The sequence below is a fragment of the Streptomyces sp. RGM 3693 genome, from assembly GCF_050471125.1.
In the GTDB taxonomy this organism is placed as follows: domain Bacteria; phylum Actinomycetota; class Actinomycetes; order Streptomycetales; family Streptomycetaceae; genus Streptomyces.
Genome location: NZ_JBMPPQ010000002.1, coordinates 1,419,045 through 1,473,131, shown reverse-complemented (window position 1 = coordinate 1,473,131; position 54,087 = coordinate 1,419,045). Strand labels below are relative to the sequence as shown.

At 70.2% G+C, this 54,087-nt stretch carries 63 protein-coding genes, 1 tRNA gene, 1 pseudogene and 1 riboswitch (1 of these 66 cut by a window edge); of the genes and pseudogenes, 18 read left to right on the top strand and 47 right to left on the bottom strand.

Translation table 11 applies throughout. The annotated features are described in order from the left end of the window. Window positions 1–500, top strand: partial view of a LysM peptidoglycan-binding domain-containing protein gene (locus ACO0M4_RS23920; RefSeq protein ID WP_430372976.1) — the final stretch only. 769 nt of this gene lie to the left of the window's left edge; 500 of the gene's 1,269 nt are visible here — the last part of the coding sequence; its start codon lies beyond the left edge, outside the window; its stop codon occupies window positions 498–500. Between the two features lie 8 nt (window positions 501–508). After that, window positions 509–772 carry a hypothetical protein gene (locus tag ACO0M4_RS23915; RefSeq protein WP_430372975.1) on the top strand — a complete coding sequence of 88 codons (264 nt, stop codon included), beginning with the start codon at window positions 509–511 and terminating at the stop codon, window positions 770–772. A 437-nt stretch (window positions 773–1,209) separates the two neighbouring features. On the opposite strand, the gene ACO0M4_RS23910 is transcribed toward ACO0M4_RS23915, so the two are convergent. The 19 genes from ACO0M4_RS23910 to ACO0M4_RS23820 form a co-directional block, all read right to left on the bottom strand. Next, window positions 1,210–1,518, bottom strand: a complete 309-nt coding sequence (locus ACO0M4_RS23910; RefSeq protein ID WP_430372974.1) for a hypothetical protein — start codon at window positions 1,516–1,518, stop codon at window positions 1,210–1,212. Next, window positions 1,515–2,276: a hypothetical protein gene (locus ACO0M4_RS23905; RefSeq protein WP_430372973.1), complete on the bottom strand. Its 762-nt coding sequence runs from the start codon at window positions 2,274–2,276 to the stop codon at window positions 1,515–1,517. The genes ACO0M4_RS23910 and ACO0M4_RS23905 overlap by 4 nt, the downstream gene beginning before the upstream one ends. Window positions 2,277–2,641: 365 nt before the next feature. Further along, window positions 2,642–4,006, bottom strand: a complete 1,365-nt coding sequence (locus ACO0M4_RS23900) for a DUF3987 domain-containing protein (protein WP_430372972.1) — start codon at window positions 4,004–4,006, stop codon at window positions 2,642–2,644. Between the two features lie 10 nt (window positions 4,007–4,016). Beyond that, window positions 4,017–4,223, bottom strand: coding sequence for a hypothetical protein (locus ACO0M4_RS23895; protein WP_430372971.1), 207 nt, complete (start codon window positions 4,221–4,223; stop codon window positions 4,017–4,019). Then, on the bottom strand, window positions 4,220–4,972 hold the full coding sequence (locus ACO0M4_RS23890) for an Lsr2 family DNA-binding protein (protein ID WP_430372970.1): 753 nt from the start codon (window positions 4,970–4,972) through the stop codon (window positions 4,220–4,222). The genes ACO0M4_RS23895 and ACO0M4_RS23890 overlap by 4 nt, the downstream gene beginning before the upstream one ends. 149 nt (window positions 4,973–5,121) lie before the next feature. After that, on the bottom strand, window positions 5,122–5,334 hold the full coding sequence (locus ACO0M4_RS23885) for a hypothetical protein (RefSeq protein ID WP_430372969.1): 213 nt from the start codon (window positions 5,332–5,334) through the stop codon (window positions 5,122–5,124). A gap of 16 nt (window positions 5,335–5,350) precedes the next feature. Beyond that, entirely contained in the window at window positions 5,351–5,563 is a 213-nt protein-coding gene (locus tag ACO0M4_RS23880) for a hypothetical protein (protein WP_430372968.1), read from the bottom strand. Continuing rightward, window positions 5,560–6,084, bottom strand: coding sequence for a hypothetical protein (locus tag ACO0M4_RS23875; protein WP_430372967.1), 525 nt, complete (start codon window positions 6,082–6,084; stop codon window positions 5,560–5,562). Before ACO0M4_RS23875 ends, ACO0M4_RS23880 begins: the two co-directional genes overlap by 4 nt. After that, complete coding sequence (locus ACO0M4_RS23870; RefSeq protein WP_430372966.1) at window positions 6,084–6,326, bottom strand: hypothetical protein; 243 nt, start codon at window positions 6,324–6,326, stop codon at window positions 6,084–6,086. Before ACO0M4_RS23870 ends, ACO0M4_RS23875 begins: the two co-directional genes overlap by 1 nt. Beyond that, the gene (locus tag ACO0M4_RS23865; RefSeq protein ID WP_430372965.1) at window positions 6,323–6,583 is read right to left on the bottom strand and encodes a hypothetical protein; all 261 of its coding nucleotides are present in this window, start codon (window positions 6,581–6,583) and stop codon (window positions 6,323–6,325) included. Before ACO0M4_RS23865 ends, ACO0M4_RS23870 begins: the two co-directional genes overlap by 4 nt. Beyond that, entirely contained in the window at window positions 6,580–6,816 is a 237-nt protein-coding gene (locus ACO0M4_RS23860) for a hypothetical protein (RefSeq protein WP_430372964.1), read from the bottom strand. The genes ACO0M4_RS23865 and ACO0M4_RS23860 overlap by 4 nt, the downstream gene beginning before the upstream one ends. Window positions 6,817–7,324: 508 nt before the next feature. Further along, the gene (locus tag ACO0M4_RS23855; protein ID WP_430372963.1) at window positions 7,325–7,840 is read right to left on the bottom strand and encodes a hypothetical protein; all 516 of its coding nucleotides are present in this window, start codon (window positions 7,838–7,840) and stop codon (window positions 7,325–7,327) included. Between the two features lie 126 nt (window positions 7,841–7,966). Beyond that, window positions 7,967–8,203, bottom strand: a complete 237-nt coding sequence (locus ACO0M4_RS23850) for a hypothetical protein (RefSeq protein WP_430372962.1) — start codon at window positions 8,201–8,203, stop codon at window positions 7,967–7,969. Window positions 8,204–8,220: 17 nt separating this feature from the next. Further along, window positions 8,221–8,583, bottom strand: a complete 363-nt coding sequence (locus ACO0M4_RS23845) for a hypothetical protein (protein ID WP_430372961.1) — start codon at window positions 8,581–8,583, stop codon at window positions 8,221–8,223. Next, entirely contained in the window at window positions 8,583–8,918 is a 336-nt protein-coding gene (locus ACO0M4_RS23840) for a hypothetical protein (protein ID WP_430372960.1), read from the bottom strand. Before ACO0M4_RS23840 ends, ACO0M4_RS23845 begins: the two co-directional genes overlap by 1 nt. Before the next feature lie 250 nt (window positions 8,919–9,168). Further along, window positions 9,169–9,330 carry a hypothetical protein gene (locus ACO0M4_RS23835; RefSeq protein ID WP_430372959.1) on the bottom strand — a complete coding sequence of 54 codons (162 nt, stop codon included), beginning with the start codon at window positions 9,328–9,330 and terminating at the stop codon, window positions 9,169–9,171. 398 nt (window positions 9,331–9,728) lie between these two features. Beyond that, window positions 9,729–10,082 (bottom strand): hypothetical protein, encoded by a 354-nt coding sequence (locus ACO0M4_RS23830; RefSeq protein WP_430372958.1) that lies wholly within the window; start codon window positions 10,080–10,082, stop codon window positions 9,729–9,731. 1,214 nt (window positions 10,083–11,296) lie between these two features. Continuing rightward, window positions 11,297–11,632 (bottom strand): histone-like nucleoid-structuring protein Lsr2, encoded by a 336-nt coding sequence (locus ACO0M4_RS23825; protein ID WP_430372957.1) that lies wholly within the window; start codon window positions 11,630–11,632, stop codon window positions 11,297–11,299. 51 nt (window positions 11,633–11,683) lie between these two features. Further along, on the bottom strand, window positions 11,684–13,027 hold the full coding sequence (locus ACO0M4_RS23820) for a transcriptional regulator (RefSeq protein WP_430372956.1): 1,344 nt from the start codon (window positions 13,025–13,027) through the stop codon (window positions 11,684–11,686). 210 nt (window positions 13,028–13,237) lie between these two features. Between ACO0M4_RS23820 and ACO0M4_RS23815 the strand changes: the two genes are divergently transcribed. From ACO0M4_RS23815 to ACO0M4_RS23790, 6 genes are all read left to right on the top strand, one after another. Continuing rightward, window positions 13,238–13,474: a hypothetical protein gene (locus ACO0M4_RS23815; protein WP_430372955.1), complete on the top strand. Its 237-nt coding sequence runs from the start codon at window positions 13,238–13,240 to the stop codon at window positions 13,472–13,474. Window positions 13,475–13,615: 141 nt separating this feature from the next. Further along, window positions 13,616–13,789: a hypothetical protein gene (locus tag ACO0M4_RS23810; protein WP_430372954.1), complete on the top strand. Its 174-nt coding sequence runs from the start codon at window positions 13,616–13,618 to the stop codon at window positions 13,787–13,789. 133 nt (window positions 13,790–13,922) lie between these two features. After that, on the top strand, window positions 13,923–14,201 hold the full coding sequence (locus ACO0M4_RS23805) for a hypothetical protein (RefSeq protein ID WP_430372953.1): 279 nt from the start codon (window positions 13,923–13,925) through the stop codon (window positions 14,199–14,201). A 201-nt stretch (window positions 14,202–14,402) separates the two neighbouring features. Next, complete coding sequence (locus tag ACO0M4_RS23800; RefSeq protein WP_430372952.1) at window positions 14,403–14,903, top strand: hypothetical protein; 501 nt, start codon at window positions 14,403–14,405, stop codon at window positions 14,901–14,903. A 92-nt stretch (window positions 14,904–14,995) separates the two neighbouring features. Further along, window positions 14,996–15,673 (top strand): class I SAM-dependent methyltransferase, encoded by a 678-nt coding sequence (locus tag ACO0M4_RS23795; RefSeq protein ID WP_430372951.1) that lies wholly within the window; start codon window positions 14,996–14,998, stop codon window positions 15,671–15,673. Between the two features lie 166 nt (window positions 15,674–15,839). Then, complete coding sequence (locus ACO0M4_RS23790; protein WP_430372950.1) at window positions 15,840–16,769, top strand: hypothetical protein; 930 nt, start codon at window positions 15,840–15,842, stop codon at window positions 16,767–16,769. Here ACO0M4_RS23790 and hemC (ACO0M4_RS23785) read toward each other — a convergent pair. Beyond that, entirely contained in the window at window positions 16,756–17,688 is a 933-nt protein-coding gene (hemC, locus tag ACO0M4_RS23785; RefSeq protein WP_430372949.1) for a hydroxymethylbilane synthase, read from the bottom strand. The two genes, ACO0M4_RS23790 and hemC (ACO0M4_RS23785), sit on opposite strands and share 14 nt — an antisense overlap. A gap of 98 nt (window positions 17,689–17,786) precedes the next feature. Between hemC (ACO0M4_RS23785) and hemC (ACO0M4_RS23780) the strand changes: the two genes are divergently transcribed. From hemC (ACO0M4_RS23780) to ACO0M4_RS23770, 3 genes are all read left to right on the top strand, one after another. After that, complete coding sequence (hemC, locus tag ACO0M4_RS23780) at window positions 17,787–18,707, top strand: hydroxymethylbilane synthase (RefSeq protein WP_430372948.1); 921 nt, start codon at window positions 17,787–17,789, stop codon at window positions 18,705–18,707. A gap of 46 nt (window positions 18,708–18,753) precedes the next feature. Further along, a complete protein-coding gene (locus ACO0M4_RS23775; RefSeq protein ID WP_430372947.1) occupies window positions 18,754–19,053 on the top strand; it encodes a DUF6087 family protein in 300 nt (99 codons plus the stop codon). A gap of 97 nt (window positions 19,054–19,150) precedes the next feature. Then, window positions 19,151–19,933 (top strand): HAD-IIA family hydrolase, encoded by a 783-nt coding sequence (locus ACO0M4_RS23770; protein ID WP_430372946.1) that lies wholly within the window; start codon window positions 19,151–19,153, stop codon window positions 19,931–19,933. 106 nt (window positions 19,934–20,039) lie between these two features. On the opposite strand, the pseudogene ACO0M4_RS23765 reads toward ACO0M4_RS23770, so the two are convergent. From ACO0M4_RS23765 to ACO0M4_RS23730, 8 genes and pseudogenes are all read right to left on the bottom strand, one after another. Beyond that, window positions 20,040–20,420: pseudogene (locus ACO0M4_RS23765) on the bottom strand (TIGR01457 family HAD-type hydrolase); the annotation flags it as partial. Window positions 20,421–20,545: 125 nt separating this feature from the next. Beyond that, the gene (locus tag ACO0M4_RS23760) at window positions 20,546–21,610 is read right to left on the bottom strand and encodes a 2-aminoethylphosphonate ABC transporter substrate-binding protein (protein ID WP_430372945.1); all 1,065 of its coding nucleotides are present in this window, start codon (window positions 21,608–21,610) and stop codon (window positions 20,546–20,548) included. 60 nt (window positions 21,611–21,670) lie between these two features. Then, window positions 21,671–22,468: an ABC transporter permease gene (locus ACO0M4_RS23755; protein ID WP_430372944.1), complete on the bottom strand. Its 798-nt coding sequence runs from the start codon at window positions 22,466–22,468 to the stop codon at window positions 21,671–21,673. After that, the gene (locus ACO0M4_RS23750; protein ID WP_430372943.1) at window positions 22,455–23,549 is read right to left on the bottom strand and encodes a 2-aminoethylphosphonate ABC transporter permease subunit; all 1,095 of its coding nucleotides are present in this window, start codon (window positions 23,547–23,549) and stop codon (window positions 22,455–22,457) included. The genes ACO0M4_RS23755 and ACO0M4_RS23750 overlap by 14 nt, the downstream gene beginning before the upstream one ends. Further along, the gene (locus ACO0M4_RS23745) at window positions 23,542–24,741 is read right to left on the bottom strand and encodes an ABC transporter ATP-binding protein (RefSeq protein ID WP_430372942.1); all 1,200 of its coding nucleotides are present in this window, start codon (window positions 24,739–24,741) and stop codon (window positions 23,542–23,544) included. The genes ACO0M4_RS23750 and ACO0M4_RS23745 overlap by 8 nt, the downstream gene beginning before the upstream one ends. Window position 24,742: 1 nt before the next feature. After that, entirely contained in the window at window positions 24,743–25,420 is a 678-nt protein-coding gene (locus tag ACO0M4_RS23740) for an HAD family hydrolase (protein ID WP_430373919.1), read from the bottom strand. Between the two features lie 119 nt (window positions 25,421–25,539). Then, window positions 25,540–26,688: a TIGR03364 family FAD-dependent oxidoreductase gene (locus ACO0M4_RS23735; RefSeq protein WP_430372941.1), complete on the bottom strand. Its 1,149-nt coding sequence runs from the start codon at window positions 26,686–26,688 to the stop codon at window positions 25,540–25,542. A gap of 139 nt (window positions 26,689–26,827) precedes the next feature. Beyond that, on the bottom strand, window positions 26,828–27,598 hold the full coding sequence (locus ACO0M4_RS23730) for a GntR family transcriptional regulator (RefSeq protein WP_430372940.1): 771 nt from the start codon (window positions 27,596–27,598) through the stop codon (window positions 26,828–26,830). A gap of 304 nt (window positions 27,599–27,902) precedes the next feature. Between ACO0M4_RS23730 and ACO0M4_RS23725 the strand changes: the two genes are divergently transcribed. Beyond that, on the top strand, window positions 27,903–28,673 hold the full coding sequence (locus ACO0M4_RS23725; protein ID WP_430372939.1) for a DUF4232 domain-containing protein: 771 nt from the start codon (window positions 27,903–27,905) through the stop codon (window positions 28,671–28,673). Window positions 28,674–28,976: 303 nt separating this feature from the next. Here ACO0M4_RS23725 and ACO0M4_RS23720 read toward each other — a convergent pair whose 3' ends face one another. Continuing rightward, window positions 28,977–30,098 carry an ROK family transcriptional regulator gene (locus ACO0M4_RS23720; protein ID WP_430373918.1) on the bottom strand — a complete coding sequence of 374 codons (1,122 nt, stop codon included), beginning with the start codon at window positions 30,096–30,098 and terminating at the stop codon, window positions 28,977–28,979. 191 nt (window positions 30,099–30,289) lie between these two features. Here ACO0M4_RS23720 and ACO0M4_RS23715 point away from each other — a divergent pair, with 191 nt between their 5' ends. After that, complete coding sequence (locus tag ACO0M4_RS23715; protein ID WP_430372938.1) at window positions 30,290–31,444, top strand: Gfo/Idh/MocA family oxidoreductase; 1,155 nt, start codon at window positions 30,290–30,292, stop codon at window positions 31,442–31,444. A 498-nt stretch (window positions 31,445–31,942) separates the two neighbouring features. Here the strand turns inward: ACO0M4_RS23715 and ACO0M4_RS23710 are convergent, their stop codons facing one another. The 7 genes from ACO0M4_RS23710 to ACO0M4_RS23680 all read right to left on the bottom strand — a co-directional run bounded on the left by ACO0M4_RS23710 (window position 31,943) and on the right by ACO0M4_RS23680 (window position 38,799). Further along, the gene (locus ACO0M4_RS23710) at window positions 31,943–32,800 is read right to left on the bottom strand and encodes a fumarylacetoacetate hydrolase family protein (RefSeq protein WP_430372937.1); all 858 of its coding nucleotides are present in this window, start codon (window positions 32,798–32,800) and stop codon (window positions 31,943–31,945) included. Window positions 32,801–32,938: 138 nt separating this feature from the next. After that, window positions 32,939–33,883 carry a YidC/Oxa1 family membrane protein insertase gene (locus ACO0M4_RS23705; RefSeq protein WP_430372936.1) on the bottom strand — a complete coding sequence of 315 codons (945 nt, stop codon included), beginning with the start codon at window positions 33,881–33,883 and terminating at the stop codon, window positions 32,939–32,941. Window positions 33,884–34,026: 143 nt separating this feature from the next. Next, window positions 34,027–34,332 carry a DUF6412 domain-containing protein gene (locus ACO0M4_RS23700; protein ID WP_430372935.1) on the bottom strand — a complete coding sequence of 102 codons (306 nt, stop codon included), beginning with the start codon at window positions 34,330–34,332 and terminating at the stop codon, window positions 34,027–34,029. Window positions 34,333–34,615: 283 nt separating this feature from the next. Then, on the bottom strand, window positions 34,616–36,133 hold the full coding sequence (locus tag ACO0M4_RS23695) for a sodium:solute symporter family protein (protein ID WP_430372934.1): 1,518 nt from the start codon (window positions 36,131–36,133) through the stop codon (window positions 34,616–34,618). Then, entirely contained in the window at window positions 36,130–36,393 is a 264-nt protein-coding gene (locus tag ACO0M4_RS23690) for a DUF3311 domain-containing protein (RefSeq protein ID WP_430372933.1), read from the bottom strand. The genes ACO0M4_RS23695 and ACO0M4_RS23690 overlap by 4 nt, the downstream gene beginning before the upstream one ends. A 65-nt stretch (window positions 36,394–36,458) precedes the next feature. Further along, window positions 36,459–37,259, bottom strand: a complete 801-nt coding sequence (locus ACO0M4_RS23685; RefSeq protein ID WP_430372932.1) for a class E sortase — start codon at window positions 37,257–37,259, stop codon at window positions 36,459–36,461. Between the two features lie 172 nt (window positions 37,260–37,431). Then, window positions 37,432–38,799 (bottom strand): DUF445 domain-containing protein, encoded by a 1,368-nt coding sequence (locus ACO0M4_RS23680; protein WP_430372931.1) that lies wholly within the window; start codon window positions 38,797–38,799, stop codon window positions 37,432–37,434. Window positions 38,800–39,194: 395 nt separating this feature from the next. Between ACO0M4_RS23680 and ACO0M4_RS23675 the strand changes: the two genes are divergently transcribed. Next, a complete protein-coding gene (locus ACO0M4_RS23675) occupies window positions 39,195–40,505 on the top strand; it encodes an SGNH/GDSL hydrolase family protein (protein WP_430372930.1) in 1,311 nt (436 codons plus the stop codon). A gap of 16 nt (window positions 40,506–40,521) precedes the next feature. On the opposite strand, the gene ACO0M4_RS23670 is transcribed toward ACO0M4_RS23675, so the two are convergent. From ACO0M4_RS23670 to ACO0M4_RS23655, 4 genes are all read right to left on the bottom strand, one after another. Further along, window positions 40,522–41,232, bottom strand: a complete 711-nt coding sequence (locus tag ACO0M4_RS23670) for a DUF1707 domain-containing protein (RefSeq protein WP_430372929.1) — start codon at window positions 41,230–41,232, stop codon at window positions 40,522–40,524. A gap of 9 nt (window positions 41,233–41,241) precedes the next feature. Further along, on the bottom strand, window positions 41,242–42,267 hold the full coding sequence (locus ACO0M4_RS23665; RefSeq protein ID WP_430372928.1) for an ABC transporter ATP-binding protein: 1,026 nt from the start codon (window positions 42,265–42,267) through the stop codon (window positions 41,242–41,244). A 40-nt stretch (window positions 42,268–42,307) separates the two neighbouring features. Next, window positions 42,308–43,072 (bottom strand): ABC transporter permease, encoded by a 765-nt coding sequence (locus ACO0M4_RS23660; RefSeq protein WP_430373916.1) that lies wholly within the window; start codon window positions 43,070–43,072, stop codon window positions 42,308–42,310. Between the two features lie 88 nt (window positions 43,073–43,160). Next, window positions 43,161–43,955 carry an ABC transporter permease gene (locus tag ACO0M4_RS23655; protein ID WP_430372927.1) on the bottom strand — a complete coding sequence of 265 codons (795 nt, stop codon included), beginning with the start codon at window positions 43,953–43,955 and terminating at the stop codon, window positions 43,161–43,163. A 363-nt stretch (window positions 43,956–44,318) separates the two neighbouring features. On the opposite strand from ACO0M4_RS23655, the gene ACO0M4_RS23650 reads away from it, so the two are divergent. Further along, on the top strand, window positions 44,319–46,592 hold the full coding sequence (locus ACO0M4_RS23650) for a transglycosylase domain-containing protein (RefSeq protein WP_430372926.1): 2,274 nt from the start codon (window positions 44,319–44,321) through the stop codon (window positions 46,590–46,592). A 38-nt stretch (window positions 46,593–46,630) separates the two neighbouring features. On the opposite strand, the gene ACO0M4_RS23645 is transcribed toward ACO0M4_RS23650, so the two are convergent. The 3 genes from ACO0M4_RS23645 to ACO0M4_RS23635 form a co-directional block, all read right to left on the bottom strand. Next, entirely contained in the window at window positions 46,631–46,951 is a 321-nt protein-coding gene (locus ACO0M4_RS23645) for a DMT family transporter (RefSeq protein ID WP_430372925.1), read from the bottom strand. A gap of 31 nt (window positions 46,952–46,982) precedes the next feature. After that, window positions 46,983–47,055: riboswitch (guanidine-III (ykkC-III) riboswitch) on the bottom strand. Between the two features lie 43 nt (window positions 47,056–47,098). Next, a complete protein-coding gene (locus ACO0M4_RS23640; protein ID WP_052287519.1) occupies window positions 47,099–47,401 on the bottom strand; it encodes a GroES family chaperonin in 303 nt (100 codons plus the stop codon). Window positions 47,402–47,530: 129 nt separating this feature from the next. Beyond that, window positions 47,531–47,851 carry a DUF3618 domain-containing protein gene (locus ACO0M4_RS23635; RefSeq protein WP_189855787.1) on the bottom strand — a complete coding sequence of 107 codons (321 nt, stop codon included), beginning with the start codon at window positions 47,849–47,851 and terminating at the stop codon, window positions 47,531–47,533. 267 nt (window positions 47,852–48,118) lie between these two features. Here ACO0M4_RS23635 and bcp point away from each other — a divergent pair, with 267 nt between their 5' ends. Continuing rightward, entirely contained in the window at window positions 48,119–48,586 is a 468-nt protein-coding gene (gene bcp / locus ACO0M4_RS23630; protein ID WP_430372924.1) for a thioredoxin-dependent thiol peroxidase, read from the top strand. Window positions 48,587–48,667: 81 nt separating this feature from the next. On the opposite strand, the gene ACO0M4_RS23625 is transcribed toward bcp, so the two are convergent. Next, the gene (locus tag ACO0M4_RS23625; protein WP_430372923.1) at window positions 48,668–49,945 is read right to left on the bottom strand and encodes a sensor histidine kinase; all 1,278 of its coding nucleotides are present in this window, start codon (window positions 49,943–49,945) and stop codon (window positions 48,668–48,670) included. Further along, window positions 49,945–50,451, bottom strand: a complete 507-nt coding sequence (locus ACO0M4_RS23620; RefSeq protein WP_430372922.1) for a hypothetical protein — start codon at window positions 50,449–50,451, stop codon at window positions 49,945–49,947. The genes ACO0M4_RS23625 and ACO0M4_RS23620 overlap by 1 nt, the downstream gene beginning before the upstream one ends. Before the next feature lie 470 nt (window positions 50,452–50,921). Between ACO0M4_RS23620 and ACO0M4_RS23615 the strand changes: the two genes are divergently transcribed. Next, on the top strand, window positions 50,922–52,463 hold the full coding sequence (locus ACO0M4_RS23615; RefSeq protein WP_430372921.1) for an MFS transporter: 1,542 nt from the start codon (window positions 50,922–50,924) through the stop codon (window positions 52,461–52,463). Window positions 52,464–52,647: 184 nt separating this feature from the next. Then, a tRNA-Leu gene (locus ACO0M4_RS23610) sits at window positions 52,648–52,730 on the top strand. A gap of 102 nt (window positions 52,731–52,832) precedes the next feature. Here the strand turns inward: ACO0M4_RS23610 and rdgB are convergent. Further along, window positions 52,833–53,468, bottom strand: a complete 636-nt coding sequence (gene rdgB, locus ACO0M4_RS23605; RefSeq protein WP_430372920.1) for an RdgB/HAM1 family non-canonical purine NTP pyrophosphatase — start codon at window positions 53,466–53,468, stop codon at window positions 52,833–52,835. Between the two features lie 9 nt (window positions 53,469–53,477). After that, window positions 53,478–53,897 (bottom strand): hypothetical protein, encoded by a 420-nt coding sequence (locus tag ACO0M4_RS23600; RefSeq protein WP_430372919.1) that lies wholly within the window; start codon window positions 53,895–53,897, stop codon window positions 53,478–53,480. Window positions 53,898–54,087: the final 190 nt, after the last annotated feature.

Here is a 54,087-nt window from a genome sequence, read left to right as displayed (position 1 = left end):
AGCCGACCACACCGGCCACGACCGGCGACTTCTACACCGTGCAGAAGGGCGACAGCCTCAGCGGCATCGCCCGCTCCTTCGGGCAGTCCCTGACCGCACTTCTGGCCCGCAACCCCGCGATCACGGACCCAAACGTCATCCAGGACGGCCAGCAGATCCGGGTCAAGGGCACGGCGCCGAAGGCAGCGCCCAAGGCGGCCGGCCCCCGGCATGCGGCGCCCAAGCCGATCGCCCCGGCCCCTGCGGCGAAGCCGAAGGCGCATGAGTCCGAGAAGCCGGTGACCGTGATCGTCAAGTGCCAGTGCTCCTGTGACTGCTGCGGCACCAAGAAGCCGATTCCGCGGCCGACCACCAAGCCGACCGACGTACCGAAGCCGGACAAGCCGAGCGATCCCCCGAAGCCGTCCACAACCCCGGCTACCCCGGTGACCCCGGCCGTCCCGGCTGTCCCGGCTGCCACGACCCCCCAGACCCCTGACCCCGGCCACCAGGCCAAGTAAGGAGCAACATGGAATTCCTGCGTACCCACTCAGTCCGCATCCTGGCCGCACTGGCGGCGCTCGTCCCTCTTCTGGTTGCCCGATGGCCCGGCATCGACTGGTACGGCCTGGCCACCGTCGTCGGCGCCCTGCTCGGTGCTGGCGAAATGGCTCAGCGCGTCGAGAACAGCAAGACCAGCGAGGCCCTGCACAAGACGTCGCCCTACGACGAGCTGGCCGCGATACACATGCAGCTCGCCCAGCGAGAGGGCCAGTCCAACCTCGCGCGGTAAGGGACGCCCAGCCCGGCCGTGAATGAATGAATCATTGCGGGCGTGTTCATGTCATCTCCCGCATAAAAAGGGGATGCCCCTCCCTGCCTTGGGCAGGGAGGGGTCGGCCGATACTCCGCACCTCAGATGACGGCGCCTACTCCCGGCCGGAGCAGAGCGCGTTCTCGGTCGGAGGTTCGGGCTCTGTCCACACTCCGTCTCTCCACCTGCTCGCAAGAGCAGAAAAGCGGCCCTGCACGAATCGTGCTGGCCGCTTCTGTGGCATGGCGTTCGGTGTCACGCCGGGCGCTGCTTCTCGGCTCTCTCGACCGCCAGCGCTTGATGGTGGTCGCACCTCGGGACCGCTGGCCCCCGTCCCGTCAGGGGCTCGCGGAAGATGATCTCACCGGTGCAGCCGCCATGATGGGCGTTGAGGCATGCCAGGTCGAACTTCTGGATCATGCTTCGTTCCCCTGCTCCTCGGCCCCCTGAGCCAGCGCGAAGGTGCTGGTGGGGAGATTCACTTCGAGGACGATCCAGTTGTCGGCGTGCACCCGCAGCTCGACGTTGTTGCCGTGCCTGATCAACCGCATGGCGACCTTGCAGGCCGAAAATTCACTCATCCGCTCAAAGAAGTAGGACAGCGTGGTCAGCTCGCCGTCCGTGTCCACCTGTACGAGCGGCACATACTCCACGTCGGCGGCGTCTGCGAAGTCCCGGGCCCACTGCTCGGCGATCTTCTTGACGTCGCTGGTGTCGCTGCTCATCGCTGCTCTACTTTCTCGATCGGAGTCCACTTCCAGGACTCACCGTCGTGAGGTTCACGCAGATACCCCACGACCTCATTCGTAACTACGTGGCGGATCGGCTTCCCCAGGCCGTGGCCCTTCACCGGAAGAGTAACGACGGGCGCTGACACAGGGGCCGGCTCGGGCTCGCTGGTCGTGCTGGGGCTGTCTTCCTCGTGGGCCGGCGCGGGGTCGGGCTCGTTGATGATCTCCACCATGTCATCCAGGCGCACGGTCAGCAGGTGGCGGTGCGCAGGCTCCTCACCGGGCTGGCCAAGGTGCAGCCTCCACACCTCCACCGGTTCCCCGTCCCATCGGGTGGCGTCCTGCTGGGGATCGGCCAGCAGGACGCCCTCTCGGGTGACGGTGCGGCCCCGCGGCTCACGGCCGGTGGCCCGGATGCGGTACCCCGCCGCCAGCTCGCCGATTCCTGCTTCGTTCAGCTTGAAGTGCAAGGTCTCCTCGGCTTCTACCTCGGGGGCCTCTTGTTCCAGCGTCTCCTCCGGGAGCAGAGCCAGAGTGTTCTGGTTGCAGGGGCGTTCGCCCGGCTGCCCGACGTAGATCCGCCAGACCTTCACCGACCGCCCGTCGCGCTGCGCTCGGGTGTCCTTGGGCGCCCGCAGCAGCGTGCCCTCCAAGGTCTTGGTGTACCCGCGCGTGTCCTTGCCCTTGGCCCGCACTCGGGCCCCTTGCTTGGCGCAGGAAACCGGCACCTCTTCGTAGATCAATTCATTCATCTCCTTCGGGATTTCGGGCTCGTGGCTGTCCACCAGCACGCAAAGGCCAGGCGCCTGCACGCGCATCTCGCATACGTCGCAGTCGCAGTCATGGAGGCAGGTGCGACAGGTTCCTTCGTCGCAGAAGGGGTCAGGGCCGTGGAAGTCGTGGGTGGGGTGCGGGTCTGGGCATCCCCATGCCTCGCAGGCCCGCAGCCGTGACCAGGTGGGATAGACGATGTGTTCTCGTCGGCCCAGCGGCCCGTGCACCAGCGGGTAGCCGGGGCACGGGAAGCTGGAGCGGTCGGCCGCCTCCCTGGTGAGGAAGGCGGCTCGACACGAACGACACTGGTGCCGGCCTTCCGGCCGCCTGCGGAGCAGGTGTCTCACAGGCAAGCGGCGAGCGGATTACTCGGGGCCGGCGCCTGCTTGGGCTGCGGAATGACGGCCTTCTTCGCGGCCGGTTCCTCCTTGGCAACCGGGGCCGCCTTGGGCGGCTCGACCAAGGTGAGCACCGGCCCTTCCTCACGCTCGGGCTTCTTCTCCGCGCCGTCCGCCAGCAGGCGGTAGATGATCGGCTTCGGCCCCGCCGTCGAAGACTTGCCCCGGAAGTACTCGACGTCATCGAGCTGGTCCACCGTCTCGCGAAGGCCCTGGGCATTCGTGCGGGCCTGGAGGGACCGGAGCAGCAGGGTGGAGGTTGCCTCGCCGCCGTGGCGCTTGAGCGTTTCGCGGATCACGTCCGGGAGGCTCTTCACCTTGCTCTGGGTGCCGCTGTGGTTCTCGGTGACCAGCTTCTCCACCGAGTTGATCGAGTACTGGACGAAGGCCCAGGCCGCCATGAGGGCCTTCTTCGAGATCCGCGTCTTCATCTCCGAGGCCGCAAGGACGGCGGCAACCCGGAACACCTGCTCCGCGGTGCGCTCGAAGTACACGCCGACGTGTTCCGGGGTACCGGCCATCTTGCCGATCATGTAGGCCCGGATCTCGTCGTACGCCTTGTGCGCCTCCTTGGCGAGCGCGATCTCGCGAGGCTTGTCCTTTGCCCACTTGTACGCCTCGGCCAGCCGCTTGTCCGCGCGGATCGGGGCGCGCTTGCCGTACGGCAGCATCTTGCTCTGCTCGACCAGGACGGGGAGCAGTCGGTTGTAGGAGCCGCCGAGGGCTGCGCTGCTGCTGACGTACTTGGCCCACTCCCCGGGGGTCACGTGGACGGTGAAGCCGAGCAGGGGCGCTTCGACCTTTTGAACTTCGCCGGTCCCGTCCTTGCCCTTGGTGCGGTTGGAGATCTCGTTGCCGTCCCAGGCCGTGCGGAGCTTCTGATCGAAGGTGGGGCAGCGCTTGGCGCGCTTCAGGACCTCCGCCCACTCCTCTTCCACGATGCACGCCCGCCCGTCCGGGCCGCCTTCACTGCCCATCGAAGCAAGCTCGATGCCGTACAGGTTGCCGACCAGGGAAGGGCCGGACGATATGCCGTTCAGTACCCGGGTGGAGAGGAAGCCCTCGAACTGGGGGCCCAGGAGGGCGCGCGAGGCGCGGTAAGCGGTGCCCTTGCACCCGATGCCGGAGCGGCCGGCCAGCACGGTCCAGATGCAGACGGGCCGTCCCTCGTCGGTGCGGACGAACCCGTTGATCGCTGCGGAGAACAGACTGAGGGTCGAGGCGTAGATGCCGATGGGGTCGGCCTCTGTCTGGGGCATGATCGCTTCGACCGCGTCCCCGATGGGCCCGTACTTCATGGTGTCGAACATGGTGGTCCTCTTATTCGGTGCAGTGAGCGGCCCGGCGGTCGCTCGCGTGGTCGGGGCAGACGAACTGGCCGGTGGTGGGGTCGTATCCGGCCTCGCAGTTCTCACAGACGAGGTAGCCGCAGACGGGGCAGTCGCCGCAGGGGATGCCCTCCTCGGCCAGCTGCTCCAGGTCTTCGCAGCAGACGGCGCAGGTGCCCATGTGCTCCGGATCGGTCACGAGGCCACGTCCATGACGAGGGCTTCCTGACCGGCGTGTGCGTGGCGGTACGCCTCCCGGACGGTGCTGGGGATGGCGCCCTTGTCGCTGATCTTGAATCCCTCCGCCTTGGCCCAGGCCCGGATCTTCTGGGGCTCGCTCAGCTGTGGCGGCTGGGACTGCTTGACGATGCGCCGGATTTCCTGCTGCTCCTTCTCCTGGCGCTCCTCGGCCCATCGGACGCTGGACTCGGCCAGGCGGCGGTTCTTCTCCAGCCGCCACTTCTCCTCGGCTTCCACCTGAGCTTGTACGTCCTCGGCCGTCTTCTTCTGCGCCACCGCCGGTAGCGGGTCCTCGCCGATCCACTGGCCGGAGGTCACGGCCTCACGGAAGGCGCCGGCCCGCGTGGCGTCCAGGCACGGCGTACCGGCCGTCTCCGCCTCCTTCACCTTGTGCGGGGCCGGACGGACGCCGCAGACGATCAGTGCGGTGTCCTCTTCGACGTGGCCGACGATGCGGTACCCGCTGTTCTCCAGCGCCAGCCGGGCGGTGTCGGCGTCGTAGCCGGGGATCGTGCCCGTGATGACGACGCTGCCCCGTGCCTCGACGGTCGGCTCCAGGCCGTCAGTGCCGAAGAGGTCGGCGAGGTAGGCGCCGAACCGCTCGGCGTGTTCCGGGCACAGGTCCCATCCCTTGTGCCCCACCGCGATCACCGTCGCGGCTTCCTGCTCCTGGCCCTTGGCCTTGCACCCCATGCAGAGCGCGGTCATGTGCATCTCCTTTCGCTGGTCACCCATGGCGAAGGGCCAGATCCGAAGACCTGGCCCTCACCAAAGGCGCCCGCCTCGCGGGCATGAAGAAAGCGGCCCATCGGTTGATGGCCGCTCGTCTGGTGGTGCTGTTTGGTTGTGCTTGTTGCTTACCGCTGCTCGACTGTCCAGCGGCGCCGCTTGCGGTCCCACGCGACACGGGTTCCGCCGTGCCTGTTGCCCGCGTAGACGTGCGGGGCAGTCCGCCAATCGGTCTCAGGGCCCATCCGGTCCCCGAAGTGGACGTTGAGGCCCGCACCGTCGAGCGTGTTCAGCACCTCGGCTAGTCGTTCCCAGAGCGCGGCCTCATCGAGTTTCGTCATGTTGAACTCCCTTGCGTCAGTACTTGGTCCGCGTGTCCGACCGGCCGAGGTAGCGGACGCTCACCTGCTTGAGTGCGGCCGGTGCAAGGTTCTTGTGCACCCACGTCCACGCCGCCTCGCTTGCCGCGTCCCTTCCCTTGGTGGTCCTGACCACCTGGATGCGGGGCTGGCTGTTCTCGTCGGGCCACTCGGCCACGGCCCAGTGGTAGGTGTAGGACTCGCCCATCATCGGCCGCCCATCGTGAGCTGAACCGCTACCTCGCACTGCTGCGCTGTGGTCATGGCGAGCCAGCGCTCTCGGTTCTTCTCGCTCAGGGCATCGTGAAGGGCGACGCACGCCCCTGCTGTCCAGGCGTCCACGAGCATCCCGTCGACGGTGTCGGCGGCGTGCAGCTCGGCTATCCGGCGGTATTCGCCGATCCGGCCTTCGGCCTTCCAACGCTCCTCAGCGCCCTGCTCCCAGGCGAGTTCAGCCGCCTCGGTTTCGTTGGGCTCCCGGATCTCGTAATCACTCCGCCGGTAGACGGAGCCGCCGACGACACCCGGGTAGTCCTGGTGCCGCCGGTCATAGGTCTCGTCGTCCACGAACCGGCGCTCAACGTGCCCGGCGCAGTAGCCCAGCGGGCTTTGCGGGACGGTGGAGTACCGGGAGACGAAGGTGGTGACCACGGTCGCGGGCTCCGAGCAGAAGCCAGCCGTGCAGCGTCCGAGCGGCTTCACCTCAAGACCGCTTGCAAGCGTCTTCCACATCAGGCTGCCACCGCCCCTCGTGCCGCACGGGGGATTGCCGTCATGTAGGAGAGGGCGGCCTCGTGCACCAAGCGTGCCGCGACGGCACGCGGGTCGTGGTAGTGCTGGGCGAGCGTTCCGCACAGCTCGAACGTTTCCGATATCGCCTTCAGGCAGGCCCGTGGAGTGTCGTGCAGGGCGGCCAGGCCGGCCGCCTCCTGGACCTCCCACACGTCCTCGGCGTACCTCTTCATGCGGCTCATCGGCCCTCCACGCTGATCCGGACCGGCCAAGCGTCGGCCACCAGGACATCGGACTCGCCCAACCGCTCCCACTGCGGGGCGGTGCGCCATCCGTTGGCGGGGCGTTCCCAGCTCCACAGGATGAGCGTCTGGATGGCGTGGGTCAGGTCCTGGCGTCGGCGCCATGTGTACATCGGCCCGGGGCCGTTGGAGCTGTAGATGTCGAGCTGCCCCACCTCCTCGTCAAAGGTGGCGATCCATCGGGTTGAGGTGGTCACTTGTTGTTGCCTTCCTTTATCTGTCGCACGCGGTAGGTGTGGTGCGAATCCTTGGACTCGTCGTTGCCGTGGCCGTCGCAGTACGCCGTACTCAGCCAGCGGCGGATGCCGTACCGCTCCATATCGATCCACCGCGTTGCGGGTGCGCCGCAGTGCCCCAGCCAGCACCCGATGCGCCCTTCATCGAGCGTCTGAAAGTGCCGGACTTCGCTCTTGGTTGAGCCCTTGCCCATTACTGCTCTCCTTCTCCTGCGTCCTCGCGCGCTACGTCGAGGACGGGCCTGTAGAGGCGCGAGTCAGGGTCTCGGCCGGTCACGTATGCGTTCCGCTCGTGGCTCCGCCGGAACGCCGCACGGCAGTCCTCACACATGAACTCCTCTCCATTGGGAGTTCGGGTCAGGGGGCCTCGCCGTTTCTGCGCATCGACGCACGGCACGCACCAACCCATGGGCTCGGAAATTACGTGCTCCTTATGAGAGTTGACGTGTCGATCCCAGCATCCCTTGCACAAGCCGCCGCCCTCGATGTGCTCAAATACGGTGTGGGGCTTCCACCCTGGGTCAATGCCAACGGGTATCGCTTCCACGACGGCGTGGGGGTGCGAGGCCGCATCCTCCAAAGCCTTGAACCACTGGCCGTTCCAGTGGATGGTCTTGCGCGACCAGATGCCGCACGTCCCGTCGTGGGCGGCCGGGTCCGTCCAACCGTCCTTACAGACCCATACTTCGTACCGCCAGCCGGTCACTTCTCTCCCTCCCCGACCAGGTCGTAGAGGAACGGGTTGTAGTCGTTGTGGTAGTCCTTGCGGTAGATCTTCGGCGGTTTGGTTACGCCGTTCTCTTCCGCGAGGAACGAGAGCGTCATAGCGGGCATCTCCCTGTAGAGGCGCTGACGCCACTCGTCCAAAACGAGATCCACGAATGGGACTTCCTCGTCCTCACGCCACATGCGGACCCGAATTCGGCTAAGGTCCTCTTCCCATTGCCCAGCACGAATGATGATCTTTTGCACGGCGGGTTCCTCCTCGCTGTTGGTCTTGGAGTTTTCAATGAGGTAGGGGTGCCTCGCTGCGTGGGTTTCGCAGAACTCGGCGAACTCCTCGTTGCTTGCGAAGTCGAAGTGATCTCCCATGCCGTGCTCGGACGAGTAGGTAGCCGAGAAGAGAGGCCGCACCGGGTTGCCGTACTTTGGTTGCCAGGGGTACCAGATCGATATCTGATTGGGGGCGGACAATGTGAAGACGGTGTCTGCGATCACGTGCCGCATCTCGGTCTCGGGTGTTCTGGGCATGGCCTCCCTTTCTCGTGGCGCTGTCCGGTCTGACAGGCCATGCAAAGAGCCGCCCACCGATGGCAGGCGGCCCGAGGCAAAGCACGTCAGTTATTAGGCATCAATCAGTCGTTGCAACGCCGCGATCATCCGGCGAGCATCCCCCTTGGTGATCGCTAGCATGCTGTGTGAGTCCCACTTAGCGACTCCGGTAAAATCTGTCCACCAGGACAGGAAGATGGTCTCTGAGTCGTTTCCGAACCCTTCGGCGAACTCAACCGTGTGCATGAGTCCGGCACCGTGATTGACCCAGAATTCCCGGGCAGTCCCGTCTTCTTGTTCCTCGCTCACGTAAGCCTCCTGCATGGCTATACCGCCGCCCCCTCGAATTCTGCCAGGAGTTTGCGCAGTAGGGCTTGGGCGTCGAAAGCCTGGTCCGTCTGCACCTCGTCCATCCGGTCGGTTTCCGGGCCGTCGTCCGCCAAGTTCTCCTCGGGGTCGTACGACGGGACCTCTGCGCGGAGTGTCGCCAGCCAATCAGCCTCGTGCTGGCGTATACGCTTAACGGCTGCTCGAATAATGGTCTCGTACCGCTCTTCCGGGCACACGTGGCCACCCCATGAGCAGTGGCCGCACAGCGTGTTCTTGCCGCCGTCCTCGTAATCCTGGGGGTAGGCGCAAAGGTCCATCCTGCATTCGTTGCACAGGACACGCCCGAACTCATCCACCATTACTTCTGCCCCTTCAGGAAGTCTTCAAGCTGGATGATCCCGTCAGAGATTTCGATCTCGGTTACCTCTTCGACCTCCTCTTGAACTTCTTCTTCGAAGTGGAATTCCGCCGCAGCGATGATCGATTCAGGGTCGAGGTCATTCATGCGCGCCAGGTGAAAAATGTTGGCGATCAGGTCTCCGGCCACCTCTCGGATTACTTCGGGGGCAATGGTCAGGGTTCCGTCGAAGTATTCACGCTGTCCGGTCTGGCCGCCGAAAGCTTCGAGCGCCGTAAGTGCCCAGTTCGCGCGGGTCTTGTTCATCTCGGCTGCGCCGTCGTCATAAAAGCTCACGGTAATGCTCTCCAAGTGTGCTGCGGGTGTATCGGCTGCCACGGCTGGCAGGCCATGACCGGCCCCCACCAGGGCGGGGACCAATCAAAGCGCGTCAGATTTCAGCGGGTGTACTTGTGTTTCCAGAGGTTGAGTTCTACGAATACGGAAGGCAGGCCGTAGCTAGCGGCATAGCCAACCGCTTCCCGATAGGTTCCAAACCGCTTATGCCATGCCGGGCCAACGTGTGCGACGTACATTCGGCGCCCCCTCAGATCAGACCCATTGCGGCCATGAGGCCATCAACCGTCGGCGGGCATTCGTGCGTCGCCTCCCAGACTGCAAGCGCGGTCCGCGCAATAGATTCAGTCGGCTTGTCCGTCAGGCCAAGCGCGAAGGCAATGGAGTCATCCGGCGTGCATTCGATCTCCACCCCTTCTCCGCACTGACACAGGGTACGAACGCTGCGGGATATCACGAGGGTGCGAGTGAACTCAGGCATTGGATTCCTTTCTCTTTCCTGATCTGGCCAGAATGACCAGCCATAGCCGGGCCCGTCATGCATTCCTTGCACGTCAGGCCCGATTAGAGCCGTTCAGTCGGTAGCTTCGTATTCCCCGCACATGTTTCCGGCCCCGTCTTGAATATCGCCCCCGCCATCTCTTCGGGGATTCCCGGGCGCAGGCTTGCACAGAGCGTCTGTGAAACCTTCGTTATAGGCCGTTATCGTGGCGTGCTCCACTGCTGCGGATTTACGCGATTCCCCCACCGCGTAGCCTGCTACCGCCGTGGACACAGCCAGGGCAAGCACCAGGAGGAACGTTCGGATCTTCACAGGGAGATAACCTCTCCATTTGCCACATCGAAGATTGCAAGCTGAGATTCCAGACGTCCCATGGCCTCAGCTTCGGCACGGTCCGTCACGTTTATGGAGAGGTCGAGGTAGACCAGGCCGCCATCAACCCAAGCGCCAAAGAAGAGCCCTTGATCAGTCACACGGCATGCATAGTCAGCCACATATTGAGCCAGCGCCTCAGGGTCGAATGATTCGACGGGGATGGTGCGCTCACTTCCGGCAATGCTGACCATGAAGCCGTCAACAGGGGCGGGACGAACTGGAGAAAAGGTCAGGCCGCCGTCATTGACGATCGCGCGGCACTGCTCAACTGGGGTCATGGTGTCCATGGACATACCTCCATCGCATCGCACATCAACTTTTTAGGTAAGAGCGGTGCCCTGTTGGCACCGTCGCGTCCTAGGTCAGACTCGAACTGACAGCCCCCCATAGAGGGGCTAGGACTCCGGACTCAGGCGCTTAAGGCAACCCGCACATCGTCGCTCTAGGCTTTGATGCTGGAAACCGGACGCGCCGTGTCGTCCTGTACTGCATGACCTATCCATTACGGGCCGGTCATTCCCCGCTATCGGTTCTCTCTCCACTCCCGGTACTCCGTCTAGCGCCTGACACCGTTAGGTGTGGGTATTGCTTCGGGCCTTTGTGGGTGCCTCCCTCCCTGGTTTGGGAGGGCGAGACCTATGGTCTGTTCCTAGCTGGTCTGCCTATCGCCCTGAGACGGACTCACATAGGCACTCATCACTAGTGCGTGTGGATTTGGGTTCAGCCACTGCGGGCCGTTCCTGTCGTGGCGCCTGATCACCTTTCGCCTGATCCCCCTTTCCGCATCCCCGCTCAGCAGGTGGTACTCAGGGCGACTCTTTGGGGCGGCGCCTTTCGACATGGAAGACATTACGCGAGTTCACCTCGCACATCAACTTTTGGATTCTGGTCTCACTGACAGTCGAGCGGCCTAAAGTTTCATAGGAAGACGCGCGTTGCATTACACGGGCGGATGAGTCAATAGCCGAATGAGTGATTACGATCACGTGAATCTGCGTAGAGTTCTACGGTGCGTGATCATGGGGGCCAGATAATTCACTCATTGCAACCCGAGAAGGTGGTCACCACTCGCAGTGGGCGGGATTTCCAGAGCGCCCCGCGTGAATGAATCATTGGCGTGATCTATCCCACACGGAGACGGGGGTAGTCCGCTCATTCATTCAAAGAGGACCCACCGGGGGTGCCTTCCTCAAACTGTGTACGGGTATGAACTGTTCAGCGCCTGCCTGTCAGCTTCGCCTGCCCCATCCCCCTCGGGCCTCAGAGGGTCTGAGAACGGCCCCAGAGGGGCCCTCTGGGGCACTTTTGGGGCCCGTCGGCCGGAACTTCGCTGCCTCAACGAGTGAGTGGATGAATCATTGAGGTGAGGTGGGCCACTTTCGCCCCGCCGGCAGTCCTAATAGGGCCGGATGACATCTACGTTACTTGTGCCGGGTTCTCTATATGCCCATGAGTGCAACAGAAAGGCCCCCTCCAGTGAGAGGGGGCCCTTGAGGGACGGTTACTTGCTGGCCTTCTCGTATGCCTCGCGAATCTCGGCCGGCACACGGCCACGGTCGTTCACGTTGTAGCCCTGTTCCTTGGCCCAGGCCCGGATGTTCGCCGTGTCCTTGTTCCCACCAGCCGGGCGGGAAGCAGGGGCCTTTCCACGGCTGCCGCGGACACGTCGACCAGCCTTGGTGAAGGGTGCTACCGCCTCCAAAAGCTTGTCGTAGCTCTCCGGGGCGAGGTCGATCTCGTATGCCACGCCATCAATGATGAGCTGGTGCGTGGTGGCCTCCGAGGACTCTTCGCCTGTGAGGTCGTCCGTATAGATAACGACGGTCTTCTGTGCCATGCCAGGAATGGTATGCCATCCCAGACAGCACTAATTCCTTAATCGATGTGGCTATGCCGCGACAGGTGACGGCAGGGCCTTTACACGCTCTCGGAACTCACACACGGCTGGCTCGTTCTTAAACTTCCCGAGTTTGCCGGAAAACTCAGTCAGGCGCTCTAGCGCCCGCCCGGACGCGACCCGCTGTTCGAGGAGTTCGGCCCCTTCGTTGGCCGCGGCGAGGGCCCCGTCCAAGTTCTTGCCCTCCAGGTATGCCTCGGCCAACCGCCCGGCCCGGACTGCCCGGTCACGGGGAACCGAGGCGTCGACCGAGGCGACGAGGAAGTCCGCTGCCTGGTCCGCGTGCCCAGCCCAAAGCATGATCTTTCCCCGGGTGGAGTTGATTTGCGACTCCTCGAACCACGCCAGCCACTCGGGGAGTTCCCCACTGGAGCGGTCCCAGAGCTGCGTGGAGCGGTGAAGAGCGGATGCCGCCTGGCGGTGGTAGCCCTGTTGCGCCAACGCTGCCGCCAGGTGCAGGTGGAGGTAGGCCCTGCTGTGCGTGGGGATGGTCGTTCCACTGCTGTCGATGGCGGTGTTAAGGAGCTGCGCCCGTTCCTTGTTGTAACCGCCGTCCGAAGCGTGCACGCCCATCTCGGCGAGGACGAAGGCGCCGAGATCGTCGTCCCCCGCCGTCCGTGCGGCTCGGAGTGCCGCCACGTAGTACTGCTGGCCTTGGGAGTGAAGGCCCGAGTCGTAGGCCATCCAGCCGGTCAGGTAGGAGACCTGGGCGGCGAGTGAGTGCAGTCGCTCCCCGACGGCATCGGTATAGCGCGCCTGCTTGATCAAGGTCGTGATGAGGGCGAGGTCGCTGCGCGCTTGGTCGAGAAGGCGCGCCCCGCCCATCTGGGCGTCCAGGCTTCGCAACGTGGTGACGCGCTGTTCGAGAGTCGAGACCATTTCGTCGGTGACACGATCCCCATCCGCTGCTGCGGCGAAGGCCGATGGGGCGGTGGCCCAGCTCGCTGCAAGTGCGGAGAGCGTGGCACCCGTGATCGTGAGAAATCCCCTGCGATCCATGTGTGCACTCCTGACCAGATCATCCAGTGCATCAACGGTACCGGCCAGCGTCCACGGACGCCGTAGGCCGGCCACCTCCCAGACTGGCAACCAGGTCGGCCACAGCTCCGGCCGCGCGAGTTCCTGGGGCACTCCGAGCAGGTCAGCCAGGACGTACTGCGCATCGTCGTCCGGCCTCTGCCCTTGCTCCCACTTCCACACTGTTGTGCGATTAGTGGCCAGCGGAACGCCGAGCGTACCCCCATGAGTCTGCATCAGGTCTGCGAACTCAGCCTTGCCCCAGCCGCGAAGCTCAAGAAGGTAAGTGAGCGGATGTGTCAACGGGAAGTCAAGCACGGCTGTCCTCCGGTCCCCTGACAGGTGTTCGAAAGCCTACTCGCGTACCCAGGCCCAACGACCGGCCAGTACGAAGAGAAACCCCCTAGAAACCTTCCGTGACACCGGTGTTGGCCGCAACCCTCTTGCTGTGTCGGTTCGCGGCCCCGCTCTTACAGGTGGGGGCCGCCCGTCGCCGGCATCCGCCACCTGAGCAAGGAGGAGGTCACCGTGAGCGCTGAGGCATCGATCCAGCCGTCACTGGGTGACTACGTGCGGGACGCCAAGACGGGCATGGTCGGCATAGTCATGGACGTCGCGATGGGCCGGTACTGGGTGCGCCCGGTCGGGGGCGGCCGAGAGTGGGCTGCCTGCCCGGCGGATCTTCGCGAGATCACTCAGGCCGAACTGCTGAGTGCACGGGTCGCTGCTGCCAACAGACAGCGGCAAGCGTGCGGGAGGGCTTGAACTGTGACTCGCGTATTCCGATTCGCCACGTGGACCATCAAGCCGGACCCGCTGGTTCGGGCCTCCTGGGAAGCTGAGTGCGTCTCTGGCGAAAGCGAGGACTGCGGAGCGGAGTCCAGGGCGCTGGAAACTCCGGAAGCCGTGGACAAGTGGATGTGCGCGCACACCGAGGCGACCGGACACACCCGGTTCATCCGCATGTCCACCGACTACCTCCTCACCGAGCCTCCGGAAGGGAGCCTGGCGGCCGACCGCACCGCCCGCTTCCGGAAGCCTCAGCTTGAAGTCGTTGGGGGTGACGACAATGCAGGGTGACGGCTTCTGGTGCGAGGTCTCAGCCACCTCCGGGGACCACTCCCGCGCCATTCTCCTCAGCTCGTACCACGCCAGGAACGCCCGCTTAGCCGTCAGGTGGCTGCGGGAACAAGCATCGCGAATCGCGAACGCCTTGGACCCTGACCCCGGCACCTGGTGGTTGCGCAACGCGCCCTTGCGGGAGGTGCCGGCCGCCCTCGGCAAGCCAGACCCCGCAGCGGCTCTTCGCCAGTGGCGACGGAGCTGGCCGCGGCAGGAGGAGGCGCTGTCCCTCCTCGTGCGCGACGAACTGTTCACCTTCGTGACCTACGACGAGACCGCCTACTACTGGCTGTCCGCTCGTACCACACAGGTCGCCTTTCTCGATCAGTGGCGATACGACCCACCGATACCGGCCTACCAGGCCGCCTAAGACTCCGCTCCGGCCACGCACAGCCCGCAGCAGGCATCCGGCCCCCTCGTCGGATGCAGGGCTCGGAATCCCCCTTCCCGTGGCCGGAGCGGTACCAGACGCCCGCCCCGGTCGTGCCCCCTGAGAGGACAGGTCGAGCGACCGGGGCGGGTCAGCAAGGCACCACAAGGCACCACTCGACACGAACCGAGAGGAACGCCAGTGACAGCCGTACTTGAAGGACTCGCGGCTACTCGCACGCGAGACCCCCGGGAGCTGCTGAACGCCGTGCAGCCCCACATCCAGCATCTGACCATCAACGTCCTCGACTCCGGGATGACCATCTGGGACCGCGAGGTGGCGTTGCTGCTTCGCGACGAGGTGATGGTGAAGGACCTGGCGGAGCGGATACTCGGCAACGCCGTGATGTACCTGGTCGCCTCCATGGAACACCCGGAAGTGCACCTGGGTGTCGGCAAGGTCGTGGACATCGGCGTGCATCAGATCATCCTGGACACCCCTGTCTACTTCGCCTTCTGCGAGGCGTACAACGGCGGCGCGTACAAGCACCATGCGCCGTTCATCCAGCGCCGCAACGACGGCACCGTCCTCCGTACCGCGGACTTCCTGCGCTCGATCGGCTTCATGCCGGACGATGAGCTGTGGAGCCGGGACGGGTCCGAGTGCTCGCCGTGCGACAGCAAGGTCCCCGACAGCCACTAGATCCGCCCGGCTGTTCGAGGTGGGGCTCCGCGGTACGCCATGGCGGAGCCCCACCGCTGCCCGTTCTCCGAGCGCTTGAGGAACCCGATCACGTGACCGCACCCCACAACTACGACCACGAGCGTGAGCACTGGAACGCCTACGCCGAGTCGACGTCCGTCAAGGAACAGGTGGAGGACTCCGAGCCGGTATTCCGCTGGACCCAGTACCGCAATCACCCGAAAGCCCCCGGCCCGGAGCTTCTGGGCACCCCTCAGAGCGTGTTGGAAATCGGCTGTGGGACCGGTAGGGCCCTCGCCCACCTTGCGGAGCGGGGCGTCAAGGCGACGGGCATCGATCTGTCACCCGTGATGGTGCAGCAGGTGGCCGAGCGGTGGGGGTCTTTGGGCGTCGAGTTCGTATGCGCTGAAGTCCTGGACTATCTGGCCTCTTCGGCGGCCACGTACGACGCGGTGTACTCCATCTTCGGCGCTGCATGGTTCACCGCTCCCGAGCGGTTGTTCCCCCTTGTGGCTGGCCGCCTCAACCCGGGCGGGGTGTTCGCCTTCTCGCAGCCGCCAGCAATCCCCGGCGCCTACGGCCCGCAAGGTATGTACAAGGGCGGGTTCGCCGGGCCTGCCATGTACACGTACCGCTACAGCTACGAGCCGGGCGGTTGGGCGTCGTATCTGTCGGATGCGGGCTTCGTGGACGTGGAAGTGCAGGTGCTCGATGCCCCCACCCCAGGCCACATCGGAACCTTGCTCGGTCGAGCGCGCATGCCCTCGTGAATGAATGAATTGCACCCGTCGGCAGTCCAGCCGACGACGGTGTTCCTCTGATCGCCCGCCTCGGCCACGGTTCTTACTCATTGTCGTCCCCCACGGCGCGAGTGATGGCCGGGGCGGGCTCCAAGCCCCCACGCAGTCAATCGATTTGACCTTGCAGGAGGAGCAGATGCCCACCCACCGCTTAGCCGTCCGCAACTTTCTCGGAGGCCCTGGACTGGCCCCCGAAGACCTGACCATGGTCTTTCTGATGCGGGAGGACGACGATACCGCCCCACGCCCGATGCCCACGCTCACGGTGCGGGAGGTCCCCGGCGCCATCAAGGCCCTGGAGTCCTTCGGCGTGAAGTCGGTGAAGATGTTCGCTGGCTCCCGTGTCAGGGACGCCCGCGCCTCCCAGGGTGCATCCCCCACGAGCCTGATGGCCCGCGCGATCCAGGCGGCGAAGAAGGCCGCGCCCAGCGTCGCTGTAATGACCGAGACGTGCGTGTGCTCGCACACTGACTCGGGCGAGTGCTGGCTCGCGGACGAGCGCGGCGCCATGGATCTGGAGGAGACGACTGAGGTCATGGCGGCCCAGGCGGTGATGCAGGCCGATGTCGGCGCCGACATCGTCGGCCCGGCCGCGATGATTCCCGGCTCGGTGCGCGCGGTTCGCGGGGCCCTCGACGCTGCCGGGCACAGGGACGTGTCGATCATGCCGCACCTGATCTTCGAGTCCTCGCTCTACGAGGGGTACCGAGCCACCATGGAGGCGATCCCCCGCTCGGGGGCGCGGGCCTTCCAGATCAATCCGCGGCAGCCCGAGCAGGCCGTCCACGCCGCGCGGCAGATGGTCGAGGAGGGGGCGGACATGATCCTCACCGAACCCGCGCTCCACACCGTGGACACCGTCGTGCACCTGAAGAACAAGCTGGCTGTCCCCGTCATGCCGTTCTCTGTGAGCGGCGAGTACCTCCGGCTGACCGACCGTCGAGCGGATGGCGAGCGGGACGTGAAGGGGCTGATGGAGGCGTACACAGTCCTGAAGCGAGCGGGCGCCGACCGGATCATCACGTACGGCGCCCTGGAGATCGCTCGGGAGCTCAGGGCTTCCTGATCGCGGCCAGGATGTCGGCCGCCCCCTGCGTCAGGAGGTCGGCGGCCACGCAGGCGCCGAGCTTCTCCGGATCGTCCGCTGGCCCGGACCCGGCTGCGGTGACCTGAGTCGCCCCGTCCAGCGAGGTGACGGCGGCGGACAGGTGCAGCAGCCCGTCCTGTCCGATCCTTCCCCATGCCCCCACCGGGACGGAGCAGCCTCCGTGAAGCTCGGCCAGCAGGGCGCGCTCGGCACGCACGCAAGCGTCGACTTGTGGGTCTCCGGTTCCGCCGAGGAGCTGGGCGGCCGGGGAGTTGGTGCGGACCTGAATGCCGAGCGCGCCTTGTCCCGGGGACGGCGGGAAGACGGTGGGGTCAAGGATCTGGTGAACGTCGGGCATGAGGCCGAGTCGGTTCAGGCCGGCCGCCGCGAGGATCACCGCGTCAAGGTTGCCCTTGGTGGTGCGGGCCAGTCGCCCAGGCACGTTCCCGCGAATCGGGATGACCTCCAGGTCCGGGCGCAATGCAAGGAGCTGGGCGACACGTCGAGGCGCCCCGGTGCCTACGCGGGCGCCCCTGGGGAGGCCGTCAAGGGTGGCTCCGCACAGCACATCTCGCACGTCTTCCCGGGGGCCGGGGGTGGCGAGCAAGACCGTGCCTTCGCAGACGGACGTGGGGAGGTCTTTGAGGGAGTGCACGATCACGTCCACTCGGCCCGTGACGAGGGCTTCTTCCTGGTTGGTCGAGAAGGCGGAGCCACCAGCCGTCTTCGCCACCTCGGCGAGGGTGGGCGTGACGCGGTCCTGATCGCCGCCTTCGAGGATGACCTCTCGCTTGAACCGAACGCCAGGGAACTGCTCAGCGATGGGCGTAAGCCACTCCGTGACCTGCGTCTTCGCCAGTTTGCTCGCTCGGGAACCGATTCGCACCATGTCGCTCATTCGGGTCAACTCCTCGCTCGGCAAGGCTTGTTGACGCTCAATCGTACTTGCACCAGAACCATGCAGTTTCCGACAGATTGTCACCAAAGGAGAACCTGATGGAACCTCTGCGCATCGGCGCCCGCGCGTCGCTCATGTCCCTGCTCCAAACTGCTCCGATCCTGGCCCGCCTCGCCCCTACGCCCACCGTCTTACGCCCGTTCTACGGCGCGGGAGGCGACCGTGAGAAGGATCGCGCCCCGCTGGACGCGGACGGAGTCTTCTCCAAAGAGATCGAGAACGCCCTTCTCTCCGGTGAGATCGACGTCGCTGTCCACTGTCTCAAGGACGCCCCCACTCACGACACTGCCGGCCTCACCATGGCCGCCTTTCTGCCGCGCGACGACATCCGGGACTGCCTGGTCACCCATGAGGCCGGCCTCAGCTTGGCGACGCTCCCCAAGGGCGCCGTCATCGCGACCTCCTCCGTCCGCCGCGCTGCCGCCCTCCGCATCCACCGCCCGGACATCGAGATCGCCCCCATGCGCGGCCCCGTCCATGAGCGCCTGCGCTCCCTGGACGGGAGCAGTAGCGACGTGGACGGGCTGATCGTGGCCACCTGTTCCATGGAACGCCTCGGGCTGTCCCATCGGATCGCCGAACGCATCAGCCCAGAAGTCATCTGCCCGCCCCTCGGAGCGGCCATCATCGCCCTCCAGGCCCGTGAGGACGACATGGAGACGCGCAAGAAGATCTTCAGGCTCCACGACACCGCCACGGAGGTGGAAGCTGAGGCCGAGCGTCTGGTCCTCCGGCAGATGGGCGGCTTCTGCAACGCGCCGCTGGCTGGCTACTGCACCACCAACCGCAGCGACCGGACCACCACCTATACCGTCCGCGCCCGCGCCTTCGCCGAGGACGGTGGCACCGCCATCGACGTACGGCTCACCCGAGGGGACGCCACCCAGGCCGCCATGACGGTCTGCCAGCAGCTCACTGACCACGGGGCCCGAAACCTGGCCACAGCGTCGGCTCGGTGACCGCTACTCTCCTCGAAGAGCCGCCACCGATGTAAGGAACGGCGCGATGGACGACGAGCCGCTGTCTGAATGGGCCGAACGCCGTGACGCCAAGATCGGCCGACTTCGCGCCGTGCCCATCTTCTTCGGCGACGGCCCCAAGGGCTCGCACCTGAACCCTGGCGCGCCTCGGGTCATCGAACGGTGGAACGGGTCGGGCTGGGAGGTCTTCACCGTTGCCGCCAACCTCAATGAGGCCCGCAAGCTCCTGCGGCCCGCCGATGCCGAGAGTCCAGCGCAAGAGCCTGCCCAACCTGCCCGGCCGCCGCTAGCGCCGGGACGCGGCAAGCACCGTAAGCCACGGTGAATGAATTAACCGCCTCTGCCCTGGCTACGCTGTGGGCGTCGTGGCACATCGTCGTCCCGGCGCCCAGCAAGCCCCTTGCGTACAGGAGACCGACAACATGGCAGAGCGTAAGCCCATCGAATCGTGGCTCACCGACATGGATGGGGTACTGATGCACGAAGGTATCCCGGTGCCGGGAGCGGATGCCTTCATCAAGAAGTTGCGTGACTCCAGTCAGCCATTCCTGGTCCTGACCAATAATTCGATCTATACGGCGCGGGACCTACACGCTCGGCTGAACCGCATTGGTCTGGACGTGCCTGCGGAGAACATCTGGACTTCGGCTCTGGCTACCGCGAAGTTCCTGGATGACCAGCACCCTGGCGGCTCCGCCTATGTCATCGGTGAGGCCGGCCTCACGACAGCATTGCACGAGGTCGGGTACGTCCTGACGGATACCGAGCCTGATTTTGTGATCTTGGGTGAGACTCGAACCTATTCGTTCGAGGCTATGACCAAGGCGGTGCGGCTGATCAACGATGGCGCTCGGTTTATCGCCACGAACCCTGACGAGACGGGGCCGTCTGCTGAGGGAGCGCTTCCCGCCACGGGAGCCGTCGCAGCGCTGATCACTGCGGCTACCGGCAAGAAGCCGTATTTCATCGGGAAGCCAAATCCTTTGATGATGCGGACTGCACTCAACACCATCGGCGCCCACTCGGAGACGAGCGCAATGATCGGCGACCGGATGGACACCGACATTCTCGCCGGGCTGGAAGCGGGGATGGAGACCTTCCTGGTGCTCACCGGCCTGACAGCCACTGCGGACGACATCAACCGCTTCCCGTACCGGCCGACCCACGTGAAGGACTCGATCGCGGACCTGGTCGACCTCGTGTGACCGGCGGTCGCTCTGGCCGCTGCGAGCTGACTGCTCAAGCAGCCAGAGCGACCGCTCCGAGGGCCCCGGAATCGACGTTTCCGCAGGTCAGGCCCAAATACGTTTTGTGCGTGCTAGGCTCGCCGAGGACGACGTAATCGGGGGCGTGGTCGGTGAGGATGTAGCCGATGTCGTGCAGGGCGGTGGTCAGGCCGGCCTCGCCGATGACGTAGGCGGTGCCGCCGGGGCGCTGGTCGTCGAGGAACTGGGCGGTGGCCAGCGCCGAGGTCCAGATCGACTCCCAAGGGACGTCCAGCCCGATGCGGTTGAGGCGGGCGTGCAGGTCGCGGGGGGTGTAGATGGAGTTGTTGGTCAGGACGAGGAAGGGCCGGCCCGATTCGCGCAGCCGCTTGATGAAGGCGTCCGCACCGGGGACGGGGACGCCTTCGTGCATGAGGACGCCGTCCATGTCGGTGAGCCAGGACTCGATCGGCTTGCGCTCTGCCACTGCCACTCCTGCCGTGCGTGTTGACCAGGGCTGGCCGGATGGCCAGGGCGCCGGCCGGGCCCGAACGGGCGGCCGACGGCCCCAGCCTAAGTCAGCGGCGGCGCACCGGCCCTGGTCGGTGATGGTCAGCTTCCGGTTGCGGTCTTCCAGGCGCCGATGTAGCTGTCGAGGTTCTTGTCGATGTCGTTCCAGTCGGGCTGGAAGACGTCGACCCCCTTCATGATCGCGGCGAGGGCCGTGGCGTTGGGGTCGGTGGGCTTGACGTCCTTGCGGGAGGTGAAGCCGCCGCCGACGGCGGAGACCTGTTCCTGGACCGGCTTGCTGAGCAGGTAGTCGAGGAACTTCCGGGCGTTGGCGGCGTGCGGGGCGTCCTTGACCAGGCCGGCGGCGTAGGGGAGGGCGAAGGTGGTGGGGCGGGCGCCGGGCTTGGCGGCGGGGAAGAAGATGCCCTGGTGGGGCATGGACTTCATGTTGGCGTAGTTCATCTGGACGTCGCCGTTGGCGACCAGGAGTTCGCCCTTGTCGGTCTTGGGGGCGAGCTGGCCGGTGGAGGAGGACGGGCCGACGTTGTTGGCCTGGAGCTTCTTGAGGAAGTCCATGGCGGGGCCCTGGCCGCCGAAGTCGTGCAGGGCCTTGATGAGGACGGCGGTGCCGTCGCCGGCGACGCCGGGGGTGGAGTACTGGAGCTTGCCCGCGAAGCGGTGGTCGGTGAGGTCCTGCCAGGTGGCCGGGGGCTCCTTGAGCTCCTTCTTGTTGTAGATGAAGCAGAAGTAGTTGTTGACGACGGAGACCCACTTGCCGTTGGGGTCCTTGTCGGCGGCGGCGACCTGTTCGGAGCCGTGCGGGCGGTAGACGTCGAGCAGGCCCTTGCCGTCGGCCTGCTGGATGAAGGGCGGCAGGGTGACGAGGACGTCCGCCTTGGTGTTGGCGCGTTCCCGGGCCAGACGCTGGACGGCGGCGCCGGAGCCGGACTCGACGTAGTTGACCTTGATGCCGGTCTGCTTCTCGAAGTCCTTGAAGACCTTGTCGTAGAAGCCGTCGCCCTGTTCGCTCTTGAGGCCGTCGGCGCTGTAGACGGTGATCTCCTTGGCGTTGGGGTCGGCGGCCGAGGTGCCGCAGGCGGTGCCGGTGGCGGCGAGGACGAGGACGGCGGCGCCGGCGGTGAGGGCGCGGGGCAGGCGGCTGGACATGGCGGGTGCTCCTGGGGAACGGGTCGCGGGCGACGGGGAGTCGGGGGGGTGGCGTGGGGTTCAGCGGTAGGTGGCCCGGGTGCGGATGCGGGAGACGCCGAGGAGGACGAGGAGGGTGGTGGCCATGAGGGCCACCGCGAGCGCGGCGCCGGTGAAGAGGGCACCGCGGTCGGTGGCGGCGAAGATCTGGACGGGCAGCGGCATCCAGTCCGGGGGGTAGAGCATCATCGTGGCGCTCAACTCGCCCATGGAGAGGGCGAAGCACAGGCCCGCGGCGGCGGTCAGGGACGGCAGGAGCAGGGGGAGCTTGACCCGCCGCAGGACGTAGCCGGGGCGGGCGCCGAGGCCGGCGGCGCTCTGTTCGTAGGCCGGGTCGAGGCGGGCCAGCGCGGCGGTCACGGACTGGTAGGCGAAGGCGGTGACCAGCACGGTGTGGGCGATGATCACGATCTGCGGGGTGCCGTTGAGGAGGAACGGGGGCTGGGAGAAGGCGACGAGGAGGGCGAGGCCGACGACGACGGAGGGGACGGCGACCGGCAGGAGGAAGAGCGCGTCGAGGACCCGGCGGGCGCGCCGGCCGAGCTTTTCGGCGGCCAGGGCGGCCCAGGTGCCGGCGGTCAGGGCGGCGACGCTGGCGGCGAGGGCGGTGAGCACGCTGGTGAGCAGGGCGGTGAGCGCGTCCCCCTTGGCGATGTCCTGATAGTGCGTCAGGGTCAGGCCGGAGGGGAGGGCTCCGCTCCAGCCGCCGGCGAACGAGGCGGCGACGATCACCAGCAGCGGGAGCGCGAAGACCGGGACGAAGAGGAGGAAGAACACCGCCCAGATGACCCGGCGGGCGGCTGCGCTATGCACGAGCACGGTCGGCACCTCCTGCGACGAGGGCGGGGGCGGGCGCGGGCGCGGGCGCGGGGGCCTGAGTGTGCCCGGCGGGGAGGTCTCCCGCGGGGGTGCGCTCGGCCGGGGCGGTGCCCGCAGGGACAGTGCCCGCAGGGGCGTTGCCGGCGGGGGCCCGGGGGGTCTTGCGGCGCTCGGCGGTGCCGCGCGTGCGGGACATCACCGCCCGGTAGAGGGCGTAGAGGGCGACCGACAGCGCGATGTTGATGACCGCGACGACACAGGCGCCGGTGTAGTCGCCGTCGAGGATCGCCTTGGTGTAGACGAGCATCGGCAGGGTGACGACGTTCTTGGCGCCGGTGAACAGCACGATGCCGAACTCGTTCAGGCACATCACCAGGACCAGCGCGCCGCCGGCGGCGAGCGAGGGCAGCGCCTCCGGCAGGATCACCGTCCGCACGGTCCGCCACGGCCGGGCGCCCAGTGATCCGGCGGCCTCCACCTGCGCCGTCTCCACCTGCGAGAACGCCGCGAGCAGCGGGCGCATCACGAACGGGGTGAAGTAGGTGACCTCGGCCAGCAGGACGCCCCAGGGGGTGTGCAGGAAGTCCAGTGGCCCGTTGGCGGCGCCGGTGACGTCCGTCCACAGGCCGTTGGCGATGCCGACGGTGCCGTAGAGGAACAGCAGGGCGAGGGTGATCAGGAAGGACGGGAAGGCCAGGAAGATGTCGATGAAGCGGGCCAGCGCCTTGCCGCCGGGGAACGGGACGAAGGCGATGACGAGGGAGAGCAGCAGGCCGAGGAGGAGCGCGCCGAGGGTGGCGCCGGCCGCGATCAGCACGGTGTGGGTGAGCGCGTCCCGGAAGGAGGTGGTGGCCAGCACCGCGGTGTACGGGGCGGTGGACGGGCCGCCGCCGTTCTCCGGGGTGAAGGACTGGCGGACCACCAGGGCGAGCGGGTAGAGGAACACCACCGCGAGGGCGGCGACCGGCGGCAGGGCCCACAGGGCGGCGGCTCCGCGGGGGCGCCGCCCGGCTTCCGGCTTGGCACGGTCGGGCGGGACACGGTCGGGAGTGGCGCGGTCAGGCATGGTGCGGTCAGGCATGGCGCCGTCCACCGTTCACGGCCACCGCCGGGGCGTCCGCCGGGGTCTCCCCCTGGATTCCCGTCGAGATGCCCGTCGGAATGCCCGCCGGAATGAGGACCGCGTCCTCCGGGGCGAAGTGCAGGGCGAGTTCCGTGCCGAGCGGTGGGGTCTCGCGCAGTTCCCGCAGGTCGGCCAGGACGCGGTAACCGTCGACCGTGAGGTACAGCCGGTGGGTGGCGCCGCGCCACTGGACCTCGGTGACGGTGCCGCGCAGGGTGTTGCCGTGCGGGTCGGGGCTGGCGCCGAGGCCGAGGAGGTGCGGGCGGACGCACAGCGTGGCGGTGGCGCCCGGGGTCGCGTCCCCGGTGCGGACGGCCAGCGGGCGGCCGGCGAACTCCACCCCGCCGTCGTGGCGCACGGTCACCGGCAGGAGGTTCGCGGTCCCGACGAACGACGCGGTGAACGCGGTGCGCGGGCTGCGGTAGAGCGCTTGCGGGGTGCCGCACTCGCGCAGCCGGGCCGACTCCAGTACGGCGATCCGGTCGGCGAGGGTCAGCGCCTCGACCTGGTCGTGGGTGACGTAGAGGATCGAGACGCCCGGCAACTCCCGGTGCAGGCGGGCGAGTTCGGTGAGCATGCCGGAGCGCAGCTGGGCGTCGAGCGCGGACAGCGGCTCGTCCAGCAGCAGCACACCGGGGCGGATGGCGAGCGCCCGGGCGATGGCGACCCGCTGCTGCTGGCCGCCGGACAGCTCCCGGGGGTGCCGGTCGGCGTAGGCGGCCATACCGGTCATCTCCAGGGCTTCGGCGACCCGGCCGGGGATCTCGGCGCGCGGGACCTGCTGCGCCTTGAGGCCGAAGGCGACGTTCTCGGCGACCTTCATGTGCGGGAAGAGCGCGTACTGCTGGACGACCATGCCGATGCCGCGCTTGTAGGGGGGCAGGGCGGTCACGTCCCGGCCGCCGATCAGGACCCGCCCGGAGACCGGCCGGACGAAACCGGCGACCGCCCGCAGTGCGGTGGTCTTGCCGGAGCCGGACGGTCCGAGCAGGGCCATCACCTCGCCCGGTTCGACGGTGAGGTCGAGGGAGTCCAGGACGGTGTGTTCGCCGCGCCGGCCGTGGGCGACGGTGACGCGGTCGAAGCGGATGCCGGAGGCGGGGCGCGGCGCCGCGGAGGGGGCGGCGACCGCGGCGGAGGGGGCGGGCATCTCACACCACTCCCAGCAGGGCGGGCAGTTCGGCGACCGAGCCGAGGACGTGGGTGGCACCGGCGGCCGACAGTTGCGCGGCGGCATGGGCGCCGGTGAGCACCCCGGCGACCACCGCGGCGCCGCTGCGGCGACCGGCGGTCATGTCGTAGGAGGTGTCGCCGGCCACCGCGAGCTGCGCCACGTCGTCGGCGGCGCCGGTGCGCAGCAGGGCGGCCAGCACCATGTCGGGGTACGGGCGGCCACGGCCGCCGGCGTCGGCCGGGCAGAGGGTGAGCCGGACCAGGTCGCGCCAGCCGAGCGCGTCGAGGATGGCGTCCTGGGTGACCCGGGCGAATCCGGTGGTGAGGACGACGGTGCGGCCGGCGGCCTGGAGAGCCTCGATCGCGGCGCGGGCGCCGGGGACGGGGGCGATCCGGCCGTCGTCGACCAGGGCACCGTAGGCCGTCTCGAAGGCGCGGTTGGCGCGCTGGGCGGCTTCCTCGGTGGCGTGGGGGTCGCCGTCGGCGGCGGCGAACAGGTGCCGGAAGACGGAGATCTTGGACTCGCCCATGGTGGCGCGGACGTAGGCGAGCTGTTCGGCGTGCCGGGGGCTGCCCGGCTCGACGCCCATGTGGCGGGCGGCGGTGTCGAAGGCCCGCTCCACCAGGCCGTCGTCGGCGACGGTGGTGCCGGCCATGTCGAGGACGACCAGCCGGACGTCGTCCGGGCGGGCGGGGTGGTCGGGGCGGGCGGGGTGCGGCGCCGGATTCACCAACGACTGCGCCAACGGATTCGCCAACGGGTTCGTCAACGGGCTCACCATCCCAGTTCGTTCGCGGTGGTTTCGGCGATGGCCGGGGAGCAGGTCATGCCGCGTCCGCCGGGTCCGGTGACCAGCCAGACGCCGTCCCGGACCTGCTGGCGGTGGACGACCCGGCTGGGGGTACCCCCGGCGGAGCCAGGGGGAGTGTCGGTGCACTGGGCGTAGACCCCGGCCCAGCGGTGGCGGATGCGTGGCAGCGGGCGGCCCAGGATCGTCTCGACGACGCCGGTGAGGTGCTCGTAGGGCTCCTCGACGGTGTCGAAGGCGAACGGCGTCTCGTACTCGTGGGTGTCGCCGATGGTCAGGCCGCCGTCGGCGCGCTGGACCATCAGCAGCTGCATCTTGTGGGCGGCGGCGGTCGGGGTCTGCGCCTGGCCAGCGTTGAGGGCGTCCAGGGCGTCGCCGCGGTAGGCCGGGTAGTAGCGGAAGCTGTCGGCGTCGGCGACGGAGGTGGTCAGCGGTTCGCCGAGCGGGTCGGTCTGCATCATCTGGAGGCGCACCCGGCGCACCGGCAGGTCGGGGACGAGTTCCCGGACGAGGCCGCCGAGCCAGGCACCGGTGCACAGCACCACCACGTCGCCGTGGTGGGTGTCGCCGTGGTCGTCGCGGACCGCGTTCTCGCCGACCACGTCGCGGACCTCGCGGCCGCCGAGGTAGGTGTACCGGCCGGACGCCAATAGGGCGTCCTTCAGGGCGCGTTGGGCGACCCGGGGTTCCACTGCGGCGTCCCGTTCGCACCACAGGGCGCCGGTGAAGTCGCCGCGCAGGGCGGGGTTGAGGGCGCGGGCCCGGCCCGCGTCGAGGAGCTGGTAGCCGCGGGCGGCGGCGTCCGGGCGGCGGGTGGCGGCCTCGGCGACCGCGTACTCGGTGTCGTTCCGGACGACGGTCAGCGAGCCGATGGCCCGGAATCCGATGCCGGGGACGCGGGCGCCGATGCCCTCCCAGAGTTCGCGGGCGCGCAGTGCGGTGTCCAGTTCCTCGCCGCCGGCGCGGCCGCTGACCCAGATCTGTCCGAAGTTGCGGACCGAGGCGCCGCGGGCCTCGGCCTCCCGCTCGATGTGCAGGACCTCGTGGCCCCGTTCGACTGCGTGCCAGGCGTGCAGGGTTCCCAGCACGCCGGCTCCGACGACTATGACTCGCATGCCCCAGACGGTCGCGGCGGCGGGTGGCCCGCGGGGGACGGGTCGGCGACGGGTCGGTTAACAAGGGTTCAAACTTGGCCTAGACCCGTTATCTTCCCGTGACATAACGAGGGCGGTCGCGGGCCGCGGAAGGTCCCCGTCAGGACTCCCGCGCGCCGCCCAGGTGGGTGGTGAACGAGAACCGGTCGCCCCGGTAGAGCGAGCGCACCCGCTCCAGCGGGCGGCCCCCGGTGTCCCGGGACAGTCGGTGGATCAGCAGCATCGGCAGCGCACCGGGCGTCCCGATCAGCAGCGCCTCGCGCGGGGTGGCCAGGACCGTCTCCAGGCGTTCGTCGGCGTCCCCGAAGCCGATGCCGAGCCGCTCGTGGAGGTAGGCGTAGAACGACGAGTCCGGCTCGAAGTCGCTCGCCAGGTCCGGGACCCGGGCCACCGCGACGTAGGTGCTCTCCAGGCCGACCCGCTCGTCGTCGGCGAGCAGCACCCGCTCCATGTGCCACACCGCGTCGCCCGCGGCGAGTCCCAGGTCGCGGGCGAGCGCCGGCGGGCTGGCGAAGCGGTCGAGCGAGACGAGGTGCCGGCCGGGCGTGCGGCCCTGGCGGCGGACGCCCTCGGTGTAACTGGCGAGTGAGAGCGGCTGCGCCATCTTGGGGCCGGCGACGACCGTGCCGCGCCCCGACCGGCGCAGCCGCCCCTCCAGCACCAGCTCGCGCAGGGCCTGGCGCAGCGTCTCGCGGGACACCTCGAAGCGCAGGGCCAGTTCGCGTTCGGCGGGCAGGGGTTCGCCCTCGCCCAACTCCGTCAGCAGGGCGGCGATTTCGACCTTCGCCGCGTAGTACTTGGGGATGCGTCCGTGCTCGGGGATGCCGGACCGGACGGGTGCGCCAGGATCCTGGCCGTACGGGAACTCCACCCGGCGATCTTCGCACCCGTGGCCGCCGGGAGGACCGCCGCCCCGGGCTCCTGCAGCACCGCCCCACGACTCCCGGCGCCTCGCGGACGGCGCCCCGGGACCGTGGAAGGCTGCCGCATGCGCGATCACCTCGCACTACGGGCGGCCGCGGCCTGGTTCTTCGGGTTCTCGTGGGCGTCCTTCCCCTCCCCGTAGCCGTGTTAGCCGGATGTTAGCGGCGCGGCAGTCCTGCGACAGCGGCCCCGACCAAAGTGGGTGACGTACCGAGGAAACAACGACACCCACTGCCTCCGGGGGACCCGACATGAGCTCCAACACCGCCGCCCGCACCGCCCGTCGCCGCACCCTGCGCGTCGCCGCCGCGGCCCTGACCGCGGTCGCCGGTCTGACCCTGACCGCCTGCTCCGGCTCGGACGCCGCCGGGACGAAGGCCGCGGGCGGGACGGAGAGTGGCGTGAACGCCGCGGGCGTGGATGCCACCGGTTCCTCCGCCGGCAGTGGTTCCTCCGCTGACGGTGCCGGTTCCTCCGGCGGTACGCAGGCTTCGGGCGCCACGGCGGGTTCGGGTGCCAAGACCGGTACGAAGGCGGAGGCCGCGGACAAGCAGTCGGGCGGCTCGCGTGCCGCCAACGGTGGCGGGGCGGGTTCCGGCATCGAGCGCTGCCACACCTCCGGTCTGAAGGCGTCGTTCGCCACCGGCGGCGACGCCGCCCCGGACCCGGATGCGGGCGGCGCGACGACCACCAGCGTCGTGCTGACCAACAAGGGCAGCCGCACCTGCAAGATCGGCGGCTTCCCGGGCGTGGACCTCACGTCCGAGAACGGCGGCGAGCGCTGGTCGCTGGCCCGCTCGTCGGCCAAGCACGGCTCGATCACCCTGGGCCCCGGCGACAGCACCGACTTCACCATCAACGTCGCCATGACCAAGGAAGACCAGGGCTTCTACCAGCCCGCCTGGGCGCAGATCACCCCGCCCAACGAGACCAAGTCGCTCACCATCAAGTGGCCCTGGGGCACCCTCGTCGACCAGCGCGCCGCCACCCACCCGGCCACCTTCGTCAACCCCATCGGCTGACCGCCACCACCGCCGTCGCCGCCCCCGCCGCCCGGCGACGACTGGGTCCCCACCGGCACCGAGCCGTACCCCTCGAAGGCGGCGTGCGAAGCGTCGGAACTCCCGGTAGCCCAGGCGAACGGCCACCACGAGGCGTGGTGCGACGACAGCAAGGCCATCATGCCCCTCTACAACCGCTGACTGCCCTCTCCTCCCCGGCGAGGAGCCGTCCGCGGCGAGGAGCCGGGGAACGCGATGGCTTCGCGAGATGTCAGGGCCGGTCCGGCAGGTCCGCGACGTCAGGCGGGGCGGGGCGGCGACGCCTCAGCGGAACAGCCCGGTCAGGACCAGTTCCGCGGCGCCGTCCGCGACGGTCCGGGAACCGCCGCGGGCCAACGTCACCGGTACCGCCGCCGCGGGGCCGCCGCCGGGTGCCCTACCCGGCCGGTCGCGGAGCTCCGCATGGTCGGCGAGGACCCGGGCCACGCCGTCCCGGAACCGCTCCGGGTGCGCGAGGACGGTGCGGCCGCCGAGCAGCACCCGGTCGATGTCCAGCAGCTCCACGAGGTTGGCCGCAGCCACGCCCAACACCCGGGCCGCCGCCGGCAGATCGTCGCGGGCCACCGCCGCCAGGCACAGCGCCTCGATGCAACCGCGCCGCCCGCAGTCGCACCGCGGTCCGTCCAACTGCACCACCTGGTGGCCGAATTCGCCGGCGCCGGTGTGCGGTCCGCGGTAGAGGGTGCCGCCGAGGACCAGCCCGGCGCCCAGCCCGGTCCCCAGGTGGAGATAGACGAACGAGGCGCCGCCGACCTCCTCCGGCGCACGACTGAGGCCCAGGGCCGCCGCGTTGGTGTCCTTGTCCAGGACGACCGGCAGGCCCAGGCGTTCCGCGAGCGCGTCCCGCAGGGGGAAGCCGGCCCACTGCGGGGCGCCGGTGACCTGGCGCAGCACGCCCGTCGCGTGGTCCAACGGGCCCGGGCAGGCCACCCCCGCGCCGAGCACCGGCGGCCCGCCCGCCGCGTCCCGTAGCGCCGCGACCTCGCGGGCGGCGGTGGCCAGTACCGTCCCGGCGTCGGCGCCGAAGTCCAGGGGCGCGCGGCGGACGGCAGCCGGCCGGCCGGTGAGATCGGCCAGGACACAGGTGATCTCGTCGCGGTCCAGGTGGACGCCGACGGCGTGCCGGGCGCCGGGGACCAGCCGCAGTACGGTGCGCGGTTTGCCACCGGTGGAGGCCCGGCGGCCGGCCTCGGCGGCCAGGCCGTCGGCCCGCAGCCGGGCGGTGATCTTGCTGACCGCCTGCGGGGTGAGCCCGGTCCGCTCGGCCAGTTCCAGACGGCTCACGCCCTCCTCCCCCGCCGCGCGCAGCAGGCCCAGCACCAGCGCGGCGTTGTGCCCGCGCAGGGCGAGGAGGTTGGCGCCGGGGGCGGCGGAGGCGCCCGGCACGGCGGCTGCGGCCGGGCCGGCGGGGGCCGTGGGGCAGGCCACTTCCGTGGGGGCGGGGGCCGCCGCGGTGGTGGCCGGTGCGGCGGTGTGCCGGTGGTCGTCGGTGGCCGGGCGGGCGGGATCGTTGCTGCTCACCCTCCCATTCTCCGCACTGCTTGCACTTTGGCAACAGCGTTGCCAAAGTGGAGGGCATGAGCGACCCCGAAGCACTCAGCACCGCCACCGCGGCCGCACCCCGCACCGGCCCCCTCCGCGTCGGCCTGATCGGCTACGGCCTGGCGGGCTCGGTCTTCCACGCCCCGCTGATCGCCGCCACCGACGGGCTGCGGCTCGACACCGTCTCGACCCGCAGCCCCGAGCGGCAGGCGCAGGCCCGCGCCGAGCACCCGCAGGTCCGCACGGTGGCGAGTGCCGAGGAGGTGCTGGACCTGGCCGCCGCCGGCGCGCTCGACCTGATCGTGCTGGCGTCGCCGAACAAGACGCACGTACCGCTCGCCACCGCCGCCCTGGAGGCCGGTACCGCGGTCGTGGTCGACAAGCCGCTGGCCGCCACCGCTGCCGAGGCCGAACAGCTCGCCACGCTCGCCGACCGCCGCGGACTGCTGCTCTCGGTCTTCCAGAACCGCCGCTGGGACAACGACTTCCGCACCGTGCGCCAACTGCTCGCGGACGGCGCGCTGGGCGAGGTACGGCGCTTCGAGTCCCGCTTCGAACGCTGGCGGCCGCAACCCAAGGGCGGCTGGCGCGAGTCCGGCGACCCGGCAGAACTGGGCGGGCTCCTCTACGACCTGGGCAGCCACCTCGTCGACCAGGCGCTGACCCTCTTCGGCCCGGCGGTCTCGGTCTACGCCGAGGCCGACGTCCGCCGCCCGGGCGCCGAGGCCGACGACGACACCTTCCTCGCCGTCACCCACGCAGGCGGCGTCCGCTCCCACCTGTGGATGAGCGCCACCGCCGCACAACTCGGGCCGCGCTTCCGGGTGTTGGGCAGCCGCGCGGGCTACGTGAAGTACGGCCTGGACCCGCAGGAGGCCGCACTGCGCGCCGGCCGGCGGCCGGGCACCGACGGCGACGCCTGGGGCGTGGAGCCCGAGTCCTCCTGGGGCCGGCTCGGCGCCGTGGGGACGCCCCCGGCGGCAGCCGGCGGAGAGTCCCCGCAGACCGGCCACGGCCACCCGGTCCCCACCCTGCCGGGCGCCTACCCCGCCTACTACGCGGCGATCGCGCGAGCACTACGCGAGGGCGGGACACCGCCGGTGACCGCCACCGAGGCCGCGGCGGCACTACGCGTCCTGGAGGCCGCGAGGCGCTCCGCGCAGGAGGGGCGGACCGTGACGCTCGCCTGACGGTCCGCTGCGCTTGGCTGGGCCCCGCACGTTGTCGGCCGTCCCGCCGTGGGGGTTCGCGTTTTGCGCCTGGCGGCGCGGGCCTTCGTACGTTTTTGGCTTTCCCGCCGTATCGCCTGCGGCGGGCGGGGCCGCTGCGCGGGCTGTTCGGCCGCGGTGCCGGGGCTGTGGGGGAGGGGTGTGCTGGACTGCTTCGCTTTACGTCCGGCACACCCCTCCCCCACAGCCCCGCCCCCTCCCGTTGATGGGTGGAATCCAGGTGAGTTGAGGTACCGGCAGTGGGCGTGTGCGGGTCCGTTGTTGAGTGGTGACCGTTAGCCGACCACTCGGCCTAGCCACCCACCCTCCGCCCCGCCCCCGCACCCAACAGCCCCGCGCAGCGGACAACAACCCACGCCGCAGGCGAAACGACGCCGCACCCGGCAACGTACGAGACCCCGCGCCGCCAGGCGCAACGGCGGGACGGCCGACAACGTGCGGGGCCAACCAAGCGCAGCGTCAGGCCGCGCGCAGAGCCTGCCGCTGGCGGCCCAGGCCGTCGATCTCCAGCTCCACCACGTCGCCCGCCCGCAGGTACGGCTTGGGCTCGGGCTGGCCCATCGCCACGCCGGCCGGGGTGCCGGTGTTGATGACGTCGCCCGGGTAGAGCGTCATGAACTGGCTCACGTAGCGGACGACTTCGGCCACCGGGAAGATCTGTTCGGCGGTCGTGCCGTCCTGCTTCAGCTCCCCGTTGACCCACAGGCGGATGCCCAGCGCCTGCGGGTCCGGTACCTCGTCGGCGGTCACCAGCCAGGGACCCAGCGGGTTGAACGTCTCGCAGTTCTTGCCCTTGTCCCACTGGCCGCCGCGCTCGATCTGGAAGGCGCGCTCGGACACGTCGTGCGCCACCGCGTAACCGGCCACCGCCGCCAGCGCCTGCTCGTCGCTCTCCAGATAGCGGGCGGTCCGGCCGATGACCACCGCCAGCTCGACCTCCCAGTCGGTCTTCACGCTGCCGCGCGGCACGAGGACCGTGTCCTCGGGGCCGACCACGGTGTCCGGCGCCTTCATGAAGATGATCGGCTCCTCGGGGGTGGCGGCCCCGGTCTCCCTGGCGTGGTCGTGGTAGTTCAGCCCGATGCACACGACCTTGCCGATCCGGGCGACCGGCGGGCCGATGCGCAGTCCGGTGGCGTCGAGTGCGGGCAGGTCGCCGGCGTCCGCGGCGGCCCGGATCCGGGCCAGCGCGGCGTCGTCCGCGAGCAGTGCGCCGTCGACGTCCGGAACCAGGCCCGACAGGTCACGCAGCACGCCGGCCCCGTCGAGCAGCGCCGGGCGTTCCGCCCCCACCGTTCCGACACGCAGCAGCTTCATCGTTTCCACTCCCGTGGTCGAAGGTCGGCCCTGGGAGGGTCCTCCCGGGCCGGCCGATGGGGGACGGCCATCGAGCGATTTGGCCGATCCTCCAAGAAGGCGTTCCACTCCGCAAGACCCCGTTCACGGACTGGACCGTTACTGAGGGGTAGTAACGATCGGGTCGGGGCCGGTCCCCCGCCGATCCGGACCGGTCGGCTGCTCCGAAGCGCCCGCCCGCACCGCGGTGTTGGCCCTAGCCCGCGCCGCCTTCTGCCGCGCGGCCCGGGTCCTGGGCCCACCCCGCCGCACCGCCCGCGGCGCCTGCGACGCGGGCTGGGGCTGAGACGCGGGCTGGGGGGCGCTGCTCGTCGTCGGCTCGGGGGCGTCGGCCGGTGTGCGGTCGCGGTGCAGCAGGGCCCGTTCGCACGCCGTCCAGGTCGTGGTCGTCACCATGTACAGCCCGGCCGCCAGCGGTACCACCGCCACGGTGATCAGCGTGCCGAACGACAGCAGCGGCATCAGGTTGCGCAGCGCGCCCATACCGGGCGCCGTGGTGCCCGCGGCGGGGGTGGGGGCCGCGGCCAGCGTCGCCTTAGCGCGCCGGTAGTTCCAGGTGGCGACCGCCGCGATCAGGACGAACAGCGCGAGGTAGACCAGACCCTGCGGCCCGGTCACCCCGCCGTCGGCGAGCGCCTGGCGCCAGGTCCCGCCGAGCGGGGCGCCCAGCAGCGTATGGCTGAGCAGGGTGCCGTTCCCGGTGGAGAAGAGGTGGTACATCACGAAGAAGACCGGGAGTTGGAGCAGGGTCGGCAGGCAGCCGGCCAGTGGCGAGGAGCCTGACGTGGCGTACAGGTCGGCCATCGCCTTCTGGAGTCGCTCGCGGTCGCCGCGGTACTTGCGCTGGAGGGCGGCGATCTGCGGGGCGAGGGCACCACGGGCCTTCTCACCGCGGGCCGCCGCGCGGGCCAGCGGGTGCAGGGCGGCGCGCACGCCGAGGGTGAACAGGACGATGACGGCCGCGGTGGCCGCGGTGCCGAAGAGCGGTTCGATGGCCTGGGCGCCGCGCTCCAGCGCCTCGCCGAGCAGGTCGAAAACGGACATGGGTGAGCCCTCCACGGGTCTCGTCGTGCCGAAAGGGAGATACGGCGTGACGAACCGCGCGGGCACGCACCGGCGCAGCGGTAGGGCGGATCAGGGCACGCGCCGGACGACTGGCCGGGCGTGGTGGGAGTGCGCCGGAGCGGCTACGCGGCCGCCGGGAGGGCGCGGCCGGGTGCTCGCGGGCGCGGGCGACCGGCAGCATCGGGGTCGCGTTGGGGCAGGAACGCCGTACGGCGTTCACGGTCGCGGATGGCCGTGCGTATCCGGCCCGGTGGCATCGGGCGGACGGCGGCGGCCAGGGCGAGGGCGCTGCACAGCAGCAGCACGGCGGCGGTGGTCGCGGCGGCGGCCAGGGTCGTCGTCAGACCGCTCTGCTCCAGCAGGAGTCCGGCGAGCAGGAAGAACAGCGCGCTGGTGTAGAGCCGCCAGGCTTCGGCGATGCGGTACATCCGGCGTCCCCCTTCCCGCGCTCCCCCGCGCCCCGTCGTTCGGTGATCGGTGATCGGTGATCGGTGATCGGTGATGGTGATGGTGATGGTGATCGGTGATCGACCGTCCGTATCAGAGTAACCGGACGGGCGAGCGGTTGCGACAGTCCGTTCGAGTATTCACTCGCGGCGGTGAACGGCGGGCCGTGGCGCAGCGGGTGGCCGCGTAAGGAGACGGGAAAGGCGCCGGGAAAGGGGCCGAGCAAGGGCGGCCGCCGCGGCGCGGGGTCGCGGCGGCCGGTTGTCAGCGGGTGCCGCCCGCGGCGGCCTCGGCCCGGGGGAACTCGTCCTCCAGCGCCAGGACTTCGGCGTCCGGCCGGTCGTCGCCCCGTTCCCGCGGGCCGAGCCAGGTCACCGCCAGGGTCACCAGCACGTTCACCGCGAGTCCGACGATCCCGGCGTTCACGCCCCACACCGGGTCGTGGCCGCCGAAGACCAGGACGCACACCAGGGTGAAGCCCGCCACCAGGCCGCTCACCGCCGCGTACATCGTCAACCGTCGCCACACCAGGCCCAGGAGCAGCATCGGCACCAGCTGCGCCATGCCCTCGTAGGAGATCAGGGAAAGCCGGACCAGGGTGTTGGGCGCGGTGTAGGTGAGCGCCAGCGCGAGCGCCCCGGCGACCACCACGACCAGCTGCGACCAGAGCTTCTGACGGGACGCCAGGCGGGGGACAGCGCCCAGCACGCTCCTGCCCCACATCGTGCCGATGACCAGCATGAAGACCGCCATCGGCACGATCGAGGAGAGCGCCGCGGCCACTCCGATCACCCCGACCGCCCAGGCCGGCAGGGAGTCCACGACCAGTGTGAACAGCGCCAGGTTGGACCCGGCGCCGGTCAGCCCCGGGACGACGAACAGCGCCGCCATCCCCAGCAGCATCGGCACGAACAGCAGGACGTTGTAGAAGGGCAGGTACATGGCGTTGCGGCGGAGCGCGTCGGCGTTGCGGGCGCCCAGGTAACCGGCCACGGTCGTCGGGAAGATCACCACCGTCAGGGAGTTGATCAGGGTGGTGCTGAGGAACCAGGTCTGGCCCAGGCCGCCGGAGGCGTGGCCGGGAAAGGTCAGCCACTGCGGCTTCTCCGCGACGATCCGGTCCAGGAAGGGGCCGTAGCCGTCGAAGTAGTGCAGCGGGACGTACACCGCGAGGAAGCCGAGGGTCACGATGACCAGGATGTCCTTGAGGACCGACACCCAGGCGCTGCCGCGCAGTCCGCTGACGACGACGAAGCCGGTGGTCACCGCGAAGCCTATGAAATAGGCCCAGTTGAGGCTGATCGTGCCGTAGGAGATGGTCGAGACGACCACGCCCATGCCGGTGATCTGGAGCTGGATGTAGGGCAGCAGGCAGACGGTGGCGAGGACGGCGACGGCGGCGCCGAGCCAGGGCCGGCGGTAGCGGTGGGCGACGATGTCGGTGATGCCGACCAGGCCGTGGCGGCGGGCGTAGGCCCACAACATCGGGCCGACGACGTAACCGATCGCGTAGCCGCAGGACATGTAGGCCACGACGTAGAGCACCGGCGCGCCGAAGTTGTAGCCCCAGCCGGCCGCGCCGAGGTAGCTGAAGCTCGTGTAGCTCTCGCCGGCCATCAGCACCCAGATGAAGACGGTGCCCAGGCTGCGGCCGCCCACCGACCACTCGGCCAGGCCCGCCCGGGACTTGGCCGCCCCTCGCCCGCGGACCGCGAGCAGTCCCAGGACGACGGTCAGGACCATGAACGCGGCGAAGATCGCGGTGGAGACGGTGGCGTTCACGCGCGGCCCCCGGTCGGTTGGTCGTCCCGGCCGCGGTCCCGCCTGAGGTCGCCGCGGCGCGCCAGCCACACCGACACCGGGGTCAGCAGGGTGGCGAGCAGCATCCAGAAGAAGAGGAACGGCAGGCCGAGGACGGTCGGGGTGACCCGGTTGACGAACGGCAGCACTACCAGGAACAGCACATACGGCAGCAGCAGCCAGAGCAGCGCGGGGCGCTTTCGGGATCCCGGGGGCGGGCCGCCGGGGGACTGGTTTCGCACGTGGGGAGAGCCTAGGCGACGTCCCGGCCGGCCGGGAGCGGCCCGGGGTGGCCGGTGGTCCCCGCTCACCGCGGCTGCGCCGTCCGCAACACCGCCCAGACGACCAGGCGGTAGGTGGAGGTGTACTCCGGCGTGCAGGTCGTCAGGGTGAGGTACGCGCCCGGGGCGGTGAAGCCGTAGCCGGGGTGGACGGTGCTGCGGGGGACGGGCGCGAGGACGGTGGCATCGCCGGGGGTGGTCTCGGGCAGCGTCGCGCGGACCACGTAGGTGGCGCGGAGGCGGGCGGTCTCCAGGACGACGGTGTCGCCGGGGCGCAGCCGGTCGAGGTGGCGGAACGGTTCGCCGTGGGTGTTGCGGTGGCCGGCCAGTGCGGTGTTGCCGGTCGCGCCGGGCTGCGCGGTGTGCGGGTAGTGGCCGACGTAGCCCTTGTTGAGGACGGTGGTGCGGCCGATGCCCTCGGCGACCGGGGCGGTCAGGTCGAGGCGGGGGATGCGCAGGATCGCGTAGGCGAGGTCGCGGGGCGGGGCCGCCGGGGCGGTGTCCCGGCCGGACGGGGGTGCGGTGGGCGGCGTGGTGCCCGGCGGGCCGGCCGGCCGCGCGGTCCCGGCGCCGTCCGCCGGCGGGGGGTGGGACGGCCCGGCCGCGGCTCCGTCCCGCCACTGCCGTTCCAACTGGCCGACCTGGTCGCGGGCCGCCTCCTGGGCCGCACGGTTGGTCCACCACAGCTGGTGGGCGACGAACAGCAACAGGACGACGCCGAGCGTGACGGCCAGCTCCGCGCCGGTCCACAGGGCCCGCCCGGCCGGCGAGCGGCGGCCGTACCGCCCCCGCCGCCCTTGTACGACCACCGGTATCCGCTCCCGCACGCGGGCACCGTAAGCCCTCCGGCCGCAGCCTGCCAGAGGCGGTGCGGCCAAAGGTCCGGGCGGGCGGCCCGGGGCCCGGCCGGGTCAGCCGGTCAGCCGGTCAGCCGGTCAGCCGGTCAGCCGGTCAGCCGGTCAGCCGGTCAGCCGGTCAGCCGGTCAGCCGGTCAGCCGGTCAGCCGCCGAACGCCTGGGAGACGGCGTAGATGCACAGTCCGGCGAGGGCGCCGACGACCGTGCCGTTGATGCGGATGAACTGGAGGTCGCGGCCGATGTGCGCCTCGATCTTCTTCGAGGTGTGCTCGGCGTCCCAGCTCGCGACGGTGTCGGTGATCAGTGCGGTGATCTCGCTCCGATACGTCGTCACCACGTAGACGGCGGCGCCCTCCAGCCAGCCGTCGACCTTGCCGCGCAGCCGGCCGTCGGCGGCCAGCCGCCCGCCCAGGGAGAGCAGCGCCGCGCGCACCCGGAGCCGGAGTTCACTGCGCTCGTCCTCGGCGGCGGCCACGATCATCGCGCGGACCGCGCCCCAGGCGGAGGCGATCAGGTCCTGCACCTCGCCGCGGCCCAGCACCTCGGACTTGAGCCGTTCGACCTTCTCGCGGGTGCCCGGGTCGGACCGCAGGTCGCCGGCGAAGTCCGTCAGGAAGCGGTCCACCGCGCCGCGCGCCGGGTGCTCTGGCATGTCCCGCATCTCGGTGACGAAGCGCAGGAGTTCCTTGTAGACCCGGTCGCCCACCTTGCGGTCGACGAACCGGGGGGTCCAGCCGGGGGCGCCGCCGGAGACCGCGGAGACGACCGAGTCGCCGTGGTCGACCAGCCAGTCGTGGGCGCGGGCGCAGACCAGGTCCACCACCCGGGTGTGGCCGCCCTCGGCGACGATCTTCTCCAGCAGCGAGCCGATGCCGGGCGCGATCTCCTGGGCGTCGGCGCGGCGGGTGATGGCCTCGCCGACCACCGCCTGGACGTCGGAGTCGCGCAGCACGGTCAGCGCGCCGCGCAGCGCGGTGGACAGCTCGGCGGTGACCCGGTCGGCGTTCCGCGGTTCGGCGAGCCAGCTGCCGAGCCGGGCGCCGATGCCGACCGAGCGCAGCCGGCGGCGGATCACCTCGCCGGAGAGGAAGTTCTCCCCGACGAACTCGCCCAGGCTCTGCCCGAGCTGGTCCTTCTTGTTGGGGATGATCGCGGTGTGCGGGATCGGCAGGCCCATCGGCCGCTTGAACAGCGCGGTGACCGCGAACCAGTCGGCCAGCGCACCGACCATGCCGGCCTCGGCGGCCGCCGCGACGAAGCCGGTCCAGCCGCCAGCGCCGGCCGCGCCGGCCCACTTCGCCAGGGCGTACACCACGGCGACGAACAGCAGCAGGCCGGTCGCCAGGGCCTTCATCCGGCGGACGGCCCCCCGCTTCTCCTCGTCGGCGGCGCTGTAGCCGAAGCCGCCGGGCAGCGTGCGGCCACCCGGGGCGCCGCCCGGGGCCGGCACCGGCTCCACGGCCCGCGCCGTCCGCGGCCCCTGTGGCCCCTCCGTCTGGGTGCGTTCCATCCGCTCCACCACTCCCACCGTGTCCCCCGCCTTCCGTACGCCATCCGGTCCGCACCGCCCGTGCCGGCCGTACGGACCGGTGCGGAGCGGGCCGTGCGGGCCTCGGACGGGTCGCCGGGATCCGGTCGTGCCGGCCGTACGCCCGTATGTGTCCCACAGTGCCCTACTCCCGGAACCCCCCACGAGTTCCCGGTGCCCCGGACGCCGGGGCGGACCGGGGCGGCAGGCGGCCCCCCGGGGGTCCGTGGGATCATGGCCCCCCGGCCGGACCGCGACGGCACCGCCGTTCACCGGGCGTCCGAAGTCCGCACCTCCCAGGTCCGGGCATCCGGGTCCCGCCGCCCCTGCCCGCCCGGAGCGCGCAGCTCCGCCAGCCTCCAGGAGACGCCTGCGGCATGACCAGACGTGTGGGTTACTCCCTGCTCGCCGGCCTGGCGGCGTTGGTGCTGCTGATCTCGGCCGCCATATTCATCGGCTTCGGCGGCACCCGCGGCACCCCGGGCGGCGCTCCGCACGAACCGCAGACGTCGGCGGCGCCGGCGGTCTCCGGGCAGTGGGTCGGCACCTGGTCGGCGGCCGCGGCGTCGGCCGAGCCCGGCACTCAGGACGGCTACGCGCAGATGTCGATCCGGAACGTCGTCCACACCAGCGTCGGCGGCTCCAGCGCCCGGATCCGGCTCTCCAACCTCTACGGCACCCGCCCGCTGCCGCTCAGCCATGCCTCGCTCGCCCTGTCGGCGGGCAGCGGCGGCCCGATCGCCACGGCCGGCACGATGCGGCGGCTCACCTTCGGCGGCAAGCCCTCGGTGACCCTCCCGGTCGGCGGCGAGATCACCAGCGACCCGGTCCGGCTGAGCGTCCCCGGCAACGCCGACCTGCTGGTCACCACGTACTCCCCGGCCCCCTCGGGACCGGCCACCTATCACCCGTACGCCCGCCAGACGTCCTACCTGGCGCGCGGCGACCGCACCGAGGACACCACCGGCACCGCCTACACCGAGCAGAGCCCCTACTGGCGCTATCTGACCGGCGTGGATGTGTGGACCACCCAGGCGCACGGCGCGGTGGTGGCGATCGGCGACTCGATCACCGACGGCATCACCTCCACCCCGGGCGCCAACCACCGCTGGACCGACTTCCTCGCCGACCGGCTGCGCGTCGAGCCGGGCGCCCCCCGCTACGGCGTCCTCAACGCCGGCATCAGCGGCAACCGCCTGCTGACCGACGGCAACCGCCTCGCCCCCACCAACGGGCCCAGCCTGCTCTCCCGTCTGGACCGCGACGCGCTGTCCCGTACGGGCGTGAAGGCGGTGGTGGTCGAGGTCGGCGTGAACGACCTGTTCAAGGCCCCGCGCCAGCTCGACGCGCAGAAGATCGTCGCGGGCATGCGGGAGGTGGTGCACCGGGCGCACGCCCACGGGCTGCGGGTCACCGGCTCCACCCTCACCCCGTTCGGTGGGCACCGCGGCTACTCCCACCAGCTCAACGCGGTACGCGAACAGATCAACCACCTGATCCGCTCCGGCACCGTCTACGACGAGGTCGTCGACTTCGACCGGGCGCTGCGCGATCCGGCGCACCCGCTGCGGCTGCGGTCGGCCTACGACTCCGGGGACCATCTGCACCCCAGCGACACCGGCTACCGCGCGATGGCCGACGCGGTGGACCTCGACCACCTCCGGCAGGTCGCGCCCGCCGCGCTCTGAGCGCGGCGGCCCCCGGTCAGTCCAGTTCCCGGCGCTCCCGGCGCTCCTGCTTGAGCCGCCGCCGCTCCTCCTTGCGCTCGGCCTTCAGGCGCCGCTGCTCCTCCCTGGGCAGCTTGCGCTCCACGCCGACGCCGCCCATCAGGGCCAGCCCCGAGACGATCACCCGGGGCGCTCCGGGATCGCCCGGCACCCCGTCCTCCCGGGAGTCGAAACCGCCCATGATGCCCAGCCCGCGCATCTCGACCTCGACGCCCGGCGGCACGATGACGTTGACCCCGCCCATCAGCGCCCAGACGCTGATCTCGACCTCCCGGCCGGCGAAGTTGGCCTCGCGCAGGTCGAGTTCGCCGCCGCCCATGAGGCACACCGCGGTGAACCGGCGCCCGATCGTCCACCGGCCCTTGCGCTCGAAGCCGCCCATGACGGCGATGCCCGACGTGGAGCCCCTGGCGTCCTCCACGATCCGCTCGGACCAGGTCGCCACCGCGCCGTCGGCCGCCGGTTCCTTGCGGAGCGACAGCGGGGCCGGGGCCGGTGCGGCGGCCGGTAGGTCGGCGGTGATCCGCTCCAGTTCCCCGTAGGTGCGGGCCTGGTAGGCGGCGTCGAACCGCTCGTCGAACTCCGCCATGTCCAGCCGCCCCTCGGCGAGGGCGTCCCGCAGGATCTCGGTGACCCGCTCGCGGTCGGCGTCGGAGGCGCGCAACTGAGGGAGGCGTTCGTCAGTCATACGGACAGATTAGAGCGCGGCCCGCGCCGAGTCGCCCGGCTCGCGGCGGGCGGCGCCACCGCCCGCGTACAGCTCGGCGATCAGGGTCTCGATGTCGGGTTCGCGGACCGAGAGGTCCACCAGCGGATAGCGCGCGGCGACCGCCGTCACCAGGGGTGCCGCGCTGCGCGCCGCGGGGAACGCCAGCCACTGCCGGGGGCCGTCCACCTTGACCGTACGGGCCCCGGGGATGCCGTCGATGGGCGGGAGTTCCGCCGCCAGGTCCACCACCAGCGTCCGTTCGCCGTCCGCGGCCGCCCGCAGCCCGGCCAGGTCCCCGTCGAAGACCAGCCGCCCGTGGTCGATGACCATCACCCGGCGGCACAACTGCTCGATGTCGGTGAGGTCGTGGGTGGTGAGCAGGACCGTGGTGCCCCGTTCGGCGTTGACCTCGCGCAGGAACGTGCGGACCTTGGCCTTGCTGATGACGTCCAGGCCGATGGTCGGCTCGTCGAGGTAGAGCACCTCGGGGTCGTGCAGCAGCGCCGCCGTGATGTCGCCGCGCATCCGCTGGCCGAGCGAGAGTTGGCGGACCGGGACGTCCAACAACGGTGCCAGGTCGAGGAGTTCGATGCAGCGGTCGAGGTTGGCGCGGAAGACGTCGGCCGGGACCCGGTACATCCGGCGCACCAGCTCGAAGGAGTCCTTGAGCGGCAGGTCCCACCACAGGGTGGTGCGCTGTCCGAAGACCACGCCGATCCGGCGGGCGAGGCGGGTGCGTTCGCGGGACGGGTCGATGCCGGCGACCCGCAGTCGGCCGCCGCTGGGCACCAGGATGCCGGTCAGCATCTTGATGGTGGTGGACTTCCCGGCGCCGTTGGGTCCGATGTACCCGACCATCTCGCCGCGCGGCACGTCGAAGGTGAGGCCGTCGACGGCCCGCACCTGGTGCCGGGTCCGCCGCAGCCGGCCCGCCCTGCGCCGTACGGTGAAGATCTTCTCGACGCCGGCCAGCTCGATCAGCGGCTCCGCGTCCGTCGCGTTCGTTCCGCTCATGCCCGCAACTCCCCTTCATTCATGACTTTTTGATGTGCTGTCAGCTGCCGGTGCTGCGGTAGGCGCGGATGCCGTGCCGCCAGGCCAGCGCGGCGCCCGCGACCATCAGCGCGGCCACCGCCGGCCCCAGGAAGGCGGTCCAGACCGGCAGCCCGAGGGGGTAGGGGCGGCCCAGCACCCACAGCGCGGGCAGCCAGTTGACGAAGGCCAGCGGGATGATGAAGGTGACCCCGCGCACCAGGTCCCGGGCGAACACCGTCGGCGGGTACTGGAGCAGGGCGTTGCCGCCGTAGGTGAGGGAGTTCTGCAGCTCGGCGGCGTCCTGCGCCCAGAACTGGAAGGCCGCCCCGGCGGTGTAGACCGCGCCGAAGATCACCGCGCCGCAGACCGCCATCAGCGGCACCATCAGGACCCGGCCCACCGTCCACTCCACGTCGAGCCGACCGACCGACCAGAGCAGCACCAGCAGCCCCTGGACGGTGCGGCCCAGCCGGCGCAGCGCGAAGCGGTCCGCGGCGATCTGGACGTAGACCGGGGCAGGGCGCAGCAGCAGGGTGTCGAGGGTGCCGTCGCGGATCCGGGCGCCGAGCCGCTCCACGTTGCCGATCACCAGGTCCGCCAGGCCCAGCGCCAGACCACAGGTGCCGTAGAGGAAGGCGACCTCGGGGAGGGTGAAGCCGCCGAGCGCGTCGACGCGGGAGAACATCAGCAGGATCGCGACGAAGTCCAGCCCGCTGGCGGCGAAGTTGCCGAACGTCATCAGGGCGAACGACGTCCGGTAGGTGAGCGTGGAGCGCACCCACATCCAGGCGATCAGTCCGAACGCGAACAGCCCGTGCCGCAGGGCGCGCAGCCGGCCGTCGTCCGCACCGTCGGGGCGGTGCGCAGGCGCGCTAGCCACCGTGCACCACCACCTTGCGGGTGGCGGCCGACTGCATCAGCCGTCCCAGCGCCAGCAGCGCCGCCGCCCAGGCCACCTGGAACGCCAGCCCGCGCAGCAGCGCCCCGCCGGTCCGGACGCCGATCAGGACGTCGGCCGGCACCTGGAGGAGCGCCGCCCACGGCAGGAGTTGGGCGAGGTCGGCGAAGCCGCCGGGGAAGACCCGCAGCGGCAGCACCATCCCGGAGAAGAACATGCACGACAGCCCGCTGACCAGGGCCAGTCCGGAGCTGTCCAGCAGCCAGAACGCCGACAGCGCCACGAGGTAGCGCAGCGCGAAGCTGACCACCACGCCCAGCAGCGCCGACACCAGGAACCAGCCCCAGGTCAGCGGATTGCCGGGGAGCGCCAGCGGGAACGCCAGGGCGCCCACCGCCAGCGGCACCACCCCGCGCCCGATCATCTGGAGCCCGGCCCGGCCCAGGTCCGCGGCGAGCCACCACAGCTGGAGGTCGGCCGGCCGGTAGAGGTCCACCGCGATGTCGCCGCTGCGGATCCGGTCCTGGAGCTCGTCCAGCCCCCCGGTGGCGATCATGGCGACGGCCAGCAGCGCCTGCCCCGCCCAGACGAAGGTCAGTGCCTGCGCCTGCCCGTAGCCGCCCAGGTGTGGCCGCTGGTCCCACAGGGCGAGGTAGGTGTAGGCGACGATGAAGCCGAAGACGGTGTTGGTGGCGACGCCCGCGACGGTGGCGGAGCGGTAGGTGGCGTACCGCCGGAAGCTGCCGGCCGCCACTGCCACGTACAACACGCCGTGCTCCCTCAGCTCTTGGCCGACCCCGGCCTGGGTCATGCAGACGGGAAGCATCGGAGCCTAAGGCCCGCCTGCGGTGGGCACCATCGATTTATCACTCGTCCGGGTGAGGCGTGGGCGCCATTCAGCCGGGCACCGGGCGGGCGCGGGTGCGCGCCACGCCGGGTGCCCGGGACAGATGATGCGAAAGTTACCTATCGGGTGTTCGTCGCCTTTCCGGCACAGCGCAGAAAACACCGCACTGCACTCCGTACGACCCCGCACCCCGGTACGACACCGGACCTGACCCCGCACCGGTCCTGACACGACACCGCTCCGCCGCGGCACAACCTTCGGCGGCGGCCGAGGAGTCACACAGACATGAGCGACGACGCGCGGCACGACGGCATGGGCAGCGAGGCCGACGAGCCCGACGAGGAGAGGGCCGCCCGCCCCCGGCGCACCGGTTGGCGCCGACTCCTGCCCACCTGGCGGATGCTGTTGGGGTCGGTCCTGCTCTTCCTGCTGCTGATCGTGGGCGGGTTGACCGCCGGCTACCTCCTCGTCGACATCCCGCCCGCCAACAGCGCGGCGAAGGCGCAGAGCAACGTCTACCTGTACTCCGACGGCACGGAACTGGCCCGCGACGGCGACGTCAACCGCGAGAACGTACCGCTCGGTCAGGTCCCCAGGACCGCCCAGCGGGCCGTACTCGCCGCCGAGGACCGGGACTTCTACTCCGAGTCCGCGGTCGACCCGGCCGCGATGCTGCGGGCCGCCTGGAACACCGTTACAGGGAAGGGCAAGCAGTCCGGCTCCACCATCACCCAGCAGTACGTCAAGAACTACTACCTCGGCCAGGAACAGACCCTCACCCGCAAGGCCAAGGAGTTCTTCATCGCCATCAAGCTGGACCGCGAGGTGAGCAAGGACGAGATCCTCCAGGGCTACCTCAACACCAGCTACTACGGCCGCAACGCCTACGGCATCCAGGCCGCCGCCCAGGCGTACTACGGCAAGAACGTAGGCGCCCTCACCACCGCCGAGGGCGCCTACCTCGCCGCGCTGCTCAACGCCCCCAGCGCGTACGACATCACCGCCCACCCCGAGAACCGACCGCGCGCCCTGGCCCGTTGGAACTACGTCCTGGACGGCATGGTCAAACAGAAGTGGCTCGGCCGCGCCGAACGCGCCGGGCTGGCCTTCCCCGCCCTCACCAAGGCCCGCGCCTCCGCCGGCCTCTCCGGCCAGCGCGGCTACCTCGTCGAAGCGGTCCGGGACTACCTCACCGACCACGACGTCATCGACGAGGACACCCTGCGGGCCGGCGGCTACCGCATCACCACCACCATCGACCGCAAACGGCAGAACGCCTTCGTCAAGGCCGTCCGCACCCAGCTGATGGACCAGCTCAGCGACGGCCGCGCGGTCGACGGCTACGTCCGGGCCGGCGGCGCCTCCATCGACCCCGGCACCGGCCACGTCGTCGCCCTCTACGGCGGCATCGACTACGCCAAGCAGTACGTCAACAGCGCCACCCGCCGCGACTACCAGGTCGGCTCCACCTTCAAACCGCTGGTCTTCGCCTCCGCCGTGCAGAACGGCTCCATCACCCAGGACGGCTCCCCGATCACCCCCAACACCGTCTACGACGGCACCAGCAAACGGATGACGGTCAGTCACGGCCGCCCCACCGGCTTCGCCCCCGGCAACGAGGACGACCGCTCCTACGGCCCGATCACCGTCACCGAGGCCACCGACAAGTCCGTCAACGCGGTCTACGCCCAGATGGGCATCGACGTCGGCCCGGACACCGTCCGCAAGACCGCGGTCGCCCTCGGCATCCCCGCCAAGACCCCCAGCCTCGCCACCTCCCAGGGCGCCATCTCCCTGGGCACCGCGACCCCCAGCGTGCTGGACATGACCCAGGTCTACGCGACCCTCGCGCACCACGGCCGGCAGCTCCCCTACACCCTGGTCGACCGCGTCACCAAGGACGGCGAGGCCCTCGACCTCCCGGAGCGCGAGGAGACCACCGCCGTCGAGCGGGCCGCCGCCGACACCACCACCCAGATCCTGCGCAGCGTCGTCGACGGCGGCACCGGCACCGCCGCCCAGGGCGCCGGCCGCCCGGCGGCCGGCAAGACCGGCACCGCGGAGTATGACAAGGCCGCCTGGTTCGCCGGCTACACCCCCGACCTGGCCACCGTCGTCGCCGTCCTGGGCCAGCACCCGGAGACCGCCGTCCAGGAACCGCTCTACGGCGCGGCCGGGCGGGACCGTCTCAACGGCGGCGACTTCCCCGCCCAGATCTGGGCCGACTACACCGCGGCGGCGCTCACCGGCCGCCCCGTCCACGACTTCGACCTCCAGCTCCAGGACGGCGCCGAGCCGAGCCTGTCCGCCTCGCCGTCCGCCGACGGCTCGGAGTCGGCGAGCGCCTCGACCTCACCGAGCACCGGCCCGTCCGGCAGCGTCACCCCCACCGACACCGGGGCGCCGACCGGGACCGGCGCCCCCACCGGGCCGACCGGCGCACCGACCCTCCCGCCGATCCCCACCGAAGTGCCGACGACCGCCGAACCCACCGAGGAGTTCCCGACGGTGGGCCCGCCGGACGCCGACGACTACGCGCAACGGTGGGGCGGCGGATAGCCGGCGGCCGCGGGCCGACGGCCATCCGCCGGCCCGCGTCAGTGACCCGACGTGGCCTTCAAGCCGACCACGGCCACCAGCAGCAAACAGATGAAGAAGATCCGCGCGGCGGTCATGGGCTCGCCGAGCACCAGCATCCCGATCACCGCCGCACCGGCCGCGCCGATGCCGACCCAGACGCCGTAGGCGGTGCCGATCGGCAGGGTCCGGGCCGCGTAGGAGAGCAGCACCATGCTGGCGACGATGCCCGCGCCGGTGGCGACACTGGGCCACAGCCGGGTGAATCCGTCGGTGAACTTCATCCCGATCGACCAGCCGACCTCCAACAGGCCGGCGACGACGAGCAGAATCCATGCCATGACGGCACCTCCGTGAAAGGACTTCAACAGGGGTGCGTCGTCTTGTCCTGACCCGGTACGGCGCGTCTCGTCGGGTTGTCCCCGAGGCTAGCAAAGGGCTCCCCCGCAGGTGGTGATGTGGATCACCGCCCGCGGGGAGCCGCGTCACTACAGGTACAGGCCGGTCGAGTCCTCCGCGCCCTCCAGGCGCTCCGCGGCCACCGCGTGCAGGTCGCGCTCGCGCATCAGCACGTACGCCACCCCGCGCACCTCGACCTCGGCCCGGTCCTCGGGGTCGTACAGGACCCGGTCGCCCACCTCGACGGTCCGTACGTTCTGCCCTACCGCGACCACCTCGGCCCAGGCCAGGCGACGGCCGACCGCCGCGGTCGCGGGGATGACGATGCCGCCGGACGAGCGGCGCTCGCCTTCGGGGATGTCCGTCCGGACCAGCACACGGTCGTGCAGCATCCGGATCGGCAGCTTGTCGTGGGTGTCCTTGGCGTTATTCGGGCTCACGGCATGACCGTACCTGTCCGGCGGCGACGATCATGCACCGCGGGCCGGATCGGAAGGGCCCGACCGGCCCCGCGAGCGGGCTTACTTGTGCCGCTTCTTGGAGCCCAGCGCCAGCAGGCCCACCACGGCCACGCCGATCATGGCCACCGGAATGATCCGCTCCAGGCGGGGCGCCCCGTCCTCGGACACCAGCTGGCCGCGCACATCCGACACCAGGCGGTTGACGGCCACGTAGGCCCGTCCCGCCGTGCGGTCCACGGCCGCGGACGCCTTCGCCTTCGCATCGTCCATGATCGTCTTCGGGTGCAGTCGAACGCCGATCTCGTCGAGCGTCACGGCGAGATCCTGCCGCCTGCGGACGATGTCCGCCTCGATCTGCGCAGGGGTCCTGGCTTCCGACACCGCGCCGCCTCCGTCATCTCGTGCCGATGCGTACAAGGGCCGGACACGTTCCGGATCTGCCCCGTACGGAGCCGGCCACCGTGATCAGCGGCCGATTCGTGAAGGACAGTCTGTCAGCTCGCACCGGCGGGCGCCCCACAGCACCCCCGTTTCGCGCCGCCGGGGCGCCCCCACCGCCGGCTGACGCATGCCGGGGCGGCCCGCTGGCCTAATGTCAGGGACGTACCGACCCACCCTCAGGACCCTGCAAGGAGACGGAGACCCACCATGAGCGAGCGACTCCAGCCCGGCGACACCGCGCCCGCCTTCACGCTCCCCGATGCCGACGGCAAGCAGGTCTCGCTCGCCGACCACAAGGGACGCAAGGTCATCGTCTACTTCTACCCGGCCGCGCTGACCCCCGGCTGCACCAAGCAGGCCTGCGACTTCACCGACAACCTCGACTTCCTGGCCGGCCACGGCTACGACGTCATCGGCATCTCCCCCGACAAGCCGGAGAAACTCGCGAAGTTCCGCGAGACGGAGGACCTCAAGGTCACCCTGCTCGGTGACCCGGACAAGGAGATCCTCACCGCCTACGGCGCCTTCGGCGAGAAGAAGCTCTACGGCAAGACGGTGACCGGAGTGATCCGTTCCACCGTCATCGTCGACGAGGACGGCAAGGTCGAGCGCGCGCTGTACAACGTCAAGGCCACCGGCCATGTCGCCAAGATCATCAAGGATCTGGCGCTGTAACGCCGTTACAGCCGTCGGACCGGCGGTAGAGCCGTCGGACCGGCAGCGGACCGACCCGGCCTACGGCGGACCGGACCGGGCCTACGGCGCCGGCGCCGCCTCCGGGGCCGTCACCACGGCCCGGTCCGGCAGCTCCAGCACGGCCTCGGCGCCGCCGCCCGCGGCGGCGCCGAACTCCAGCCGCGCCCCCAGCACCTCCGCCTGCCCGGCCGCGATCGTCAACCCCAGCCCGTGCCCCGTACCGCGCTCCGGCGCCGCCGTACGGAACCGCCGCGGTCCCTCCGCACACAGCTCCGCCGGATACCCCGGCCCGTGGTCCCGCACCACGATCCGCGCTCCGGCGACCACCACCTCGATCGGCGGCTGGCCGTGCTTGGCCGCGTTCGCCAGCAGGTTCACCAGCACCCGCTCCACCCGCCGCCGGTCCGTCTCCACGATCTGCGGCTCGCCCTCGACCGTCACCGACACCGCGAGGTCGTCCACCCCGCGCTGCCGCGCCGCCCGCTTCACGATCCCGCGGACCAGCGACGGCAGCTCACAGGCGTCCAGATCGGCCCGCTCCACCCCCGCGTCCAGCCGCGAGACTTCCAGCAGGTCCTCCACCAGCCGTCGCATCGCCTGCGCCCGGTCCCGCACCAGCTCCACCGCCCGCGGCTCCGGCAGCAGCTCGGCCGCCGCCACCAGACCCGCCACCGGCGTCCGCAGCTCGTGCGCCACATCCGCGGTGAACTCCCGCTCCGCCTGCGCCTGGGCCGCCAACGACGTCGCCATGTGGTGGACGCTGCGCCCCAACTCGGCCACCTCGTCCCGGCCGTTGCTGGCCAACGCTTCCGCGTCCGGCGGCTCCCCCGCCGCGATCCGGCGCGCCGCCGCCGCGCTGAGCCGCAGCCGCCGCGACAACCGCTGCGACACGAACCACGACACCACCGCCATCAGCACGACCGTGCCGCACCCGGCGATCAGCAGCGCCCGGTCCAGCGCCACCTGCGCCGGATCGTCGGCCGGGAACGCCGCCGACACCGACAGCGAGCGCGTCGGCCGGTCGGCGTCCCCGCCGACCCCGGTGGCCGCCCACACCCGCGGGTCGTCGCCCCCGCTGAGATACGTCCCCGAACGGTTGTGGAACACCGCCTCCCGCAGTGGTGACGGCAGCGTCGCGTCGTCCAGCTGCGCGCCCAGCGCCAGCGTCCCGTCCCGCTCGTAGATCTGCAGCGCCGAACTCAGCCGCTCGTCCTGATAGGACCGGGCCGACCGCTCCCGCTCGACGTCCGCGATGTGGTGCACGGCGAACCCGAGCACCACCACCGCAAGCGCCGTCATACCCGAAATGGCCAGGGCGATCCGGCCTCGAATGCCCATCACGCGAGGTTGTACATCTCCGTCGTGTCACCGAGCGGCGTGGAGCCGTCGTAGGTCACTTCCAGCCCCGTGAAGGCCCGCGCGCCGTCGACCTCCTTCGCGCCGTAGAGCCGGAACGTCGCCCGGTACCCGGCGTCCGTGCCGACCCCCGCCGCGGTCTTCTCGACCTGCACCACGCCCCGGCCCTCGGCCTCGTCGGCGTCGTAGCGGTCCCAGGTGATCGCGGTCGCCACCATCCCGGCGTCAGCGCAGGTCAGCGTGATCACCCGGGGCCTGATCTCCGGCTCCCCGATCCCGCAGTCGCGGACGCCCGGGAGACCTTCGGTCGGCCGACCGTCGGACTTCACGTCCTGGACGGCCGAGGTCTTCGGCGCGGCGTCCACCGCCGACGCCCGGTCCGACGCCTGGCCGAACCACACCCCGCCGGCCGCCAGCGCGGTCACCACGACAAAGGCCACCAGGGCGGTGCGCCCGCGCCTCCAGCGGGCCTCTTCGCGGTCGGTCATCACACACTCCTCCCGGGGCACCTTCGCCCCGTCAACCCCACCAGCAAACACGACCGCCGCGGCAGCCCCGCACCCGCACCGACCCGGAACCGGCCGGGAACCGGCCACGGGCACTTCGACATCACCCGACGGCTGCCACTTCCTGCGACGAAAGGGCACCCTTCGGCGGGCCTGCGACAAAAAAGGGCGGTTTCGTCACCGCCACTCTCCTCTCCCCCCGACACAGGCTGATTGCCCGAATGCTGCGGTGACCGCTCGGCTTTGTACCAGTCGTGTAACAAGCCGCCGCCGCACGACAACCCTCCACCCCCTCTGACGTGCGCCGTACGGACCGGCTCCACGTGACATAGCTCGCGTTCGCCGTTCACAGTGTTTTGACCCGCCCTCCAGCGTGCAGGCGCACCCGTCGTAGCTCCAACACCCCGTCCGCGTAACCGAACCGCGCGCTGACCGACCGGGAGGACCGCCGCGTGCCGCACCTCAGTTCCGAAGACAGCCACTCCACGCCGGAGCCGGACCGGGAGGCACGCAGACGTCACTGGGCGCTCTTCCGCGTCATCGACCGACGCCGCAACCCGCGGCTCCGCCGCACCGACATCACCGTCACCGACGAACCGACCGTCCGCCGCGCGGTGAAGGCCGCCGCCCTCGGCAACGCCATGGAATGGTTCGACTTCGGGATCTACAGCTACCTGGCCCTCACCATCGGCAAGGTCTTCTTCCCCGGCGGCAGCGCCACCACCAGCCTGCTGTCTTCGTTCGCCACCTTCGCCGTGGCCTTCCTCGTACGGCCCCTGGGCGGCGCCTACTTCGGCCCCCTCGGCGACCGCATCGGCCGCAAGAAGGTGCTCGCCCTCACCATGATCATGATGGCGGTGGGCACCCTCTGCATCGGCCTCATCCCGTCCTACGCGACCATCGGCCTGTGGTCCCCCGCCCTCCTCATCCTCTTCCGCATGATCCAGGGCTTCTCGACCGGTGGTGAATACGGCGGCGCCTCGACCTTCATCGCCGAATACGCCCCCGACAAGAAGCGCGGCTATTTCGGCAGCTTCCTGGAAATGGGCACCCTGATCGGCTACACCGCCGCCGCGGGAATCGTCCTCGTGCTCAACACCACGCTGGGCCCGGACGCCATGCTCAGCTGGGGCTGGCGCGTCCCCTTCCTCGTCGCCGGCCCGCTCGGCCTGGTCGGTCTCTACCTCCGGCTCCGGCTCGACGAGACCCCGGCCTTCCAGAAATTCGAGGCCGCGCAGGCCCACGCGCCCACCGATTCCCCCGCCCGGGCCGAGGAGGATCTCGGCCACCTCCCCGCCACCACCCCGGGGAAGAAGCTGGGCGAAATCCTCACCCAGCACTGGCCCGCACTCATCCTCTGCATCGCCCTGGTCGGCGCCTACAACATCACCGACTACATGCTCCTGTCCTACATGCCGACCTATCTCACGGACACCCTCAAATACAACGAGACCCACGGCCTGCTGATCCTGCTGGTCACCATGGTCGTCCTCACCTGCCTGCTCCCCACCGTCGGGAAACTCAACGACCGCTACGGCCGCAAACCCCTCCTCATGACCGGAATGCTGGGCTTCCTGTTCCTCGCCATCCCGGCGTTCCTCCTGGTCAAACAGGGCTCCCTGCTCACCGTTTCGTGCGGAATGGCCCTCCTCGGCCTCTCCCTCCTCTGCCTCCTGGGCACCATGTCCGCGGCCCTGCCCGCCCTCTTCCCCACCAGCGTCCGCTACGGCTCCCTCTCCATCGGCTACAACCTCGCGGTCTCCCTGTTCGGCGGTACCACCCCGCTGGTCATCACCGCCCTCATGGACGCCTTCGACAAGAACGTCATGGTGCCCGCGTACTACACGATGGGCGCCGCCCTCGTCGGCGTCATCGCCGTCGCCTGCATGAAGGAAACCGCCCAACAGCCCCTCGAAGGCTCCCCGCCCTCCGTCGCCACCAAGGAAGAGGCGCTCGCCCTCATCTCCGCCCGCACCCCCGAACCGCGCTTCTGACCCCACCCCGCAACCGGGCGTATCCGCCGCCGCGTTGGCCCTTCTGCCGGTTCGCTCGGGGCGCGGGGGCGGTCGGGCCACCGCCTCAATGCGGTGTCACGGCGGGCATCGCCCCAGGGCAGCGGCCTATTCACCCACCCGAACCCCGTCGCGACCGCCGGGCCGATATCATGGCTGGCAGCTGGCGGCGGTGGTGCAATGGCGACACAGCTGGTTTAGGTCCAGTGACCCGTTAAGGGTTTGAGGGTTCGAATCCCTTCCGCCGCACACTAACGGCCTGCGAACCAGAGGTATTGGTTCGCAGGCCGTTGCCGTGCGTAGAGGTCCGGCCCAGGGGCCCGGGGCCCGTCCGGTGGGTCAGGACAGGCCCTAGCCCAACAACTCCCGCACCACCGGGGCCAGCGCCCGGAACGCCTTGCCGCGGTGGCTGATGGCGTTCTTCTCGGCGGGGGTCAGTTCGGCGCAGGTCCGGCTTTCGCCGTGGGGCTGGAGGACGGGGTCGTAGCCGAAGCCACCGGTGCCGGCGGGGGTGCGGCGGAGGATGCCGTCGAGGGTGCCCTCGACGACCCGCTCGGTGCCGTCGGGGAGGGCGAGGGCCGCGGCGCAGGCGAAGTGCGCGGCGCGGTGTTCGTCGGCGATGTCGGAGAGCTGGGCGAGGAGCAGGTCGAGGTTGGCCTGGTCGTCGCCGTGCCGGCCGGCCCAGCGGGCGGAGAAGATGCCGGGGGCGCCGCCGAGGACGTCGACGCAGAGGCCGGAGTCGTCGGCGACGGCCGGGTGGCCGGTGGCCTGCGCGAGTGCGTGCGCCTTGAGGAGGGCGTTCTCGGCGAAGGTGACGCCGGTTTCCTTGACGTCGGGGACGTCGGGATAGGCGTCGGCGCCGACGAGTTCGACGTCGAGGTCGGCCGCGGCGAGGATGGCGCGGAGTTCGGCGATCTTGCCGGTGTTGCGGGTGGCGAGGACGAGGCGGTGGTGGGCTGCGGGGCGGTCGCCGGTTTGTGACTCCATGGGACGCGATTATTCCTTGTCGCCCGGGGTGCAGGCGGTGGTGATCCGGTTCGCCGCCTGGCCGATGGGGGTGAGGTCGGGGGCCCGGTTCTCGTCGATGGCCTTGCGGGCATCCTTGATGCCGGCGTTCATCGCGGCGACGGCCTTGGTGAGCTCGGGGTCGTCGGTGGACGCACCGAGCTTGCGCAGGTCGGTGTCGAGGGCGTCCAGGGCCTTGTTGGCTTCCTGGGGGTCGTCGAGGGCCTGGTCGGCGGCCGTGCGGAGGTGGTCGACACCGTTGACGAGGGTGCTGGCGGTGTTGGCGCAGTCCACGGCCTTCTGGACGGCGCCGCAGGCGGTCAGCAGCGGGAGCGCGAGGGTGGCGGCGGCCAACGCGGCGAGCGCGGTGGCGGCGGGACGGCGCGGGCGGAGGCGGTGAGGGCGGTCCATGGAGCGTTCCTTCCCTTGGGACGTACGGGGGACGCGTACGGGTGCCGGGGCGGTGTGCGGTACGGCGGTGGCGTACGGCGGGCTCGGCACGGGGGGAAACGCAGGGCGGGGAAGGGGGGTTGCCCGGTGCGTGGGGGCGGGGGTCGCTCATTGACCGGGCGGGTGGAGAGGCAGGGCGGGGGAAGCGGGG

Bases quoted from the DNA above. Each gene is read 5' to 3' on its own strand.
- ACO0M4_RS23915 (WP_430372975.1), top strand. From the start codon at position 509: ATGGAATTCCTGCGTACCCACTCAGTCCGCATCCTGGCCGCACTGGCG.
- ACO0M4_RS23910 (WP_430372974.1), bottom strand. From the start codon at position 1,518: ATGAGCAGCGACACCAGCGACGTCAAGAAGATCGCCGAGCAGTGGGCC.
- ACO0M4_RS23905 (WP_430372973.1), bottom strand. From the start codon at position 2,276: ATGAATGAATTGATCTACGAAGAGGTGCCGGTTTCCTGCGCCAAGCAA.
- ACO0M4_RS23900 (WP_430372972.1), bottom strand. From the start codon at position 4,006: ATGTTCGACACCATGAAGTACGGGCCCATCGGGGACGCGGTCGAAGCG.
- ACO0M4_RS23890 (WP_430372970.1), bottom strand. From the start codon at position 4,972: ATGACCGCGCTCTGCATGGGGTGCAAGGCCAAGGGCCAGGAGCAGGAA.
- ACO0M4_RS23885 (WP_430372969.1), bottom strand. From the start codon at position 5,334: ATGACGAAACTCGATGAGGCCGCGCTCTGGGAACGACTAGCCGAGGTG.
- ACO0M4_RS23880 (WP_430372968.1), bottom strand. From the start codon at position 5,563: ATGATGGGCGAGTCCTACACCTACCACTGGGCCGTGGCCGAGTGGCCC.
- ACO0M4_RS23875 (WP_430372967.1), bottom strand. From the start codon at position 6,084: ATGTGGAAGACGCTTGCAAGCGGTCTTGAGGTGAAGCCGCTCGGACGC.
- ACO0M4_RS23870 (WP_430372966.1), bottom strand. From the start codon at position 6,326: ATGAGCCGCATGAAGAGGTACGCCGAGGACGTGTGGGAGGTCCAGGAG.
- ACO0M4_RS23860 (WP_430372964.1), bottom strand. From the start codon at position 6,816: ATGGGCAAGGGCTCAACCAAGAGCGAAGTCCGGCACTTTCAGACGCTC.
- ACO0M4_RS23845 (WP_430372961.1), bottom strand. From the start codon at position 8,583: ATGGTGGATGAGTTCGGGCGTGTCCTGTGCAACGAATGCAGGATGGAC.
- ACO0M4_RS23830 (WP_430372958.1), bottom strand. From the start codon at position 10,082: ATGGACACCATGACCCCAGTTGAGCAGTGCCGCGCGATCGTCAATGAC.
- ACO0M4_RS23825 (WP_430372957.1), bottom strand. From the start codon at position 11,632: ATGGCACAGAAGACCGTCGTTATCTATACGGACGACCTCACAGGCGAA.
- ACO0M4_RS23790 (WP_430372950.1), top strand. From the start codon at position 15,840: ATGCCCACCCACCGCTTAGCCGTCCGCAACTTTCTCGGAGGCCCTGGA.
- hemC (WP_430372949.1), bottom strand. From the start codon at position 17,688: ATGAGCGACATGGTGCGAATCGGTTCCCGAGCGAGCAAACTGGCGAAG.
- hemC (WP_430372948.1), top strand. From the start codon at position 17,787: ATGGAACCTCTGCGCATCGGCGCCCGCGCGTCGCTCATGTCCCTGCTC.
- ACO0M4_RS23775 (WP_430372947.1), top strand. From the start codon at position 18,754: ATGGACGACGAGCCGCTGTCTGAATGGGCCGAACGCCGTGACGCCAAG.
- ACO0M4_RS23770 (WP_430372946.1), top strand. From the start codon at position 19,151: ATGGCAGAGCGTAAGCCCATCGAATCGTGGCTCACCGACATGGATGGG.
- ACO0M4_RS23760 (WP_430372945.1), bottom strand. From the start codon at position 21,610: ATGTCCAGCCGCCTGCCCCGCGCCCTCACCGCCGGCGCCGCCGTCCTC.
- ACO0M4_RS23750 (WP_430372943.1), bottom strand. From the start codon at position 23,549: ATGCCTGACCGCACCATGCCTGACCGCGCCACTCCCGACCGTGTCCCG.
- ACO0M4_RS23745 (WP_430372942.1), bottom strand. From the start codon at position 24,741: ATGCCCGCCCCCTCCGCCGCGGTCGCCGCCCCCTCCGCGGCGCCGCGC.
- ACO0M4_RS23740 (WP_430373919.1), bottom strand. From the start codon at position 25,420: ATGGCCGGCACCACCGTCGCCGACGACGGCCTGGTGGAGCGGGCCTTC.
- ACO0M4_RS23735 (WP_430372941.1), bottom strand. From the start codon at position 26,688: ATGCGAGTCATAGTCGTCGGAGCCGGCGTGCTGGGAACCCTGCACGCC.
- ACO0M4_RS23725 (WP_430372939.1), top strand. From the start codon at position 27,903: ATGAGCTCCAACACCGCCGCCCGCACCGCCCGTCGCCGCACCCTGCGC.
- ACO0M4_RS23715 (WP_430372938.1), top strand. From the start codon at position 30,290: ATGAGCGACCCCGAAGCACTCAGCACCGCCACCGCGGCCGCACCCCGC.
- ACO0M4_RS23710 (WP_430372937.1), bottom strand. From the start codon at position 32,800: ATGAAGCTGCTGCGTGTCGGAACGGTGGGGGCGGAACGCCCGGCGCTG.
- ACO0M4_RS23705 (WP_430372936.1), bottom strand. From the start codon at position 33,883: ATGTCCGTTTTCGACCTGCTCGGCGAGGCGCTGGAGCGCGGCGCCCAG.
- ACO0M4_RS23700 (WP_430372935.1), bottom strand. From the start codon at position 34,332: ATGTACCGCATCGCCGAAGCCTGGCGGCTCTACACCAGCGCGCTGTTC.
- ACO0M4_RS23680 (WP_430372931.1), bottom strand. From the start codon at position 38,799: ATGGAACGCACCCAGACGGAGGGGCCACAGGGGCCGCGGACGGCGCGG.
- ACO0M4_RS23675 (WP_430372930.1), top strand. From the start codon at position 39,195: ATGACCAGACGTGTGGGTTACTCCCTGCTCGCCGGCCTGGCGGCGTTG.
- ACO0M4_RS23670 (WP_430372929.1), bottom strand. From the start codon at position 41,232: ATGACTGACGAACGCCTCCCTCAGTTGCGCGCCTCCGACGCCGACCGC.
- ACO0M4_RS23665 (WP_430372928.1), bottom strand. From the start codon at position 42,267: ATGAGCGGAACGAACGCGACGGACGCGGAGCCGCTGATCGAGCTGGCC.
- ACO0M4_RS23660 (WP_430373916.1), bottom strand. From the start codon at position 43,072: ATGTGGGTGCGCTCCACGCTCACCTACCGGACGTCGTTCGCCCTGATG.
- ACO0M4_RS23650 (WP_430372926.1), top strand. From the start codon at position 44,319: ATGAGCGACGACGCGCGGCACGACGGCATGGGCAGCGAGGCCGACGAG.
- ACO0M4_RS23645 (WP_430372925.1), bottom strand. From the start codon at position 46,951: ATGGCATGGATTCTGCTCGTCGTCGCCGGCCTGTTGGAGGTCGGCTGG.
- ACO0M4_RS23640 (WP_052287519.1), bottom strand. From the start codon at position 47,401: ATGCTGCACGACCGTGTGCTGGTCCGGACGGACATCCCCGAAGGCGAG.
- bcp (WP_430372924.1), top strand. From the start codon at position 48,119: ATGAGCGAGCGACTCCAGCCCGGCGACACCGCGCCCGCCTTCACGCTC.
- ACO0M4_RS23625 (WP_430372923.1), bottom strand. From the start codon at position 49,945: ATGGGCATTCGAGGCCGGATCGCCCTGGCCATTTCGGGTATGACGGCG.
- ACO0M4_RS23620 (WP_430372922.1), bottom strand. From the start codon at position 50,451: ATGACCGACCGCGAAGAGGCCCGCTGGAGGCGCGGGCGCACCGCCCTG.
- rdgB (WP_430372920.1), bottom strand. From the start codon at position 53,468: ATGGAGTCACAAACCGGCGACCGCCCCGCAGCCCACCACCGCCTCGTC.
- ACO0M4_RS23600 (WP_430372919.1), bottom strand. From the start codon at position 53,897: ATGGACCGCCCTCACCGCCTCCGCCCGCGCCGTCCCGCCGCCACCGCG.